The organism is Candidatus Latescibacter sp. IFSED24, assembly GCF_058273205.1.
Genome location: NZ_CM177850.1, coordinates 2935963 through 2993633, shown reverse-complemented (window position 1 = coordinate 2993633; position 57671 = coordinate 2935963). Strand labels below are relative to the sequence as shown.

37 protein-coding genes (2 of these 37 only partly in view) are annotated in these 57671 nt (G+C 67.1%); 23 read left to right on the top strand and 14 right to left on the bottom strand.

Features of this window, described 5'->3' with window-relative positions:
- Positions 1 to 578, top strand: partial view of a right-handed parallel beta-helix repeat-containing protein gene (locus IFSED24_RS12120; protein ID WP_491331726.1) — the 3' portion only. Its footprint begins 460 nt before the window's first position; only the last 578 of its 1038 coding nucleotides appear in the window; its start codon lies beyond the left edge, outside the window; it ends in the stop codon at positions 576 to 578.
- Between the two features lie 18 nt (positions 579 to 596).
- Here IFSED24_RS12120 and IFSED24_RS12115 read toward each other — a convergent pair whose 3' ends face one another.
- Complete coding sequence (locus tag IFSED24_RS12115; protein ID WP_491331725.1) at positions 597 to 1703, bottom strand: SMP-30/gluconolactonase/LRE family protein; 1107 nt, start codon at positions 1701 to 1703, stop codon at positions 597 to 599.
- Between the two features lie 242 nt (positions 1704 to 1945).
- Between IFSED24_RS12115 and IFSED24_RS12110 the strand changes: the two genes are divergently transcribed.
- From IFSED24_RS12110 to IFSED24_RS12070, 9 genes are all read left to right on the top strand, one after another.
- The gene (locus IFSED24_RS12110) at positions 1946 to 2869 is read left to right on the top strand and encodes a methyltransferase domain-containing protein (RefSeq protein ID WP_491331724.1); all 924 of its coding nucleotides are present in this window, start codon (positions 1946 to 1948) and stop codon (positions 2867 to 2869) included.
- 271 nt (positions 2870 to 3140) lie between these two features.
- Positions 3141 to 3551 (top strand): hypothetical protein, encoded by a 411-nt coding sequence (locus tag IFSED24_RS12105; protein ID WP_491331723.1) that lies wholly within the window; start codon positions 3141 to 3143, stop codon positions 3549 to 3551.
- A 1004-nt stretch (positions 3552 to 4555) separates the two neighbouring features.
- On the top strand, positions 4556 to 7645 hold the full coding sequence (locus IFSED24_RS12100; RefSeq protein ID WP_491331722.1) for a helicase-related protein: 3090 nt from the start codon (positions 4556 to 4558) through the stop codon (positions 7643 to 7645).
- Positions 7645 to 12678 (top strand): Eco57I restriction-modification methylase domain-containing protein, encoded by a 5034-nt coding sequence (locus tag IFSED24_RS12095; protein ID WP_491331721.1) that lies wholly within the window; start codon positions 7645 to 7647, stop codon positions 12676 to 12678. The genes IFSED24_RS12100 and IFSED24_RS12095 overlap by 1 nt, the downstream gene beginning before the upstream one ends.
- Positions 12671 to 14350 carry an ATP-binding protein gene (locus IFSED24_RS12090; RefSeq protein WP_491331720.1) on the top strand — a complete coding sequence of 560 codons (1680 nt, stop codon included), beginning with the start codon at positions 12671 to 12673 and terminating at the stop codon, positions 14348 to 14350. The genes IFSED24_RS12095 and IFSED24_RS12090 overlap by 8 nt, the downstream gene beginning before the upstream one ends.
- Before the next feature lie 400 nt (positions 14351 to 14750).
- On the top strand, positions 14751 to 20420 hold the full coding sequence (locus IFSED24_RS12085) for a DEAD/DEAH box helicase (RefSeq protein WP_491331719.1): 5670 nt from the start codon (positions 14751 to 14753) through the stop codon (positions 20418 to 20420).
- Positions 20417 to 21058 carry a hypothetical protein gene (locus IFSED24_RS12080; RefSeq protein WP_491331718.1) on the top strand — a complete coding sequence of 214 codons (642 nt, stop codon included), beginning with the start codon at positions 20417 to 20419 and terminating at the stop codon, positions 21056 to 21058. The genes IFSED24_RS12085 and IFSED24_RS12080 overlap by 4 nt, the downstream gene beginning before the upstream one ends.
- 124 nt (positions 21059 to 21182) lie before the next feature.
- Entirely contained in the window at positions 21183 to 22451 is a 1269-nt protein-coding gene (locus tag IFSED24_RS12075; RefSeq protein ID WP_491331717.1) for an AAA family ATPase, read from the top strand.
- A 440-nt stretch (positions 22452 to 22891) separates the two neighbouring features.
- Positions 22892 to 24481, top strand: coding sequence for a FlgD immunoglobulin-like domain containing protein (locus tag IFSED24_RS12070; RefSeq protein WP_491331716.1), 1590 nt, complete (start codon positions 22892 to 22894; stop codon positions 24479 to 24481).
- A 67-nt stretch (positions 24482 to 24548) separates the two neighbouring features.
- Here the strand turns inward: IFSED24_RS12070 and IFSED24_RS12065 are convergent, their stop codons facing one another.
- Entirely contained in the window at positions 24549 to 27173 is a 2625-nt protein-coding gene (locus IFSED24_RS12065) for a SpoIIE family protein phosphatase (protein WP_491331715.1), read from the bottom strand.
- A 176-nt stretch (positions 27174 to 27349) separates the two neighbouring features.
- Between IFSED24_RS12065 and IFSED24_RS12060 the strand changes: the two genes are divergently transcribed.
- Entirely contained in the window at positions 27350 to 30049 is a 2700-nt protein-coding gene (locus IFSED24_RS12060; RefSeq protein WP_491331714.1) for a protein kinase domain-containing protein, read from the top strand.
- Positions 30050 to 30101: 52 nt separating this feature from the next.
- Here the strand turns inward: IFSED24_RS12060 and IFSED24_RS12055 are convergent, their stop codons facing one another.
- Positions 30102 to 31514 (bottom strand): hypothetical protein, encoded by a 1413-nt coding sequence (locus IFSED24_RS12055; RefSeq protein WP_491331713.1) that lies wholly within the window; start codon positions 31512 to 31514, stop codon positions 30102 to 30104.
- Between the two features lie 271 nt (positions 31515 to 31785).
- On the opposite strand from IFSED24_RS12055, the gene IFSED24_RS12050 reads away from it, so the two are divergent.
- Together IFSED24_RS12050 and IFSED24_RS12045 are read left to right on the top strand one after the other, a co-directional pair.
- On the top strand, positions 31786 to 34221 hold the full coding sequence (locus IFSED24_RS12050; protein ID WP_491331712.1) for an FG-GAP-like repeat-containing protein: 2436 nt from the start codon (positions 31786 to 31788) through the stop codon (positions 34219 to 34221).
- Positions 34211 to 35581 carry a sigma-54-dependent transcriptional regulator gene (locus IFSED24_RS12045; RefSeq protein WP_491331711.1) on the top strand — a complete coding sequence of 457 codons (1371 nt, stop codon included), beginning with the start codon at positions 34211 to 34213 and terminating at the stop codon, positions 35579 to 35581. The genes IFSED24_RS12050 and IFSED24_RS12045 overlap by 11 nt, the downstream gene beginning before the upstream one ends.
- Here IFSED24_RS12045 and IFSED24_RS12040 read toward each other — a convergent pair whose 3' ends face one another.
- The 7 genes from IFSED24_RS12040 to kamA form a co-directional block, all read right to left on the bottom strand.
- Complete coding sequence (locus IFSED24_RS12040) at positions 35582 to 36151, bottom strand: HdeD family acid-resistance protein (protein ID WP_491331710.1); 570 nt, start codon at positions 36149 to 36151, stop codon at positions 35582 to 35584.
- Between the two features lie 34 nt (positions 36152 to 36185).
- The gene (locus tag IFSED24_RS12035; RefSeq protein WP_491335054.1) at positions 36186 to 37544 is read right to left on the bottom strand and encodes a DUF3943 domain-containing protein; all 1359 of its coding nucleotides are present in this window, start codon (positions 37542 to 37544) and stop codon (positions 36186 to 36188) included.
- Between the two features lie 58 nt (positions 37545 to 37602).
- Positions 37603 to 38790, bottom strand: coding sequence for a hypothetical protein (locus IFSED24_RS12030; protein ID WP_491331709.1), 1188 nt, complete (start codon positions 38788 to 38790; stop codon positions 37603 to 37605).
- Between the two features lie 5 nt (positions 38791 to 38795).
- Entirely contained in the window at positions 38796 to 39497 is a 702-nt protein-coding gene (locus IFSED24_RS12025; RefSeq protein ID WP_491331708.1) for a hypothetical protein, read from the bottom strand.
- A 182-nt stretch (positions 39498 to 39679) separates the two neighbouring features.
- Entirely contained in the window at positions 39680 to 40519 is an 840-nt protein-coding gene (gene ablB, locus IFSED24_RS12020) for a putative beta-lysine N-acetyltransferase (protein WP_491331707.1), read from the bottom strand.
- A gap of 2 nt (positions 40520 to 40521) precedes the next feature.
- Positions 40522 to 41973, bottom strand: coding sequence for a sodium:solute symporter family protein (locus IFSED24_RS12015; RefSeq protein WP_491331706.1), 1452 nt, complete (start codon positions 41971 to 41973; stop codon positions 40522 to 40524).
- Positions 41970 to 43286 carry a lysine 2,3-aminomutase gene (gene kamA, locus IFSED24_RS12010; RefSeq protein WP_491331705.1) on the bottom strand — a complete coding sequence of 439 codons (1317 nt, stop codon included), beginning with the start codon at positions 43284 to 43286 and terminating at the stop codon, positions 41970 to 41972. The genes IFSED24_RS12015 and kamA overlap by 4 nt, the downstream gene beginning before the upstream one ends.
- Positions 43287 to 43506: 220 nt before the next feature.
- On the opposite strand from kamA, the gene IFSED24_RS12005 reads away from it, so the two are divergent.
- The 4 genes from IFSED24_RS12005 to IFSED24_RS11990 all read left to right on the top strand — a co-directional run bounded on the left by IFSED24_RS12005 (position 43507) and on the right by IFSED24_RS11990 (position 46926).
- Positions 43507 to 44094, top strand: coding sequence for a MarR family winged helix-turn-helix transcriptional regulator (locus IFSED24_RS12005; RefSeq protein ID WP_491331704.1), 588 nt, complete (start codon positions 43507 to 43509; stop codon positions 44092 to 44094).
- Positions 44027 to 45490: a KamA family radical SAM protein gene (locus IFSED24_RS12000; protein ID WP_491331703.1), complete on the top strand. Its 1464-nt coding sequence runs from the start codon at positions 44027 to 44029 to the stop codon at positions 45488 to 45490. Before IFSED24_RS12005 ends, IFSED24_RS12000 begins: the two co-directional genes overlap by 68 nt.
- A 74-nt stretch (positions 45491 to 45564) precedes the next feature.
- Positions 45565 to 46446: a YitT family protein gene (locus tag IFSED24_RS11995; RefSeq protein WP_491331702.1), complete on the top strand. Its 882-nt coding sequence runs from the start codon at positions 45565 to 45567 to the stop codon at positions 46444 to 46446.
- 123 nt (positions 46447 to 46569) lie between these two features.
- Positions 46570 to 46926 carry a hypothetical protein gene (locus IFSED24_RS11990; protein WP_491331701.1) on the top strand — a complete coding sequence of 119 codons (357 nt, stop codon included), beginning with the start codon at positions 46570 to 46572 and terminating at the stop codon, positions 46924 to 46926.
- An 89-nt stretch (positions 46927 to 47015) separates the two neighbouring features.
- Here IFSED24_RS11990 and IFSED24_RS11985 read toward each other — a convergent pair whose 3' ends face one another.
- From IFSED24_RS11985 to IFSED24_RS11975, 3 genes are all read right to left on the bottom strand, one after another.
- Positions 47016 to 48926, bottom strand: coding sequence for a glycosyltransferase family 39 protein (locus IFSED24_RS11985; protein WP_491331700.1), 1911 nt, complete (start codon positions 48924 to 48926; stop codon positions 47016 to 47018).
- Between the two features lie 157 nt (positions 48927 to 49083).
- Complete coding sequence (locus IFSED24_RS11980; protein WP_491331699.1) at positions 49084 to 51918, bottom strand: proprotein convertase P-domain-containing protein; 2835 nt, start codon at positions 51916 to 51918, stop codon at positions 49084 to 49086.
- Positions 51919 to 52012: 94 nt separating this feature from the next.
- A complete protein-coding gene (locus IFSED24_RS11975) occupies positions 52013 to 53317 on the bottom strand; it encodes a BaiN/RdsA family NAD(P)/FAD-dependent oxidoreductase (protein WP_491331698.1) in 1305 nt (434 codons plus the stop codon).
- Positions 53318 to 53320: 3 nt separating this feature from the next.
- Here IFSED24_RS11975 and IFSED24_RS11970 point away from each other — a divergent pair, with 3 nt between their 5' ends.
- The 4 genes from IFSED24_RS11970 to IFSED24_RS11955 all read left to right on the top strand — a co-directional run bounded on the left by IFSED24_RS11970 (position 53321) and on the right by IFSED24_RS11955 (position 55666).
- Positions 53321 to 53932 (top strand): GNAT family N-acetyltransferase, encoded by a 612-nt coding sequence (locus IFSED24_RS11970; protein WP_491331697.1) that lies wholly within the window; start codon positions 53321 to 53323, stop codon positions 53930 to 53932.
- A 90-nt stretch (positions 53933 to 54022) separates the two neighbouring features.
- Positions 54023 to 54478 (top strand): ferritin-like domain-containing protein, encoded by a 456-nt coding sequence (locus IFSED24_RS11965; RefSeq protein ID WP_491331696.1) that lies wholly within the window; start codon positions 54023 to 54025, stop codon positions 54476 to 54478.
- 154 nt (positions 54479 to 54632) lie between these two features.
- On the top strand, positions 54633 to 55052 hold the full coding sequence (locus tag IFSED24_RS11960; RefSeq protein WP_491331695.1) for a hypothetical protein: 420 nt from the start codon (positions 54633 to 54635) through the stop codon (positions 55050 to 55052).
- Positions 55049 to 55666 carry a hypothetical protein gene (locus tag IFSED24_RS11955; RefSeq protein ID WP_491331694.1) on the top strand — a complete coding sequence of 206 codons (618 nt, stop codon included), beginning with the start codon at positions 55049 to 55051 and terminating at the stop codon, positions 55664 to 55666. Before IFSED24_RS11960 ends, IFSED24_RS11955 begins: the two co-directional genes overlap by 4 nt.
- 79 nt (positions 55667 to 55745) lie before the next feature.
- Here IFSED24_RS11955 and IFSED24_RS11950 read toward each other — a convergent pair whose 3' ends face one another.
- On the bottom strand, positions 55746 to 56492 hold the full coding sequence (locus IFSED24_RS11950; protein WP_491335053.1) for a hypothetical protein: 747 nt from the start codon (positions 56490 to 56492) through the stop codon (positions 55746 to 55748).
- A gap of 356 nt (positions 56493 to 56848) precedes the next feature.
- On the opposite strand from IFSED24_RS11950, the gene IFSED24_RS11945 reads away from it, so the two are divergent.
- Entirely contained in the window at positions 56849 to 57625 is a 777-nt protein-coding gene (locus IFSED24_RS11945) for a TIR domain-containing protein (RefSeq protein WP_491331693.1), read from the top strand.
- Between the two features lie 2 nt (positions 57626 to 57627).
- On the top strand, positions 57628 to 57671 hold the 5' end (the start) of the coding sequence (locus tag IFSED24_RS11940; RefSeq protein WP_491331692.1) for a zinc ribbon domain-containing protein. The gene runs 289 nt beyond the window's last position; 44 of the gene's 333 nt are visible here — the first part of the coding sequence; the start codon lies at positions 57628 to 57630; its stop codon lies off the right edge, out of view.

Here is a 57671-nt window from a genome sequence, read left to right as displayed (position 1 = left end):
TCGCCGATTGCTGGTTCGAGGGCAACACCGCCGAGACCGGCGGCGCGATCAGCGGCCACGCCGAGTGCCTGTTCACGGTCAGCGATTGCACCTTCGTGGCCAACACCGCCGCCACCGGCGGCGCGGTCTACTCGTTCTACGACCTGGGCTCCAGCTTCACCGGCTGCACCTTCGCCTTCAACACGGCCGACCAGGGCAGCGGCCTCGACCTGCACGCCCAGAATCCGCTCGCGCTGGAGCGCTGCCTCATCGCCGCGGGGAGCGGTGGCGCGGCGGTGACGGTGGCGGACGGGACCGAGCTCACGCTCACCTGCTGCGACCTCTTCGGCAACGAGGGCGGCGACTGGGTGGGCGTGATCGCGCCGCAGCTCGGCCAGGCGGGGAACATCGCGGCCGAGCCGCACTTCTGCGACGTCACGACGTACGACCTCCACCTGCACGACGGCTCGCCGTGCGCGCCGGGCACGCCGCCCAACCCGGAGTGCGCAGTGATCGGCGCCTGGCCCGTGGGGTGCGGGCCCATCGCCGTGGAGCGGCGGTCGTGGCAGGACCTGAAGGCGCTGATGCGGGGGAACTGAGTCCCCCGCAGCCAGGACTCACTTCACCATCACCAGATCCTCGGTGAGCACGAACCCGCCCGCCTCGAGGCGGCAGTGGTACACGCCCGAGGCCGTGTCCCGCGCGGCCCAGCGCACCTCGTGGCGGCCCGCGTCCTGCCAGCCCGAGACCAGCGTGTCCACCAGCCGGCCGCGGCTGTCGAACACCTCGAGCCGCACCTGGACCGACTCCTCGAGCGAGTAGGCGATGGTGGTGGCGGCGTTGAAGGGGTCGGGGAAGTTGGGCTCGAGGGCGATGGGCAGGGGCAGGGTGGCGGGGGCGGCGGTGACGGGGGGCCAGGGCACGAGGTCGACCGTGTCGTCGAGGTAGTTGGGGACGCCGATCCGGCCGGTGGCCGCGAGGTAGGCGATGTCGGCGGGGCCGGCGTGGCCGGAGGAGATGATCGCGGCGGGGGCGGCGAGGCCGGGGCCGAGGCGGTGGATGCCGTTGGTGTACCAGGAGGAGATGAGGAGGCGGCCCTCGTGGTCCCAGGCCAGGCCGTCCTGCGAGGGGACGTTGGTGTAGGCGGCGAGGGAGACGGTGCCGTCGTCGACGTCGATGGCGTGGAGTGGGTAGCCGGGCAGGGTGGAGGTGACGAGCATCCGCCGGTTGGCGGCGTCGAAGACGATGCCGTTGGGCTCGTGGAGGCCGGCGGTGGCGAAGAGCTCGTGGGTGCCGGCGGCGAGGTCGACGCGGTAGAGGCCGGTGGTCCAGTAGTCGGTGATGAACATGTGGCCGGTGTCGTCGAGGGCGAGGTCGTTGAGGAGGTTGGATTCGGGGATGGGGACGAAGAGGGTGATCTCGCGCGTGGCGAGGTCGTAGCCCACGAGGCCGACCCAGGGGGCGAGGTTGGACGCGCAGTAGAGGGTGCCGCCGTCGAGGTAGAGGCCGGCGACGCGGGTGAGCGTGGTGTCGAAGACCGACTGGGTGAGGTCGGCGTCGATCTGGATGATGTCGCCGTTGGCGAAGTTGGAGACGAGGTAGCGCTGGCCGACCGGGTCGTAGACCACGGACTCGGGGTTCTGGAGGAGCTGGGCCGCGGCAGGCTGGGCGAGGATCACCGCGGCGAGGATCAGGCAGGGCAGCGTCGGGGGGAAGGGGCGCATGGCGGTTCGGACTCCTGCTGGGGTGGGCGAGGTGGTGTGGTGCCGGCCGGGTGAATACGTGATGTCGGCGGGTGGGTTGCGGCGGGCCGGGCGGGTCGTGTCCGGGGATTCGTTGAAGATACGCTGCGGATGGGGTAGGATGGCTGTCCTGCGACCGCTTCCGAGACATGCCCGGCGCCGCCGGGCCATGAGGGGCGTTCCGTGGCCGGATCGGAGGGATCCGCGCATCGAAGGGGGAGACGATGAAGATCGTGCCCGTCCTGAGGGGGATCCGTTCCTACCTGCCGAAGAAGTCCGTCAGCACCACGCGGGGGACCGACAACTCCAAGTACTGCTACTCGGTCTGGATGCGCCATTTCGTGATGGCGAACTCCATCGTGGACATCGGCGTGCCGGAGGTGGTGGCGGAGCTGGGCCCCGGCGACTCGCTGGGGATCGGCCTGGCCGCGCTGCTGAGCGGCGCGGAGAAGTACTACGGCCTGGACATCGTCGACTTCACGTCGCCCGAGCGGAACCTGGACATCTTCGACGAGCTGGTCGACATCGTCGCCGCGCGCGCCGACGTGCCCGACGACCAGGAGTTCCCCAAGGTCCAGCCCAAGCTCACCGACTATTCCTTCCCCCGGCAGTACCTGGCCGCCGCCACCCGCCCCGCCCCGGAGAAGGCGGCCCGCCTGCGCCGCGAGCTGGAGAACCGGCTCGAGGGCGAGGAGAACGCCATCAACTTCATCTGCCCCTGGACCAGCCCGCAGGAACTCCGCGCCGAGAGCGTGGACTACGCGTTTTCGCAGGCGGTGCTGGAGCACGTGGCGGACCTGGAACTCACCTACCGGGCCCTGCATTCGTGGCTCAAGCCCGGCGCCTACATGTCGCACGTCATCGACTTCTCCACCCACGCGTTCACCACCCCGTGGAACGGCCACTGGGCTTACCCGAGCTGGCTGTTCAAGTGGGTGATCGGGGCGCGTCCGTACTCGCTGAACCGGCAGCCGCTGAGCGTGCACCTGGCGCTGCTGGAGAAGACGGGGTTCGAGGTGGTGGAGGTGCTGGCGAACCATGATTACACGGGGCTGGAGAAGAGGTCGCTGGCGAGGGAGTTCCAGTTCTTGACGGAGGATGATGTGGTGACGCGGACGGCGTTCTTGATCGCGCGGAAGAGGGGGTAGGGGGGCGTGGATGGGCTGTATTCAGGCGTTGAAATTGTTTTTCAAAACGCGTAGGATGCTGCTGTAGCGAACGCTGTCTTGGCATGCTGGCTGGCTCATGGCCGGACGGGGAGGACATGCCGATCAAGCCTGAAACTGACGTGTCGTATGGTCGGAGGTGGGCCACGTCTTTGTGCGGGGGCGGTCCGGCTTGCGTTGCCGGATCGTCGGATATAATGCGGATGTGGGCGGCGTTGTCGTTGCTCGTTGATTCCAGGGAAGGGACGATGGTTTGAGGCCGCTGCCGATCGCCGATGAGGATCTGAGGCTGGACGACATCCCGGGGGAAAAGGCCGGCCTCGACGAGATCATGAAATTTGCGGCGACGATGGATGGGTACCGGGTCGCGGGGTCGTTCGAGAAGTGCGCGAAGATCGCGCATGCGCCGGATCCCGGGTCGATCACGGAGCTGCGGATCGAACTGTTCTTCTTCTTCAGGGCGATGAGACATACGGGGGATTACGAGATGGACGAGGATGGGATGGGGGTGCTCCGGGGGAAGGTTGGGAGGATCCGAAGGTTGGTGGCGGAGAGGGAGCGCAAGGCGCTGCCGGTCTGTAAGGCATGGACCAAGGAGAGAAGAATGGCTGCGGAGAAAGTGACGAAGACGTTCTCGTTCGGGGGCGGGGATTCGGGAAGCTGAGCCCCAAGCGCGAGGATTTCGGGGCGTGGACCAAGATGTTGAATATCACTCTATCGTTCGAGGATGCGCTGAAGCTGAATCTGGCGATCGATGAGTGTGTGCGGAAGTTGAATTCGTACAAGAGGAGCACCAAGGAGGGGAAGAGATCGGCGTTGCAGTTGGTGGTGCATCTGGAGCAGGGGAGGGTGACGGTTGGGGAGGGGAAGTTGTAAAGGGGGTAATTGAAGAACCGCTATCGGTTAAGATCGAGTTCATTTGTTATCTGACAGGCATCGTGAGGGAGGGGAATTGTGAATAGTCCAGTTTGTGCCCGCTGCTCGATTGAACTACCTGAGTGGCAAGGAAATATAATGGTTGATCGCGAACATTATTTTGTCCGCAGAAGAGTGGACCGACTAGAAATCATTTGTAAGGATTGTACTCGTGGTGGTGAAGCTTCTTCACATAATCTCTGGGAACTCACTTGGGTAAGGGATAACTTCGTTGCGTTACTTGGATTCGTTCTCAGGGATCAGATGTCCGATTCTATCAGATCATGGGAAGATGCAGCACTTGAGGACTTTTGGAACCTAGCTAGAATCAGGTTTCCGGAGTTGACGATGGACGCACTTACAGCTGGCCTAAAGGCACTGGAAGGTAAACCAGGGTTCGAAGAGGATGTGTGATATCGTTGACAGTGACATGAAGTTTAGAATCATCGAGTTTATGCACCGCTCGGCCAGTGATTACTTACTTGACTGGTACAAGCTTAAGTTGCCGACCAGCTTTGCTATGCTGCCGACTTTTGCGAATACGAGCTTGACGAAGTCAATGGCTCCAGGGAATCAGGAGAAGACATGCCTTGGGTGATCCCGGGCTGTCAGGTTGAGGCGCGGGGCCTCCCTTGGGTGGTCGTCCAAAACGAGCAAGCGGGGGAACAACGAAGACTCAGACTTCGCTGTCTACAGGGCGATCTCCAAGGCGCCGAGATCGACCTACTTCATCCCTTTGAGCCGATCCGACCCGTGGCCACCGATTTCAACCCGAACCGCGCGGGTCGCCTGCGCCAGTGGCGCCTCTACCACGACGCGTTCCTGCTCGAGCAGGCCTTGGGCCCGTCGGCTCTTCTGGCCGTGCAGCCGGGACGCCTCGACATCGCGCCTTACCAGCTCGTGCCCGTCATGCGCGCGCTGCGCATGAGCCGTCCGCGGCTGCTGCTGGCCGATGGGGTGGGACTCGGCAAGACCATCGAGGCCGGTCTCGTCATGGCCGAGCTTATCGCGCGCCGCCGCGCCCACCGCATCCTCATCGTTTCGCCGGCCGGACCTCTGCTCGAGCAGTGGCACCGCGAGATGCGGGAACGCTTCGGCCTGCGCTTCGAGACGGTCCGCAGTGCGGGCGAACTGCAGGAAGTTCGCCGCTCCCTGGTCCTGGGGGCCAATCCCTTCGATCACGTGTCCTACTGTTTGACGTCCGTGGATTTCGCCAAGCAGGAGAAAGTGCTGCTGGAACTGGAGCGCACCGTCTGGGACCTGGTAGTCCTCGATGAGGCGCATCACTGCGTGCGACTGGGCACGGCCGGGGACTGGGAGGACTCGCGCCGTCGGCGGCTCGCCGAGGTGCTGGCGCGTCAGGCGGACGGGCTGCTCCTGCTCACGGCGACGCCCCACGATGGCTACGACGCGCACTTCGCCTCCGTGATCGAACTGCTGGACCCCAGCCTCACTGACGGCCGGGGCGTCCTGCGGAGCGACCGCTTCCGGGCTCACGTTGTGCGCCGGCTCAAACAGCACATCAAGGACCCGGAAACCGGTGCGCCATTCTTCAAAACCCGCCACGTCACGCCCCGGGCGGTCGCCTTCGACCAGGAGTCCCACGCGGCGTTCGCAGCATTCCAGCAGGCGTTGCTCGTGGCCGTCGCTCCGCGTCTGCGTCATGCAGTCCGGCAACGCCGGTTCGGGGAAGTGCTGGCCTTCGTCGCGCTACTAAAACGCTCGGTGTCCACGGTCGCGGCCTGCCGCAACACGCTGGCCGTGATCCGCGACCGTTACCGCGAAATGGTCGAAACCCGGGAAACCGAAGCAGAGACCCGGCGCCAGCGTCTGCGCACGCTACGCGAGTACCAACGGCGGCTGGAGCGGTACGGTTCCCTCTCCTTCGAGGAGGAGCAGGACCGGGCTGCGCTCGAGGCGGAGGATATGGCCGCGGAACTCGCCACGACAGGTCTTGAGGAGATCGTTGGTCGCCTCGACGAGCTGCGCCGGGAGCACCGAAGGGAGAGGGATCGTGGCGCCCGCCTGGCGACCACCGGTGAAGCCCTCGATGCCCTGGTGGAGATGGCCGAGGCAGCCATTCCCGAGGATCCCAAGCTCAGTGCCGTTCTGGAGGAACTGCGTGCCATCCGCGCGGAAGAGCCGCGTGCCAACGTCTTGGTTTATACCGAGTACACCGACAGTCAGGATGCGCTCGTGGCCAACCTGCGTACGGCGCTGAAAGCCGGGAAGCTGGAAGGCGACATTCTGGCGGTCAGCGGCCGCCCTGAGCACGCCCAGGACCGCGCCGGCGTCACTGAACGCTTCGCCGCGGAGGATGGGCTGGTGCTCGTCAGCACCGACGCCACCGCCGAGGGCCTGAACCTACACGAACGCTGTCATCATCTCGTTCACCTTGAACTGCCCTACAACCCCAATCGCCTCGAGCAGCGCAATGGCCGCATCGATCGGTATGGGCAGCAGGAGACTCCAGAGGTCCGGTACCTATACCTGGGAGGGACCTTCGAGGAGCGCCTGCTCCTGCGGCTGGTGGCCAAGTACGAGCGGCAGCGCGCCAGGCTGACCTTCGTGCCCGACACGCTGGGCGGTATCACGACCGACGACGCTCAGGCCGTGCGTCTACTCGAAGGCCTGGCCGAAGAGGACCGGACGCTCTTCGCCCGCCCGGCCCATGAAATTCGGCAGATCGAAGCCGTCGCGGACGAGGACGTCGACACGCCGGCCTACCAAGAGCTGCTCGCCGAGGTGGAGCGGGCCATGGCGGGCTACGAGAAGGCGGCCAAGACCAGCGCCTGGCTCGGCGAGACCGGGCTCAACGCCGAGGATCGGCTGGTGTCCGAAGCCGACAAGGCACGCGAGGAGGGCGAGCGCCTGGGCGCGGTGGACCTGATGGACTTCGTCTGCAACGCCCTGGAAGCCGACGGCGGCTCCTGGAAACACGCCTGGAATGCGGCAGGTAACGGGGGCGACGTGGAATTGCAGATCCCACCGATCTGGACACACGGGCTGCGGGACATTCCGGGGTACGATTCTGAAGACAGGATTCTGCGGCTGACGACGGATCGTCGCCGTACCACCGACGAGCAGCACCGCCGGCTGGGCTATCTCGGCCGGGCGCACCCCATCGTGCGCCGGGCCCTGGACCGCGTGCGCAACCTGCGCTTCGGAGATGCGGGCGCCTGGCTCGACCGCCGCGTCAGCGCCATCGAGATCGACTCAGGGCAGCCGGCCATCCTCTGCACGTTCCTCGGCATCGTGGAGAGTGATCGCGGCCATGAGTTCGAGCGAGTGTTGACCGTGAGGATCGATCGCGACGGCGGCGTGCGCGTATTCGACGAGCCCAAGGATTGGCTCGCCGTCGTGGACGCCGGCCGGCCGGTCGCCACCCAGAACCTCTGGGAACGGTCATTCGCCTCGTGGGCCCCAGAGGCCAGGGGGGTGGCCCTTCAAGCGGCAAAAGACGCTTTCGGGGGCCTGGCGGAATCCCAGCTCGACGAGCACCGGAGCCTGCTCGAGAGCGAGCGCCGCGAACTCGACGCCTGGCTCCAGAGCCGGGCTGAGGCCCTCTGTGGGCGTCCGGTGAAGATCCAGACCGAACTGTTCGGGGACGCGGCGGAGTTGCCACGCTGGCAGACCATCGAAGATCCCGCCGAACGGTTGGCGGCGTTCGCCACCGACTCCGCCAATACCCCAGCCGCCCGCCGTGAGGCCAATGGCGTTTTGAGCCTGCATAAAAACCGGGTCCGAGACCTGCTGGCCGGGACTAAGGCGCGGATCCTCGAGCCGATGCCCCTCGGCCTTCTCATGCTGGTGCCTGCCGGCGAAGGGGAGGTGGCGCACTGATGGCCTTCGACCTGCGTGACTGCACCTTCTTCGGCCCCGCGCTGCCCGAACCGTTCGTGAAGTTCCAGCTCGAAGCCGAACTGGCCAAACGGAAGCTGCTGCCGAAGGCGACCGGCGCGGACGGCCGGGTTCTGCAAGACCGGTGGGATGTTTACCGGCGAAAGCTGCGGGCCCTGGGCGAATCGGGCGGCGACCGCCGCGTGGCGAATCACGTTCTGGAACCTCTAGCCGAGCGGCTTGGATACGAGCGGTTCGAGACCCAAGTGGAGGTTATTACCAGAGAAGGACCCGAAAACGGCGGCTGGCTGTTTACCGCCACCGACGGGCGCAAGCTCCGCGCCTGGTCCGTGGGACTGGCGGAGGACCTCGATGCTCCCAGCCGTCGCGGCCGAGCCTACCGCTTCAGCCCGGCCCGAGTGGCTCAGCGCGTCCTGCTCGCTGCCGGTGAGCGCGTTGGCCTCCTGACCGACGGCGAAGAACTGCGCCTTCTGCTCTGCGACCCTGCCCGGCCGGACAGCCATGTCGCGATCCGCCTGGACCGGGCGGGCGGCTGGCGGGCGGCCCGGGCCATGCCGGACTCCTACCGCCTTCTGCTCGCCTTGGCCTCGCCCGATGGCGTGGATGCCCTGCCCGATCTGGCAGAGGCGGCCCGCCTGGCCCAGAGCACGGTCACCAAGAAACTGCGACTCCAGGCTCGGCGTGCAATCGAGGGCTTCGTCCAGGAGTTGTTGGATCACCCCGGGAACGCCGATATCCGGGCCGAGTGGGAAGATCCGGCCGAGTTGGCCCGGACCCTCTGGCGCGAGGGGTTGATTCTAGTCTACAGGCTGCTGTTCGTGTTCAAGCTCGAGTCGTCGGCCGACCCGGCTCGGGCTTTCAGCTTCGCGGCCACGAGTCTGTGGCGGAACACGTACTCGCCGAACACCGCACTGGCCGGCATGGTCCGACGCGTGCTCGACGAGGGTGCGGACAGCGGCGGTTTCCTCGAATCCGGCCTGCGGACCCTGTGGCGCATGTTCGCGGAGGGCCTCAGCTCAAGCGAACTGGAAGTCAAACCACTCGGCGGCATGCTGTTCGGCGCGGACGCCACCCCGCTGCTCGACAGCCTGCAGTGGGGTGAACGGGGCGTGGCTCGGCTGCTCGATGCTCTTCTGTGGACGCCTGGGGACGGCCGGACTGAGCGCGAACGCGTCCACTACGGCGCGCTGGATGTGGAGGACCTGGGCCGGGTCTACGAGGCCCTGCTGGAACTGGAGCCAGGGATCGCCACCGAGCCCATGTGCCGGTTGAGACGGGCCAAGCTTGAAGTGGTGGTTCCGGTGGCCCAGGGGGCTCCGTACCGCACGGACGTCCCAACGGCCGAGGCCGACGAGGACGACGAGGCGGAAGACGAAGAGACTGACGAGCAGGCCGACGATGATGATGAGTCGTCTAAGAAGAACCGCAAGAAGGCCGCCGGCACAAACACCAAGGTCCAGTTCATCGAGGAGATCCCCGCGGGACGCTTCTTCCTGCGAGTCGGATTAGGTCGGAAGGCCACCGGCAGCTACTACACGCCTCATCCCTTCGTGCGTTTCCTGGTGCAGGAGACGCTGGGACCGCAACTCGCCGAGCGCAGTCCCAAGGAGGATCCGCAGCCCGAGATGATTCTCGCACTCAAAGTCCTCGATCCGGCCATGGGCAGCGGCCATTTCCTGGTCGAGGCGTGTCGGTACTTGGGTGACGCGCTCTACGAGGCCTGCCGCCTGTGCGACGAGCTTGCCGTGCACGCTGAGGAGCAGGCCGAGAAGGCGGAGGATGCCGAGCGGGAGGCATTGCTCGCCCATGCTGTCGAGTTTCGCAAGCGGGTGGAGGATCTGCCCGACCCCGAGGACGAGTTGGTCGCATACCTGCCCAGCCGCGCCGCCGAGGGTGAGGAGAGCGGCCTGTCGCAGAAGAAGGCGGAGGCCTTGTGCCGACGCCTGGTGGCGGTGCACTGCCTCTATGGCGTGGACAAGAACCCGTTGGCCGTCGAGTTGGCTAAGCTGTCCCTATGGCTCGAAAGCTATGCCGAGGGCTTGCCGCTGACGTTCATGGATCACCGGCTCATCTGCGGGGACTCGTTGACCGGGCCGTTCCTCGATCATCTGCTCACGTACCCCAAGAGCGGCCAGAAAATGGATGACCTCTTCGCGCAGGGGCTGACCGAGCGCCTGCAGACCACCTTGGCAGGGGCGCTTGCCCTGGTCCGCGATCTGGAGGCCAGCGTCGGCAAGGATGTGGCAGATCTGGAGCACAAGCGTGCGGCCAAAGAGAAGCTCGATTCGGCACTCGCACCGCTCAAAGCGTTGGCGGCAGTGTGGAGTGGCGGGGTGATGCTAGGTAATGACTGCGACGACGCCGGATACCAAGCGCTGGCCCAGGCTGTAGCGCAGGGCGAAGACGCTGTAGGTGCCCTAGTCGCGAGTGAATCGTTAATGAAGATGAGGGAACTTGGCGAGAATGGTATTGCCCTAGATCTCGAATTTCCGGAGGTTTTTCGTCCATCCGGTCAGGACCGGAGTGGATTTGATGCAGTCGTTGGCAACCCGCCCTGGGACAAGTTGGTTGGCTATGCCCGAGAGTTCTTGTGTGGATACGATATTGCAGTTCTCGAAGCGCCGACAAAACGTGAACGCGACAAGCATATGGATCGCATTTTGGCAGACCCCGGCGCTAGGTCTGACTACGAACGCTATCTTGAACAGATTTCCATGTCGCAGCGGGCGGCTGGGAGGATATACCAGTGGCAACAAGTAGTAGTCGAAGGGAAAAGGACAACCGAGAAGCTTGATGTGTATCGGCTCTTCGCTGAACGCGCGTTGTCATGCGTGTCGAGTCAGGGAAGCATGGGCCTCGTACTTCCGGCGAGTGTTCACTCAGGGGAGGGTGCTACCGGCCTCCGCCGACTGCTGCTGGAGCAGGGATCCGTATCTGCGTGGATTGGCTTTACAAACGACTATTCCCTATTTGATATCGGCCGTCAGGAACGATTCGATCTGGTAGTCGCTACGCTGCGTCATGATGCCCATGAGAGTCTTAGAGTCCGGTTCCGGTGTGCAAACCCTGCCGTGCTATTCACACAGAATGCGCTTTTTACAATTCGGCGAAAGCTAGTGTTACGCACTGGTGGCCCATATCTTCTTCTTCTTGAACTCGATGGTCCATCTGATGTTCAGGTTCTTGAGTCGTGTACTTCGACGGGACTTGATTGGCGAGATTGCTTTGAACTTAGCGGGATAAGAACCGGCGACGAGCTTAACGCTACGCATGATGCTCACCGGATGTCTTCAGCCAGTGACATATCAGAATTTATGCTGCCAGTACATGAGGGGAAGACAGTCGGGCCATATACTACAACGTGGGCGCAAGCCCCCAGATTTTTTGTCCCAACTAGCCGCTTGGTCGACCGGCAGTACGTGCTAGAGCGAAGCGCGTACTACAGGTTGGCCTTTAGGCGGCTGGTTGGATTTACGGAAGAAAAATCCATTGCGTGCCTCCTTCCTGCAGCAACTTTGGCAACAAATACACTCAAGGTGGAATGGAACCCTTCGCAGCGAAGCAATTCGCTGGCATTAAGTGCTTTGGCGATTGCAAACAGTATTTCTTTCAATTGGTTAGTGCGTCTCCGGATAGACAAGGACTTTAACGGATACTTGCTGCGTAACGTGCCGGTTCCGGCTTTGAAAGCCCAGCAATTTATAGTTCATTCCGCCGCGCGACTCGTTTGTAACGAGGAAGGCTATTCTTCAATCTGGAAGGAGCAATTCGGCGACGCATGGCGGGAAATGAAACCCAAATACACATGGCCGGTCCTGGAAGGTGAAGGCGACCGCTGGGCGGTTCGCGCAGCTATCGATGCCGTTATCGCCGAGGCTTATAGCCTCGATCGATCGCAGTATGAACACTTGCTGTCGACGTTCGGCCACAAGAGCTGTCCACATGTACCCGCTTTGTGCTTGGCGGCTTTCGACGAACTCGCGGCCAGTGGTCCCGAGGTGTTTGCGAAGCAGCATGATCCGTATTGGGACATCCTACTCAACGAGACGCTTCCAAAGCCGGTCATCGACATGCCTGGGCTGGAGCGGGAGGTGGACCTGCCGGCCGAGGAAGAGGGCGAAGGTCCAGCATTGGGTGATCAGGACTCCGGGTCTCATTCTGGGTTGACCAAGCCACACGTGCATCCCACCGATGCTTCTGCCATCCTGCTATCGTATGCGCTAGCGGAACATAACCAGGCGGGGAAAGATGCTACCCTCGGCTCCGTCAAGTGCGAGAAGCTGCTGCACCTGGCTGAGTCGTATCTCGAAGTCGACATCGGACGCGCGCCGATGAGGTTGGCCGCGGGCCCGGCCGACTTTCCGCACCTCAAGAAGGTGTTCCACCGTGCCGAGCGCCGCTGGTCGGCATTCCGTGCGGTCCAACGCCAGGGGAGGGATGGCGCCAGCCTGGTGCCGCAACTCGGATTGACCAGTGCGGCCGGACGGCTCGACGAAGCGTTCGGCGAATACGCGGACAAGGCTAGAGAACTCGTCAGATTGTTCTTGTTGATGGACACCGAGCGGGCCGAGATCGTGGCCACACTATACGCCTGCTGGAATGACCTCCTGGCCTGCGGGGAGCAGCCAGACGATGCCGCCATCATCGCAGAGTTTCACGGCTGGGCCGAGGGCAAGAGACGATTCGATGCCGACAGGCTCGCCGTGGCCCTCGCGTGGATGCGTGAACACGGACTCGTCCCCACGGGCAGGGCGACTCCAACTCGCTCTCCGGTGGTCAAGGCAGGTAAGAAGGCGAAATCGCGCAGTGCAAAGCCGCGAACGGATTACTCAGCATACGAGGCTATCTTGGCTCTTCTGAAGGAGCGGAAGATCATCTCCTCGCAGGACGCCCAGCAGGCCACCGGCCTCGACGCCGCTGGCGTACGGCCGCATCTCAAACGCCTCGTGGACGAGGGACTTGCCGTCACCGAAGGCCAGAGGCGGGGGATGAAGTACAGGAGAGTCGATGGCTGATCAAATGCACCTGCCCATCAACGGTGAAGGCCAAAGCGTCGACCATAAGTCGCTTCGGACGGTGACGGGGAAAACCTCCGACTTCCCCGAACTGGCGAAGGATTGTGTCTGCTTCGCCAACGGGCCCGGCGGGGCTATCCTGATCGGTATCGAGGACGGGGCCGCGGGCCCTCCGGCTAAGCAGCGAATCCCCGCTGATCTTCTCGATCGCATTCGCAAGCGCATTGGCGAATTGACGGTCAATGTCGATGTGGCCGCGGAGATTCGAGCCGATGCGAACGGCGGCGAGTACGTCGTGCTGACCATCGCGCGATCGACGGGCGTCGCATCAACTACTGACGGTCGCTACTTCCTGCGTGTTGGTGATGAGTGCCGGCCGGTTGTCGGCGACGAAGTGCTTCGGCTGGTCACCGAGCGGCCCTCGGTACCGTGGGAGACGATGACCTCGTTGGAGGTTCCGCAGGCTCGAATCGACGGCGCGAAATGCCGAAACCTCTTCGATGCACTTCGCGATTCGGATCGCGTGAAAACCTCCGTCCGGGAGAAAACGGACGGTGAATTGCTGGAGCACTACTGCTTATCGAATGGGGGCTTGCTCACAAACCTCGGTGTGCTTCTGGTTGGAACGACGGCCGATCGAGCCCGGCTCGGCACCGCGCCTGTGGTGCAGGCAATCAAGTACGACGAGCGTAGCGTCAAGATCGCCAAACACGTCTGGGACGATTTCAGCCTTTCGCCGATCGAATTGGTCGATGCGGTGTGGCAAGACGTGCCCGATTTTCGGGAGTCCTACGAACTGCCCGACGGCTTGCTGCGGAGCAGCGTCCCTGCGTACGAGGAAGCGGTGGTGCGTGAGCTCCTCGTCAATGCGCTCGTCCACCGGCCCTATACGCAGCGTGGCGACATCTTCCTAAACCTGCATCCTGATCGGCTTGAGGTCGTCAATGCCGGGAGGCTGCCGCTGGGAGTCACGCCCCGGAACATCCTGCACGCGAGCCGCCGACGGAATGACGGACTAGCCCGCGTTTTCCACGACATGAAGCTGATGGAGCGAGAAGGCAGCGGCTTCGACCTGCTGTACGACCGCCTGCTGACGAGCGGCCGTGCGGTACCGGCGGTGTCCGAGGGTGATGATTCGGTGCAGGTGACCGTTCCCAGGCGGGTCGTGCATCCGGGGGTCATCCGTCTCATGGCCGATGCCGACCAGCAGCACCAACTTACCCAGCGTGATCGGATCGTGCTCAGCATCTTGGGTCAGGCCGAGGCGATGTCAGCGACAGAATTGGCGGAGATCCTCGAACTCTCTGGCCCGTCTGATCTTCGCCCATGGATCTCCCGCCTTGAGGATCTGGGGCTTGTCGGGCAGACCGGCCGGACGCGCGCGACGAAGTACTTCGTTTCGCCTTCACTGCTCCGCAGAGCCGGCTTGGACGACCAGACCACTCTTCAGCGCATTCACCCTCATAGGCTGCGAGCGCTCATTCTGGAGGATTTGGGACGGTTTCCGGATTCCGGGCGCGCTGATATTCACCGGCGCATCGGCCCTGAGATCAATCCGAAAACGATCACTCGAACATTGAACGAGATGATCGCAGAAGGAATAGTCGTCGCCGAAAAGGAGCGGCGCTGGAGGACCTACCGGCTTGCCGAAACTAAAGGACAGGGGTCATGACGGAGAGCCAGAGTGGGCTTGAGAATTTCCACAACTGTATAACTGACAATTATTTATATAAAGGACATCCGGCCGGCCTAGTCCTTGAATGTCCTTTATAGAGGGGCGTTAAGCCGCGGCGTCAGGCAACGGTCCCGCAATCGGAGCGGGGGAAATGTGGAGTTTTGACGGGTCGGCTCACTTAAGTTCCTGTAATTGCGCAAGATATGCCCTGCGCAATGGCCGCGTAGGTTTGCCGGTTGAATCCGCAGGCCAAGTTGGCGGCCGGCAATGCCGCGCGGCGATTTCGATGGGGAGTGAGAATTAACCTTATGCAATACAGCGACATAGCATTCATGTGCGTCCTGTCTGCAGTCCCTGGACCCACCCGGCGGACCGCCACAACTAGCCTGGAGCTGTCATGACCCTGAATCCCATCACCGTCGTCGACCAGGTCATCAGCGAGTACCGCAGCTACCTCTCAACCGAGTTCCAGGCGCGCGATCCGCAGCTCCGTGCCGCCCTTGAGGCGGCGTTGATCGAGGCGGGTTTCCTGGCCCAGGAGCCGTTCTTCCAGGCTCACCGCCCCTTCAAGAGCGGGGAGCGCTGGCGCGACCTCGGTCTGGACGCCGCCTTGGCTAAAGTCATGGAGCAGCGCAGCGGTTCCGAGGCTGCGTACCTGCACCAGAGTGACGCCATCGGGCACCTGCTCGGCCCGGAACCCGGTCCCCTCGTGGTGACCACGGGCACGGGTTCCGGCAAGACCGAGTGCTTCCTGCTGCCGGTGATCCAGAACGCGATCGAGGATTCGGTCCGCTTCCGGCACGCGGGCCTGACCGCCCTGCTCGTCTACCCGATGAATGCCCTCGCCAACGACCAGGAGGAGCGCATCCGGCAATACCTGGAGGGCTCCGGCCACACCCACGTCAAGGTCGCCCGCTACGATCGCTCGACCAGCGAGGAAGAGCGCCGCCGGCTCCGCGATAATCCGCCCCACATCCTGCTCACCAACTACATGATGCTCGAGTACCTGCTCGTGCGGCCGGCGGACCGGGACGCGCTCTTCGCGAACCACCGGTGCCGCTTCGTGGTCCTCGACGAAGTGCACACCTACCGCGGCGGCTTGGGCGTCAACATCGCCCTGCTGTTCCGGCGTCTGCTGACCCATTTGCGGCACGCCCAGCAGGACTGGCGCGCCGACGACTGTACCGACGCCAAGCGCTTTCCCGAAGTGCTGCCTGTAGCGACCTCCGCCACCATCAAGAGCGTTGACGAAGCGGGCCGTTCTCCTGAGGAAGTCCGTGAACTGCGCGACGGGGCGGTGCGCGAGTTCCTGACCAAGCTCACCGGTGTGGAGGGGGAACGCTTCCGGGTGCTCGGGGAGTCCCTGCGCGATCTCGAGGTGCCGGCCGAGGCCGGCTGGCCGAAGGCGCCTGCCACCTGCGAGTCGCCCGCTTTCGACGACCCGGATCAGGTGCGCACGGCCCTGGCCGTCCTGGCCGGTGCCGACCCGGGTCAATCTCTGGAGCAACTGATCAAGCGGGCCGGCATCCTCTGGACCCTGAACGGTCTCCTGGCCCGGCGGCCCATGTCCGTCTCCCAGATCGTCGAAAGCGTGCAGTGCGACGTTCCCGAGCGCGCCCGTAGCGATCCCGATGAGGTGCGCCGGGAGGTGGAACTGGCCCTGGTCGTGGGTGCGGCGCTGCCGGATGGGACGCCGGGGGCCCTGAGGTTGAGGGCCCACCGCTTCATCCGGGGCGGCTGGCGCTTCACCCGCTGCATCGACCCCGATTGTGGCCGCCTCTACCCAATGGGCGAGGAGCGGTGCGAATGCGGCGCCATCGCCGCCCCCCTCTACCTGTGCCGGTCCTGCGGTGCGGACATGCTCCGTTTCCGCGAGGGGAACAACGGTCCTGAGAACGAGGCGCTCATCCCCAACGCCTCGCGAGGCCAGGACGGCGAATGGCTGCTCTACGACCGCGGCCGCTTCGAGGCAGGGGACGAGGAGGGGCTGGTCGGCGTCGAACAGCAGATGCGCAAGCGGCCCGTTCTGGAGGGGAGTTTCGACCCGGCCACGTGCTCGTTCTCGACGGACGAGGGACTGTATCCCATGCGCGCCGTTCTCGCTCCGGCCCGCAACCGCTGCCTCGTCTGCGGCGGGACGGCTGGTGCTCACGACGTGATCACACCGGTGTCGTTGGGCACGTCGGCGGCGGTGCGCGTGGTCGCCGAAGGCCTCGTCGAGGGATTGGCCGTGCAGAACGCTGGTCGTGCCGATCACGATGGCAAGGAGCGGCTGCTCATCTTCTCGGACAGCAGACAGGACGCGGCGCACCAGGCGCGGTTCATCACCTACGCCGGCCGCTACGACCGCATGCGGCGGAGGCTGATCAGGGTCCTCGAAGGGGCACCCGGCAAGAGGGCGACCATCGACGAGACGTTGACGCGCCTCGTGGCCATGGGTGTGGAACGGAGCGACAACCCCAATTGCCGTAACTTCGACGACGCCGAGTTCCTGCCTCGCCAGGTGCAGGACCGCGCGCGGGCATGGGAAGAAGCACCGTTGCTCGATGATCTTGCGGTGAGCGCCGGCTACCGCGCTTCGCTCCTCAATCTCGGACTCGTCGGTGTCCGCTACGAGCACCTCGATGCCCATGTCGAGAAGAACGGCGGGGAACTGGCGGCTACCTTGGGTTTGACTACCGCCCAACTGGCCTTTGTGAGTCGCTGTCTGCTCGATGAAATGCGACGCCGAACGGCCCTATCGCGGCCCATGCTCTGTTACCACCCTGGCAATCCGAACTGCCCCGAAGAATTCCGTGGGGCGGACTGGGAGCGCCGGATCAAGGACCCCGCCGGCTACCCGTGCGACGGTCAGGGCAGCCCGCTGGGCTGGCTCGACGATTCCGAGGTTCCCAGCGGTATCGCCAAGCGCAACGCCTGGCGCCGGCCCAAGGCCGGAGGACGCGGACCGAACCTGGAACGGATCTTCCGCCATTTACTGGATCGGCTGGGTGGTGTGGAGCCGGAAGACGAGCACATGCTGGCGCTGCTCGACCTGCTGACCAGGGGACCACGCCTCATCGTTGCCCAGCCTCTCCACGGCTTCCGGACCGGCCGACGGCTCCTTCAGGTTTCCGCCGATGTGGTCAGCCTCGAGCTCGTCGAACCGGTGGATCGGCGGCGTTGCACGATTTGTAACGTGCGCATGCCCTGGGCCGAGGACGGCAGCCCTTGCCCCAGTTGCCACGGGGTGCTCCGCTCGTGGCCGGAAGAAGAGGTGGAGCGCAACCGTTACGTCCAGCGGATTAAGAAGCTGGATCTCATGCCGCTCTCGGCCGGCGAACATACCGCCCAGATCACGGGCGAGGACCGGATCGAACTCGAGGACGACTTTAAGGCCCCGCCGCCCGGGTTCCGGCCACCGGCAGGCTGGACGGGGACCAACAGAAGGTCAGCGGTCAACGTGCTCGCCTGCTCGCCCACCCTTGAGATGGGCATCGACGTCGGCGGGCTCGACGCAGTGGTCATGCGCAACATCCCGCCGCGCCCGGACAACTATGCGCAGCGTGGAGGACGGGCTGGGCGACGGTCGCGCGTCGGCATCGTCCTCGGCTATGCCCGCAGCACGCCGCACGACGGCTACTTCTTTGACAAGCCCGTCGAGATGATCGCCGGCGAAGTGCCGGCTCCCGGTATCGGCCTCGGCAATCGCGACGTCGTCCTGAGGCACCTACACGCCCTCGCGTTCGGGGCGGCGGAGCCAGGTCTCGCCGGGCGCATGGCCGAGTACATCAACATCCGCGGCGAGATCAACCAGGAGAAGGTCGACGAACTTGTCGCGGCTGTTGTCGCGCGATTCCCCCACGCGACCGACATGGCCCTGGACGCCTGGGGACCCGACGTGCTCGAACCGGCAGGCCTGGCCGACCGGGAGGCGCTGAACAGTGTCCTGGGGCAATTACCTGACCGCATCCGGGACCTCTTCGACCGGGTGCGCCTGCAGATCCTCAAGCTCCAGGAGACCATCGACCGCTGGAACGAGCTCGGTAAGGGGGACCGGTCGGCGATGCACGCCCAGGATCTCAAGCGCAAGATCCTCGGGATTCGCGACGACCGGTACGACGGCGACGCGGACGATCGTGGCAGCGGGCATCCCATGCGCCGATTTGCGGAATTCGGGATCCTGCCAGGGTACGAGTTCCCGGCTGCGCCCTGCACGCTCCGCCTCTGGGGTGACCAGCACGAAGAGGATCCCATCGTCGTGTCCCGCCGGTTCGGGATCGCACAGTACCAGCCCGAGGCCATGGTCCACGCCCGCGGGCATCGCTGGCGCGTGGTCGGCCTCGATCTGGCCTCTCCCTGGAACCCGAAGTCGCCCGATCCGGACTGGGTGTACGTGCGCTGCAAGGTCTGCGACCTGCGGTACGACGCCCAGACGCCCTCTTGCCCGCGCTGCGGTTCCGACGAAACCGTTGGCGGAGGTAACGGCTATCCCGGCCATGAATTCGGGGGCTTCCTTGCCCTGCGTGACGACAACCCGGTGCTGCAGGAGGAGGATCGCTTCTCGATCGCTTCCCTCGTGACCTGCCACCCACAACGGGACGGCCGTGTCACGGCTCGGCGGCGGCTGCCGACCGGGTGGGCGGCCGAAATCCGGGCCGAAGAGACGGTCCGGTGGATCAATGAATGGAAGGCTCCCTCCGAGGCGGACCTGCGCACCGGCAAACCCGTTCTCCACGAAGGGGCTCGAGGCTTCTATTTGTGCCCGAGCTGCGGCCGGTCCCTCGGCGTCCCTGAAGAGGACGACGGGAAGAAGGGGCGCAAGAAGACACGCAAGTCCAAGGGCCCGGACGCGTACGGTCATGCCTCCGGTTGCCAGCGCAGCGGACAGCCGCCGGTGCCCGCGGCCATCACCACCGCCACGCCCGCGACGACGCTGCGGATCACGGTGGTTCTGCCTCCCGACTATCAGGAGGAGGACTACAAGAGGTGGGGCTACTCCCTGGGCTACGCCCTTCGGACCGGACTGCGGCAACTCTACATGCTCGACGGCCCGGAGCTTGAATTCGAGCTCGAGCCGCTCTGGGAGGAGCGGAACCAGGACGGCACACGCAGATTCGGAGCGCTGACCTTCGTCGACGGCGCCGTGGGGGGAAGCGGGTTCCTGGAGAAGTGCATCGATGAACTGCACCTCGTTGCCCGACGCGCCATCGAACATCTCGACCACCCCAAGTGTGAGTCGGCCTGCTATCGGTGTCTGAAGTCGTACGCTAACCAGCGGCACCACGAGCACCTGTCCTGGCCGAGCATCCTGCCGGACCTGGAGGGCCTGGCCCTTGGCGCTCCCGAACCCGTTCCCGCGGAACTGGGGGATTTCGCCGATCCGCGGCCGTGGCTCGACGCCTACGACGCCGGTGTCGGCTCGCCCTTGGAGCTCAAGTTCCTGCGTCTGTTCGAGCAGCATGGCATCGAGGTGGAGAAGCAGGTTTCGGTGGGCGTGACCCTGGACGGGCCTGCAATCAGCCAGGCCGACTTCCGGGTGACCGGCACGGGCACCCTCATCTACATCGACGGTGCGGCGTTCCACACGGGAAGTCGTCTCCGTCGCGATCGCGCCATACGGAGAGCTCTGCGTGAAGGTAGCGCGGGCTGGAGAATCGTGGAATTGACCGCGCGGGATCTTTCGTCGCCGGACCAGACCATTCAATGCGTGTTGGAGGGCGATAGTATCCTTGACCTTGTAAGCAAACAGACTCGTAACGAGAAAGCGATCGCGATCGCGGCGCTGCTGCTTGAGGGGCTGAATAATGAGGATGGCAAACCGGTCACCCTCGATGCCGCTGTTTCAGCTGCGTCACAGGTGGGCGGTGACGAGGGTGATGCCTTGCTAGCGATCGAACGCTTGGCTCAGGTGGGTGTGATACGACGGGTCTTCCTTGATCTAACCGAAGAGCCGCCGAGTCCCATAACGTGGGACGAAGTCCTACCGCGTCTTGGCGGACGCGGCGGACTAGCTGGGGAAGACTGGCGAGAGGGTGCCAGGCTGGTTGGCGTACAATGGGTTCCGGTTGATCGGAGGCGGGCATGAGATTGCCACCGGGGAATTCGGCAGAGCAGTACATCGGGCTTATCAAGCTCCATTGCCCTGACTTCGACCGTATTGCTTGCGCTGCGACTGAGGATGAATTCTGTGAAGCTGTCGGGGTTGCCGTCCGGCACTGCCTGCAGAAACTAGAGGATCGCCGGAAGCTTCTTGTGGGGGCGGGTGAGGTCGAACTTTCCACCGACCTGGCGGATATGCTGACGTGCAGCGGCCTACCGACGACGGCGGAGCCTCACGTAAATGGCCATGTGGATCTGGTTGTCAATCATTTTGAAGCGCGACGCTACCGCATGCTTGGTGAGTGCAAGCTCGACAAGGGCCCAAAGTACCACTGTGACGGAACTACTCAGGTTCTTGGTTACTGCTGCGGTGCGGAGAAGCGAGCCCTATGCATCGGCTTCTGTAAGATGCCAGACGTCCAGGGGCGGATGAAGAAGACCCGCCGGCATTTCGACGAAGACGTTGATTGCCATTCTGTCCTTGAAACGCGCGACCACGATTTGCCCTGGTCGTTCCTTGGAACCCACGGACACTCGTCTGGCGCGAACGTTGAAGTACTTCACATCGCCTGCAATCTGCATGAACCAGGAAAAGAAGGATCCGAGGGAACAGGTGGAGGGTAACGAAGAAATCGCATTCTGGCCGTGGCCCCGCCATTACCAGTTACCCGAGGGTGGCAGAAGGGGGCGCGATCCGTAAGGGTTCTTGCTGATGAACGTTGACGTCAAGTCAGAGCTGGGAGAGTAGATGGATTCCAAAGAACTAGTTGAGCATGTGGCATCATATTATCTCGAGTCGAGCGATTTCAATGGCCTGCCGGCCTACGTGTTGCTGCCTGGAACGAAGCTCGACCGTGAGGCGCTACTAGACCTCCTGCGTCCGCTAGTTGAGCGGGGCATCTTGGCGGTCAACCTCGGCAACCGTCACCCCAATCCTCATATTAGGGCGTTTGCGGACCCTCCGGCATCCGAACAACTGGCAGGGCTCGACTCGCTTGAAGGGGATTACTTTGTCATGTACCCAACCCCGGAACTGCTCAAAGAGCGTGTCGTCCCAACGGACTATGAAGGCAGGCCATTCACGCTTCGTCTTGCGCTCGGGGAACCCCAACTCGATTTCGAGTCGTTCGATCTTGCTGTGATCGACCACTACCGACGTGACCCACGGTATCGGCTCTGGTCGAACGACGTCGCTGCTACGTTAAGCGTTGGAGACGATGCCTATGAGTCGGAAGCGTTTCCGGAAAAGCACAAGGTGCTGATACAGCATTTTGGTTTCAGCTACGATAAAGAACTGCGGAGAGCCGTCGCCGTTTTCCTGGGCGACTTGGACCGTCTAACGCCCGAGCACCAGCAAATCTGGGACGCCTATCGTGTGACGGGTGATTACAGCTTACACCCTGACTTTTTTAAAGCAGCGATTCTTGGAGATTGGGGGTTAAAGGCCTCACTGCGCGAAGCCATGGTAGAGGAGTTGAAAACGATCAATGCCATGTGTTCCGCGATCGGATGGCCCAACTTGTTCCGAAGTGAATTTGAAGAACCGCCGAAAGAACTGGCGTTCCTCATTCGTCCTACTGCGGAGGAATTCAATGCCTTCGTTCAGACCCTCGACAAAATTCTATCAGATAACATCAACTACGGGTTCTTCCCGCCGAATATTGCCCGCGAATCGGAGTCGATACGTGAGGACGGCAAGATCGAGGTGAAGGCCCGTGGCACCATCCAGATGTTGGAAGAGTGGTTCCAGAAAAACTTCAAGTCCCGCGACGCTGAGCCGCTCGAGAAGTGTTTTGCTACCCTGCGAGAGGTGCGAAAGCGGCGATCTCGCCCGGCCCATTCCATAGTGCCGGAGGAATACGACGAGGCGCTTTATGAAGAACAGAGGGAACTGTACGTGCGCTCATACGAGGCAGTGAGGACGATCCGCTTGGCGCTACAAAACCACCCTTTAGCGGCGCCAATCCGCAAGAAAATGAACCCACAAGTCCGGGACGGAGAGATCTGGTTCCGCTAGCATTCATAGCTTTCGATGTGGCGTACGGAGTAGAGGATCAAGTCTCCTCACATTGGTAGCAGAACCGGCGGCTGCTCGAGCCGATCGGCAACATCCCGCCACGGGAATTCGAGGAGGCATGGTATACTCGTCATGAGAAGAAGGCAGAAGAGGTCGAACCCACATGAAACTGTCTCCGAAATACCCGGGGCGGTTCACAACTGCAGCAATTGAACAGGCGGTACCATTCATCATTGAATCCCACCCCCCACCTCCTGTAAACTCCCCCCCGAACCACCCAGCCCCAGGCCGACTCCACACCTGCGCCCCCCACCGGCCCCGGCGCCCCGTCAAACCGCCGAGGCCCCCTGGCAGCTGGCCCCCCGACCCCCACCTGCCCCGGACCCCACCCGGTCCCCGGCAGCCGGTGCGTCGCTCGCCTCAACACCGTGGAGTCGACTATGAACAAGCTACTGACCTGCCTCCTCCTCATCCTCCTGGTCGCCACCACCGCCAGTGCCCAGCTCCAGCGCACCGTGATGGAGACCACGCCCACCGGCGTCACCGCCACCATCCAGAAGACCGACGACGTGACGCAGGCCGGACCCCTGCCCCTGCGCGACGACGACTACCTCGTCGGCCAGCGCAGCATCAATGTCCTGATCTACGATAGCTGCGGCATCGGTCCCGACGGCTACTACGCCGGTACCCAGAACGGCAGCGCCAACTACCCGGCCGTGGTCGAGAACCTCCACATGGACGGCTCGCTCGCCTGGGCCTTCGAGACCTCGCGCGCCAACTTCGCCCACGTCAGCCACGGCGGCGCCGTCCTCGCCAACGACGCCATCAACGGCGCCACCGTCTGCGGCAACGGCGACGGCGAGACCTGGGCCTGGACCCTCGACCTGCCCGACTGCAACCCCGCCTGCATCGCCCAGACCCCCGACGGCAGCGTCCTCGTGGTGGGCGTGAACAAGTCGGCCAGCGGCGAGCTCCTTTGCTTCAATGGCTTCACCGGCGAGATCCTCTCCACCTACGAGCTGCCCAGCGGCGGCTGGGCGCGCATCCTCGACATCACGCCCGACGGCAGTCTGGTCGCCTCGCGCGGCAACATGCTGCACGTCATCGAGACCGCCACCGGCAACGCGCTCCACAACGCCTCGGCCGGCGCCTCGTGCGACGTCGTGGCCATCTCGCCCGACGGGCACTGGCTCGTCGCCGGCTGGACCAGCATGGAGGTCTTCGAGCGCGTGGAGGACCACTACGAGTTCCGCTGGAGCAACCGCCGCGTGCCCAGCGCCTACGCCTCGTTCGCCAAGGTCAACTCCAACGGCGACATCGTCTGCGGCATCAACACCGGCTCCTGGAACCGCACCTACGTCTACATGGTCAACGCCATGGCCGACGACCACGACGGCGTCCTCTTCGAGGGCCCCGTGAGCGACGGCGAGGTCCAGGAAGGCGTCCGCTCCATCTTCTTCGGCGACGACTCCGACCTGGTCGTCCTCGGCAACTGGGGCGACGCCGCCGGCAACATGCCCGAGATCATGGTCCTCGAGTTCGGCAACATCCGTCCCGTGGCCTCGCTCGACACCCGCGGCTCCATCTACGCCGTGGACGGCTACGTCACCCCCGACGGCGGCCTCGAGCTCGTGGCCTGCGGCAAGCAGGTCCACGCCAACGTCATGGGCAACGGCGGCGACTACTACATCATGTACATCCCGGCCGTGGTCCCGGTGGAGGACGACGACCAGACTCCGGACAACGACGTCCTGGTGACCGGCCTCGCAGGCGCCCACCCCAACCCGTTCAACCCCATGACCAAGGTCGCCTTCACGCTGGACCGCACCCAGCACGTGAAGCTCTCGGTCTTCGACCTGGCCGGCAAGCGCGTCGCCGTGCTCTGCGACGGCGTGTTCGCGGGCGGGGAGCAGTCGGTGCTCTGGAACGGCAAGGACACCGGCGGCCGCGACGTGCCCTCGGGCAACTACGTGGTCGCCATGGAGACCGACGCGCGGGTGCGCACGGCGAAGATGACGCTGGTGCGGTAGTTCCGGCCCGCAGATCGAGACGCGACAGCGGCCCCGGGTTCGCCCCGGGGCCGCCTTGCTTTCGCGCTCAGCCGGCGGCGTTTTCCCGCACCCGCCCCAGCAACAACGTCAGATCGTCCTCCGCCCCGCCGCCGTGCTCCGCCACCGCCGTCAGGATCGCCTGCAGCACGTCCGGCAGCGGCGCGTCCCGGTGTTCCCGGATCACCGCGCCCAGCCGCTCCTCGCCGAACAGCTCGCCGCCCTCGGCGCCGGCCTCGGTCACGCCGTCGCTGTAGACCACCAGGAGGTCGCCTGCAGTCAGCGTCGTGACGGCGGCCTCGCAGGGCCAGACGGGGAAGGCGCCGAGCACCGTGGCGGTGGCCTCGAGTTCCTCGAGGCGGCCGTCGTGGCGCAGGACCAGCGGCGGGTTGTGGCCGCAGTTGACGTAGCGCAGGCGGCCGGTGGCGTCGTCGTGGTCGCCGAAGAAGACGGTGGCGAACTGGTCGGACCGGGTGGACTCGAGCAGGCGGAGGTTGATGTCCTGGAGCACCCGCACCGGGTCCAGGGCCAGCTCGCCGGCGTGGCTGCGCAGGGTGGCCAGCAGGCTCGACATGAGCAACGCCGCCGACATGCCCTTGCCCGAGATGTCGGCCAGCACCAGGCCCAGGCGGCCGTCGCCCAGGGGCAGGTAGTCGTAGAAGTCGCCGCCCACGGCGCGCGCCTGCACGCAGTGGGCGGCGAGTTCGAGGGTGGCGCTGGTCGGCGCCTGGCTGGGCAGCAGGTTCACCTGGACCTGCCGGGCGATCTCCATCTCGCGGGCGACGCGGCGGTCGGCCTCGATGCGGCGCGCGATGTCCTCGGCCATGACCACGCTCTCCAATGTCAGGCCGACCTGGCCGGCGATGCCCGCCAGCAGGCGCAGGTCCTCGCCCGAGTAGGGCTCCTCGCTGCGGCGCGGGCCCAGGGCCAGCAGGCCGAGGATCACGCCGTCGCGGTCGAGGATCGGCACCAGGCACTCCATGGCCTCGCGCGCCGCCGCGGCCGCGGCGGCCAGCGCGGTCACCGAGCCGTCGGCCGTGTCCCAGGGGCGGGCGTGGCGGGCGAGGGCGGTGACCAGGGGGTCGTCGGCGGCCAGGGTGGCCGGGGCGCCGGCCCGCGAGGCTCCGCCCTGGTCGACGCACAGGACGAGCTGCTCGCCGGTGCGCAGGTAGACCGCCAGCGAGGTGGGTTGCAGCGCCTCGCTCAGGTGCTCCCGCAAGAGCGCGCACAGCTCGTCGCGGTCGCGGGCCCGGCGGCTGCGGTCGATGAGGTCCTCGAGGATCAGCCGCGCGTCGTAGGCGCTGCGGAAGAAGGCGCGGTCGATGCGCGAGGCGACCCGGGCGTGGACCCGGCTCAGCAGCCAGACCACCAGGATGCCGCTGAGCGCGGCCGCCAGCGCCACCGTCACGTGCGGGGCTTCCGCCGGACCGGCCGTGGCGCCGAGGGCGCGCGAGAGCTGGGTGGCCGCCACCACCACGATCGCCACGCCGGCCACGGTGATCAGCGCCAGGAACCCCCGCTGCACCAGGAAGTAGCGCGCACTGCGCCGCAGCAGCACGGGGATCTCGAGGACCCGGTGCTTGAGCACGGCGTAGGCCACCGAGATGGGCATCAGCAGGACGAAGATCACCGACGGCGCCCAGATCCAGAAGGGGAACTGGGCGAAGCCGACACCCTGGAACATGCCGACCACCTGCACCACCAGGAATGGCAGCGGTCCGAGCCCGAGGCCCCACACGATCACGCGGGTGCGGCGCCGGACCTCGGCCGTGGGGGCCCGGACCGTGTTGAGCACCAGCGACACGATGCCCAGCACGAAGGAGGCGAGGGCGATGGTGGTGAACATGGGGCCGAGCCAGGGCAAGTTATGGTCGAGGTAATGGCCGATCAGGTAGAGCGGTCGGGAATCGCCGGTCAACAGGAGCGGCACGGCCACGATCAGGCCCAGGGCGCTCTGGAACGAGAGCAGGGCCCACTTCAGCCAGGGCAGGCGCCGGTCCAGCGGTGAACGGACCGGGAACACGGCCAGGAACATGTAGAAGAGCGACCCGCTGACGGATCCGAACAGGTGGCGGAAGGCGAGACCGAAGGCGCGCGCCCACGGGGGCACGCCGCCCAGCAATTCCACGAGAGGAGCGCTGGCGATGATGCTGGTGAACAGCAGGGCGAGGATCCAGGCGTGGCGGTCGTTCCGGCGCAGGAAGAGCACCGTGAACCCGACCAGCAGGAAGGGCAGGGGGAAGGCGTCGATCAGCTCGTTGGCGATCCGCTGGGCGGTCGGACGCTCCCCGGTCGGCCATGGTTCCAGCGTGACGGCGTGGTCCTCGGGCTGGGCCCGGTCCGGCCGCTGGATCGTGAGGTGCACCACCGTGCCCGGCGGCCGGCTGCTGATCCGGTCGTGGAGCACCTCCCAGGTGGTGAACGGGTGGCCGTCCACGGCGAGGATGCGGTCCCCGGGCTGGAGCCCGGCGCGGGCCGCGGGACCGTCCTCGGTGAGGGCGTTCAGCTCCAGCGCGTTCTCGTCCACCCGGAACGTGAAGTCGTCGAAGCCGATCAGGCTCTCCTGCTGCCAGCGGACGGCGGCCATCCAGAGGATGCTGTAGGCGAGGGTCACGGCCGCCAGCAGGATGGCCAGGGCGAGGAGGAGCCGCTGTTCGCGGTGGGGCGGGCACATGCGATCTCTCCGGCCGGATTCGGAGTGTCGGGCTCGGGCCGAGCTTACCGGGTCCGTACGCGCCTGAGAACCGAATCGTTGCGTCCGGTTCCGGCATGCGGAAAACACGATTCCAGTTATCCTATATCGATATTTGCCGCTGGCGGCCGTTCCTATCCCGAACCCGAGGACCATTCATGATCGGCAAGTCCCTCCTCCACTACGAGATCAAGTCGAGCCTGGGCAAGGGCGGCATGGGCGAGGTGTTCTGCGCCCGCGACACCAAGCTGGGCCGCGACGTGGCCATCAAGGTCCTGCCCGTCGAGCTGAGCGGCGACCCCGAGCGCGAGGCCCGTTTCCAGCGCGAGGCGCGCGCCCTGGCCAGCTTGCAGCACCCCAACGTGGCCTCGGTCTACGGGTTCGAGGAGGCCGACGGCGTCCGCTTCCTGGTCATGGAGCTGGTGTCGGGCGCCGAGCTCAGCGAGCGCATGAAGAAGGGGCCGATCCCCGTGGAGGAGGCGCTGGTGATCGCGCGCCAGATCGCGGCGGGGCTCGAGGCGGCGCACGAGAGCGGCATCGTCCACCGCGACCTCAAGCCCGCCAACATCATGGAGACCGCCGAGGGTGAGGTGAAGATCCTCGACTTCGGCCTGGCCCAGGCCTGGTTCGGCGACAGCGGCACCGGCAGCGATTCCTCGGCCGCCCCCACCATCACCGCCGCCATGACCCAGGCCGGCGCCATCCTGGGCACCGCGGCCTACATGAGCCCCGAGCAGGCCCGCGGCAGCAGCGTCGACCGCCGCGCCGACATCTGGGCGTTCGGCGTCATCCTCTTCGAGATGCTCACCGGCGAGCGGCTCTTCCACGGCGAGACCGTGAGCGACACCCTGGCGGCCGTGCTGCGCGCCGAGCCCGACTGGGACACGCTGCCCGTGGACGAATCCCCGGCGCTCTGCCACCTGATCCGGCGCTGCCTCGAGCGCAACCCGCGCCAGCGCCTGCGCGACATCGGTGAGGCGCGCATCTTCCTGCAGGACGGCGGCGCCAGCGTGTCGGGCCTCAGCTTCTCCGCGCTGGATCTGGGGGCGGCGGCCGCCGCGCCGGCGCCGTCGCGGCCCCCGGTGCTGCTCATGGCGCTGATCGGGCTGGTCTGCCTGGCGGCGGGCTCGCTGCTCGGCTGGCGGGTGCTCGCCGGCAGCGACCCCGCGCCCGTCCTGCACACCATGGTGCCCCCGCCGCGCGAGACCGATTACGACCTGCGCGGCACCGCGCCCGGTCCCTCGGTGCTCTCGCCCGACGGCACCATGCTGGCGTTCACCGCGGTCGACGAGGACGGCGGGACCCAGCTCTACTTGCGCCACCTGGACCAGGGCGAGTCGGTGAGCATGTCCGGGACCGAGAGCGCCGCCTACCCGTTCTGGTCGCCCGACAGCCGCTTCATCGGCTTCTTCGACATGCAGGGGGAGAAGCTGCGCAAGGTGGCCGTGGCCGGCGGCCCGCCGGTGACCCTCTGTCCCGCGCCCAACGGCAAGGGCGGCTCCTGGAACCAGGACGGCGACATCATCTTCGCCCCGGACTACGACACCATGATCCACGTGGTCCCCGCCATCGGCGGCGACCCCGTGCCCATCACCACCGTCGGCGGCGAGCACGACAGCCACCGCCATCCGCGCTTCCTGCCCGACGGCCGGCAGTTCCTCTTCATCGCCCGGCCCACCGCCACCGGCCAGAACAACGGCGTCTACCTGGCGTCGCTGGACACCACCCAGACGCCGCGCCTGATCTCCGAGTCCCAGGCCAATGTCGACTACTCCGAGGGCCACCTCCTCACGGTGCGCGAGGGCGTGCTCATGGCCACGCCCTTCGGACTGGAGCAGGAGCGCGTCACCGAGGGCGGCACGCCGCTGGTGGAGAACGTCCTCATCCTGCCCGGCGCCGCGGTGGCCGTGTTCAGCCCGTCGGCCTCGGGCATGCTGGTCTTCCAGACCGGCGCCTCGGCCGAGGCCGGCCAGATGCTGAACTGGACCGACCTCGAGAACGGCGGCATGGTGGCGCTGGGCGAGCCGGGCCAGGTCTACCACCCCATCATCAGCCCCGACGGGACCCGCGCCGTGGTGGAGGTGCGCAACGCCTCCAACGAGGGCACCGACCTCTGGCTCGTGGACCTGGAGACCGGGCTGCGCACGCGCTTCACCTTCGCGGCCGGCGACGAGATCCGCCCGTGCTGGTCGCGCGACAGCCAGTTCGTCTTCTACGAGTCGCGGCAGGACGGCGTCTACCGCATCGTCCAGCAGCCCGTGGAGGGCCAGGGCGGCGCGGCCATCATCATGGAGGCCGCCCGCGAGATCGGCCCGTCCTCCACCGGACCCGACGACCGCGTCCTGCTGGTGGACGTCGAGCGCGAGGACGGCAAGTTCGAGATGCGGAGGCTCGTCCTCGACGGCGGCGACGGCGAGCCCGTCACCGTCGCCAGCGCGGCCGACGGCCACCTCGGCGGCGGCCAGTACTCGCCCGACGGCCGCTGGATCGCCTACCACACCCAGACCTCGGCGGGCTGGGACATCTTCGTCATGCCCGCCGACGGCGGCGCGCGCAAGTGGCAGATCACCAACGACGGCGCCGTCTATCCCAAGTGGAACCGCGACGGCACCGAGATCTGGGTCAGCCGGTTCAGCGGCGACCTGCGGGTCTACGAGGTGGACGGCAGCGGCCAGACCTTCCGTTCCGGCGCCTTCCGCCGCCCGCTGACCGTCACCTCGCCCGACGCCTCCGGCTGCTACTACGACCTGCACCCCGACGGCCAGCGGATCCTGCAGACGAGCACCGATCCGGCGTTCCGGACGGAGGTTTCGTACCTGCACCTGGTGACCGATTGGCGGCGGGGGCTGGTGCAGTAGGGGGCGGGGCCCCGTCTCACCAGGGCCCCGCGATCATCAAATGATACGTTCGCTACCGCCAGCCATGCTCCAGGATCCAGTCCCGCGTCGGATCCCAGACCAGCGCCGGCGCATCATCGGCGAGGAAGATGTCGATGTGCGCGAAGTCGAGCGCCTGCTCCTCCGGAGGATAGAAACTGATCGCCAGCTCGGTGACATCCGTGCTGCCGATGACGTCCAGCGTGTAACGGCCGTAGATCGCGGCCCCCCCCGCAGGTTCGATCCAGAGCAACGGCACGGTGACGTCGCCCAGGTGATCGTCCAGGGTCGTCGCCTCCGGTGTGCAGCCGATCGTTGCATAGTCCAGGATGAACGCGTTGGCCTCGTAGGGTGGCGCGTACACCATGAAGTCGATCCAGTTATCGACGTTGGTGTACTGAAGGCCCGTGGGGACACCGTCGGCGTCGAAAGTCCCGGCCACGAAATGGTAGCTGAATCCTTCGATGTCGTATCCCGGATAGGCGCCAGCGGCCAGCGCCGCCTGCAGGTTGGTGAAGCCCGGAATCAGTTCCGACGGGCCGTCGGGATAGTCGAGTGCCGGCGGTCCGAAGAACGGGAACGGACTGTAGAGCGCGTAGTTGCCGTCCGCGATATCGGCGCTGACGTCTTGCACGTCCTGGCAGAGGGCTGTCTGCAGGAGCGGATCATCGGTGACCAGTCCGTAATCCGCCGCGATGAAGGCATTCACCTGACGACGACCTCGTGGTCGTTGTGCGTCGCGCTGCAGGTACACGAAGCCCGTGGCCGAACCGCTGCTGTAGCCCAGCAATTGCATCTTGCGCAGGCCGTTACCCGTGTACAGGCGAATGGCGCGGGCCACGGCGATGCCGAGATCGAGGTCGTCCACGGCATGGTTCATGTCCCAGTCGGCCATGAAACCGTGGTCGGTCACCTCCGGCGGCACGAGCGCCCAGGCTTGATCGATCCCCCAGACGTCCACGTCGGCCTGGGCCACATGAATGGCGAAGCCCACGTCGTCGGGCTGTCGCGGCGAATTGAGTCCGGGCAGGAACATGCCGACGAAGTCCTTGATGTCGCCGTGCTGCAGGAAGATGGACGTGCGAGCGCGGATCGGACAGCCGGGTCGGCTCTCACGCACCACGCGGTGCAGGCCGATGCGGTCGAATTCACCCGGACCGGTACTCACCTCGAAGGAATAGTGGGCAAGGCCGTTACCCAGATCATCGCGGTGGAAGTCGAGCAGGCAATGTGAGCGCTTGTCCGTGAGGGTGGGCAATTCCACCGTGGAGTCGAGTTCCCAGCCCGCTGCCTGGGCGAGTTCGAGGGCCATGGGATCAGCGTCCGGCGAATCGAGCGTGACGTCCGGAGCGGTGGCATCCATGGTGTCGGCAGGGTTGTCGCGGCTGCAGCCGCTTGCGGCCAGAATTAATCCGATCAGGATCGAGTACAGAATGACTTTCAACATGGGCATCTCCAATTCGAAGGTGTCCGGTGGTGCGGAGCGAGGGGGGTCGTCGCATGACGATCGGCCACTCCAGTGGACGTTAGTGAATGCGTTGAAAAGACACGAAATGAGAAGCAGCCAATGTTCGGAGCAGAGAAGATTCAATCGTCCACACTATGATCACACCAGGATCATATTTAAAAACGTGACGATCCCTGCGAAGGATTCGCCATGTGAATTAGGCACCCTCCGGGTTCACTCCCCACCCAACCCATGCTAGAATCCGACCACCATGGTCCCGTTCCGCATCAGCACCAGGCCCACCCCGCATCACGGCCCGCGCACCACCGTGGCCCTGGTCCTCCTCTGCCTCCTGACCGCTGCGGCCCCCGGCTGCCGCGAATCCGCGGAGATCCCCGAGCTGCCGCTGCCCTCGGAACACTCGCCCTACGTCTTCGCCGCCCCCACCCGGCAAATCCCCGGAGGCCGCATCCTCGGCCATACGGGACTGCCCAACCTGCGGGTGCTCGACATCGACGGCGATGGCGACCAGGACCTTCTCTACGCCACGGATGACCGCCTTCGCCTGAAAACCAACCGCGACGACCGGATGACCACCGCCGAGGCCATGCCCGCCGACCCGGGCTACGGCTACGACGGCTGCCTGGCCATCCACGCGCCGCTCGACCTCGACGGCGACGGCCTGCCCGAGATCCCGTTCTCCGGCCCGGCCGCCGACCGGAGCCACTGGCGCGTCTGGATCCTCGATCCCCGCGCCTGGCAGGTGGTCCGCTCGTTCGACCTGCCCGCCGGTCCCGACCGCTACGCCGACGGCCAATGGGACGGCAACTTCGCGGTCCAGGGCCTCCTCGACGTGCCCACCGACGACGGGGTGCGCCCCGCGTTCCTGATCTCGGTCACCGCCGGCTACGACGCCTGGCCCCGCGGCGTCTGGGCGGTGGATGCCGAGACGGGCGGGGTGCTCTGGCGCTTCGAGGCCGGGCCCAAGCCGTCGCACATCTCGGTGGTCCTGGCCGACCTCGACGGCGACGGCTGGGTCGAGGTGGTCTACGGCACCAGCGGCACCGGCAACATCGACGCCGCCGAGGCCAACGGCCTGGGCGACGACCACGCCGTGGTCTTCTGCCTCGCCGCCGACGGCACGCTGCGCTGGTCGCGAATCCTGGGACCGCATCCCAGCGGGGCCATGCCCCGCGTGGTGGACCTCGACCGTGACGGCCTCCTCGATCTGCTGGTGGTCCACGGCAGCGAGCGGAATCTGGACAGCCGGATCGAGATCTGGGACGCCGGCGACGGCTCCACCCTGGCGTCGTACCACCCCGGTCCGCGGATCAAACGCTTCGCGTTGCTGTCCACCGAAACCACCACCGACATCGTGCTGAACACCGCGGCCAACGACCTCGTCCGGCTCGCCTATGGCGACGGCGGACTCCACGAACGCCGCCACGTGCGCAGCGATCGCGAGCTCGACGTCATCGCCTGCCTCGACGCCATCGGCCTCGGCGAACCCCAGGTCCTCGTCCGCATACCCGACGGCGATTACTGGCTCCTGCCGGGCGACCTGTCCCGACCGCTCGCCGTCCTGCCCCGGGACGTGCAGGGAATGGCGATCAGCCAGGTCGTCACCCTGGACCTGGCCGGCCGCTGCCACCTCCTCCTGCTCGGCCGCGAGGAACTGCAGCGAAGCGCGGTCGTCCTTGCGCCCGGCGACCAGCCCCGCGACGGCCTCGTGGCCGCCGGCGGCGCCGCGGCCGTGATCCTGTTCGGCGGCCTGGCCCTGGGCTACCGGCGACGTCGCACGCGCCGCGGCGGTCCTCCCGCCGGCCTCCAGCCCCAGCGCGACCTCGAGCTCCGCCTGCTCGACGACCTCGCCGCCGAGAGCCACGGCACCATCGGCGCGCTGAAGATCGCCGCCAGCCTGATCCGCCTGGTGCGCCTGCGCGCCCGCGATCACCTGGCCGACCCCGACCGCCTCGCCCGCCGCGTCCGCGACTTCGAGCGCACCTGCTGGCCGCGCCTGGCGGAGATCCTCGACCGCTGCGCCGCCGCCGGCGCCCCGCCTGCGCTCCTGGCCACCGCCCGCGCCGAGTTCGCCGCCTTCCGGGACGCGTCCGCGCGCCTGGCCGCCGCCGGCTTCGCGCCCGATGCCGTGGCCGTCGAGCAGCCCGTCCTCGAGTCCGCCTGGCGGCGCGGCGAGGCGGCGTTCCAGACCCTGCGCCACGATCTGGAGGCCGACTTCCACACCGACCTCGCCGACGCCCTGGCGCACGTCCTGGAACTGCGCGCCGACGACCTCGCGGGCGTCACCGTCGCCCTGGACACCGCCGCCGCCCCCCGCCTGCGCCTCCACGGCGACGACCTCGAGTTCGTCCTCGACAACCTGGTGGGCAACGCGGTCGCGGCCATGGCCGGCCGCCCCGAGCGCACCCTCACCGTGACCGCGGGCCGCGACGGCGAGGTCGGCTGGTGCGAGATCGCCGACACCGGCGGCGGCATGCCCGCCGAGCTGGTCGCGCGCCTGGGCCGCGAACGCGTCACCAGCAAGCGCGGCGGCGGCCTGGGCTGGCTCCACTCGCACACGCTGCTCGAGCGCTACGGCGGCAGCCTCCAGGTGGTGGCCAGCACGCCCGACGACGGCACCCGCGTCCGCCTCGCCGCGCCCCTGGCCCGCACCGACCATCCCTCGGGAGAACCCCATGACCGCTGACGCCGATCGCCCGCTGATCCTCGTGGCCGACGACGACGACCTCTTCACCGACGACGTGATCGCCATCCTCGAGCCCCACTACCGCACCCTCGCGGTCCACGACCCCGCCGCGGTGCGGGCCACGGTGGCGTCCGAACGGCCCGACGCGGTGCTGCTGGATCTCGACTTCGGTCGGGGCCGGCCCAACGGCTTCGCGGTCCTCGAGTCGCTCGGCGACCTGCGCGACACCTCGCCGGTGATCATGCTCTCGGGCCGCGACGACATGGAGGCGGTGGTGCGGTCGGTGAAGTCGGGCGCGTTCCACTATCTCCAGAAGGACCCCGACCCCGACGAGCTGCTCAACCTGCTCGCGCGCTGCCTCCAGGAGAGCGACCTGCGCCGCCGCCTGCGCGCGCTGCAGCACGAGGCCGACCGCCACCGCAGCGATTACGTGGCCGCCGACCCGGCGAGCCGCGCGGTCCTCGCGGAGATCGGCCGCGTGGCGCCAACATCGGCCACCGTCCTGATCACCGGCCCCACCGGCGCGGGCAAGGAGCTGGCCGCCAAGGAGATCCACCGCCTGAGCGCGCGGGCCGCCCGCCCGTTCGTGGTCATGAACTGCGCCGCCGGCGCTCCCGACCTCATCGAGTCCGAGCTCTTCGGCCACCTCCGCGGCTCGTTCACCGGCGCCACCAACCTGCGCGATGGCCTCATCGCCACCGCCCGCGGCGGCACCCTCTTCCTCGACGAGATCGGCGACGCCTCGCCCGACCTCCAGCAGAAGCTCCTGCGCGTCATCGAGGAGCGCACCTACCGCCCGGTGGGCGCCGACCACGAGCAGCCGGCCGACGTCCGCCTGATCGCCGCCACCCGCCGCGACCTGGAGGCCGACGTGGCCCGCGGCCGCTTCCGCGAGGACCTCTACTTCCGCCTCGCCGTCCTGCGCCTGCACCTGCCGCCGCTAGCCGACCGCCGCGGCGACATCCTGCCGCTGGCCGAGGCCATGCTCGCGCGGCTGGCGGGCGAGTGCGGTCGGCAGGTCCTCGGCTTCACCGACGAGGCCGCCGCCTGGCTCCGGCAGCAGGACTGGCCGGGCAACGCGCGCGAGCTGCGCAACGTGGTGGAACGCGCGGTGATCCGGTGCGGCGGCGAGCGGTGCGGACTGGGCGACGTGATCGGCGGCTGGCCCGGACAGACGCCGGTGCCCGAGCCGTACAAGGAGGCCAAGGAGCGCGCGGTGCGGGCGTTCCAGCTACCATACGTGGTGAGCCAGCTCGAACGAAACGAGGGGAACATCTCGCGGGCGGCCGAGGCGAGCGGACTATCGCGGCAGGCGTTCAGCCGGTTGTGCCGGGAGCTGGGGGTGGGGGAGGAGGAGTGATTACCGTGTCGCGCTCCGCACCCGCCACGCATACCCCAGATGCACCAGCCCCACGATCAGCGCGATCACCCCGAGCCCCTTCACCAGCAGCAGGATCGAGTAGAGCGGCGAGGAGATCAGCAGCAGACCGAAGACCACCGACACCGACCCGCCGATGATCAGGGTCCACGCGTTGGCCGACTCCTGCCGCGTGCGGATCCCCGTGGTCAAGCTGGTGACACCCGAGATCAGCGCGGCGAAGGCCAGGAAGTAGACCAGGAACGTGGTGGTCAACAGCGCGCTGGCCACCGGGCGCGAGAACACCACCAGGCCGGCGATGATCCCGATGGCGCCGATGAACACGCCGAAGCCCCAGTAGCGGACGATCTGGCGGGCGCGGATGTAGCGGGAGACGGTGAGGATGCCGTCGATGAACCAGTACGCGCCCATGACCAGGATCGCCAGGGTCAGCGGCACCACCGGTTTGGCGAGGAACACGATCCCCAGCGCCAGGAGCACGAGACCGCGGAGCAGGACCAGCCACCAAAGGTTGGTGAGGGCCTGTCGTTCGGGGGACTGTTCCGTGGACATGAGCGGGCCTCCGGGCGAGGACATGGCCGGTCTGTCAGTAGGCCAGCCAGTTCATGAAGACCTTGACCTCCGGGCTGCGCTGGATCACGTCGGGGAAGTCGTGATAGCGCCGCTCGGCGTGGTAGAGGTTGTACTCCACGCCCACGCCGAAGACGTTCTGTATGGGCAGGTCGAGGCGCGCGTAGGTGTAGGTGAGGTAGTGGTCGGCGTCGTCGCCGTTGACCACGAAGAGCCAGTGGCTGTCGTGCCCCAGCGTGAAGAACGGCCGGCCGCTGCGCAGGAGGGTGGTGGCGAAGCGGAAGCCCAGGCCGGGGCCGTAGCTGTAGGAGCGGCCGGTGAAGTCGCCGTAGTCGGACTTGGTGGCGCCCATGATCACGCCGTCGGCGTGGAACTGGGTGAGCAGGGTCGCGGTGTTGATCTCGATCCGGGAGAGGTAGCTGCCGCTGAGGCTCTGGCCGCCCAGCTCGTAGGCGTTGTTGTTGACGTACTCGTAGTGCTGATAGGCCCCGAGCAGGTGCTGCGAGCGCTCCGATTCGGCCAGCGGCGCGGCGAAGAGCAGACCGTTGGCCCGGGCGTGGCCGATGCCGGTGGCGTCGCCGAAGTTGAGCTGGATGTCGAAGTCGAAGGTGTCGAACGGTTTCTCGATATCGCCGGCGAAGGGGTCGCCGTAGTCGAAGGAGGCGCGCAGGTAGACCCGCGTGGTGTCCGATTCCCAGACGCGGTTCTCGCCGATGGTGCGCAGGCCGACCTCGAAGTTCGAGCGGAAATCGCTCGGGAAGCGGTCGCTCGGGTTGGCCTGCACCTTGGAGGCGTCGCCGTGGATGATGCGGTTCAGGCCGCCCATGGGGTTCACGAGGAAGCCGCCGATCTCGCGCCACACGCGGCCGCTGCCGGTGGCGGTGTTGTCGACGACCATGGCCGAGAGCCGGTGGAGCGACTCGCCGAGGGCGGCGCCGCCGATGCTCGTGGCGATCCAGTCGTTGTACGACGGGTGATGGTTCTCCATCACGTATTCCCACATGAAGCTGCCGCCGAAGGCGAAGGGCAGCGAGCCCCAGTAGTCGAAGCCGTTGGAGCGCGCCGCGTTGAAGTAGAGGCTGCCATGGTAGGGGTGGGCGAACTGGTTGGTGGCGAAGTTGTTGTCGTCCCACTCGTAGCCGTTCTTGAAGTTCTCTTCCCAGGAGTTGAAGCCGATGCGGAAGCCCGGGTTGGTGCCGCCCTCGCGGATGTAGCGGTCATAGGACCAGATCAGCAGGTTCAGGCCCACGGTCTCGCCGGCGGCGAGCCAGCCGTTCTTCTTCACCTCGAACGTCGGGAGCGTGTCGGCATCGGCCGGGGCGAACATGAACGACGCCCTGGCCGTGGAGGCGAGTGCCGATCCCAGCAGGAGCATCACCAGCGCGACCTTCGCGCCGGCCGATATCGCGTCGCCGAGCCGCAGCCGCGGCGGCCTAGAAGAGTGAGACGCCCAAGACAACGTGGGGCTCCGTTTCCTGTTTGGCACTGGACGAGTACTCGGAGTAGACGCTGCTGACGCCGCCGCCGGCGAACAGCGCCACCTGGCGGCCGAGGCGGACCTCGGCCAGGGCGCGCAGCTGCACCGCGAAGTGCAGCGCGTCGTTCAGCTCCGGATCGTCCTGGTTCTCGGGGATGATGTGCACGAATCCGAGGTCGACGCCCAGATCCCAGGCGCGGCCGATCGGGAAGGCGTAGCCGTAGTTCCAGGCGATCAGCGCGCTCTTCTCCACGTCGCCCTGCAGGTCGCCGTAGCCGGCCGAGAGCACCGAGTACCAGCGGTTGACCGTGGTGCGCACGCCGGTGGAGACGGCCGCCAGGTTGCTGCCGGCCGTGATCCAGTCGACCCCGCCGGCGGTCTCGTCGATGTTGATCAGGCCGACCGGCGTGCCCTCGTTGCGGTGGGCGATGTTCAGCGCGCCGAGCTGGATGCCGTGGGCCTCGCCGGCCAGGTTGAGCAGTCCCGCCTGGACGCCGCTGGTGGTGCGGGCGGTGTTGGCCAGACCCAGCTGGCAACCCGAGATCCTGGCGGTGGCGAAGTTCACGCCGCCGAGCTGCAGACCGCGGAAGTCACCCTCGTTGATGTTGGCCACGCCCGCCAGCTGGAGGAAGCTGCCGTCGCCCTGGTTGCTGTTGAAGACCGTGGAGATCTGGGCGCCCGCGAGGCCGCCGGCCGTGAAGTTGAACAGCGGCGCGTACTGCACGCCGGTCATCCGGCCACGGTCGACGTTGACCAGTCCGGCGATCTGCAGGCCCGTCATGTCGCCCTGGAAGTTGTTCACCAGGCCGGTCAGGGCCACGCCGCCGAAGGTGCCGCCGACCTGCGAGTAGAGCAGCGTGCCCTGGAGGCCGCGGACATCGCGCTGGACCACGGACACGCCGGTGTTGAGGTCCAGGCCCCGCACCGCGCCAACCCGCCCGTAGATCAGGGAGAGCCGGAAGCTGGTGGAGATGTCCGGATCCTGGTTGGTGCCCACCGGGTAGTAGAGGGTGAAGTTCGCCGTCTGGTGGGCGGGCTCGGCCGCGGCCGCCGGCCCGCCGGCGAGCAGCAGGCACAGCCAGGCGCAGGCGGCGAGGCCCGGGGCGATCCGGGTCCGCAGGATTCTCGGGATGGGCGTGCTCACGGTCATCACCAGTACCAGTTCAGTGTGAGGTTCATGGGCACGGACGAGGCGTCGTCGAAGATTTCGCTGCCGATGGTCTGGTAGACGTAGGCAACCGACAGTCCCGCCGCGATGCTGTCGATGAGGCGGAACTCGTAGCTGAGGCCGAGGTGGTACGACGTGCCGCTCTCGTCTCGCTTGAAGATCTCCTCGAACTTGTTGCCGTGGGGGTCGTTCTCCACGGGCTCGAGGAGCGTGAGCCGGCCGTTGGCCACGCCCATGCCGGCCTGCAGCGAGAGCCCGCCGGCCATGCTGTAGGGGTTGCCGGGATAGTAGTCCAGGGCCAGCGACAGGTTCTGGACATTGATGCGCAGCTTGTCCTCGGCGAGGATCCCCTGCTCGTAGAGCCACTGCTGGTTCATCACGGAGACCACCAGGCGGTTCTTGACCAGCGCGTAACCCAGGCGGAGCTGCGGGGTCACGCCCGCCTTCCAGGCCGTCGAGACCGCCAGGTCCTCATCGTTGGGGAACAGCGACACCTTGCCCGGGCTGACGCCCACGGCCACGCCGAACAGGACGCCGTCGCGGACGTGCGGCTTCAGGGCCTGGGCATCCCGGCTGCCGGCCAGGCCGAGGACCAATACCAGGCCCAGGATCACCGCCAGGCGCGGCCGGCCGGAAAGCCAGTCAGGAATCTGTCGGGGGCGGTGCTGGGCGGTGGCCATCATCGTGCTCTCATCTCGGGAAACCTGCGGTCTGTGTGCTGGGCAGCGGACCGGTCTGGTGCGACGGTGCCCCGGCACCCGGACTCATGACGAGGAACAGGACGCAGTATAGCGGCATCCCTCGGATGGTGACACCAAAAAGGTGGATATTCGCTCTGCGCCTGGCCGGGGCCGCCGCGGGCGCCTCAGTCCAGCTGCCGCGACCAGATGTTCATGCTCTCGACCCGCCCCGCGATGTTGGTGTTGCGGGTGAGCGTGCCCCCGAACGTGTAGCCGCACTTGGCGAAGGTCACGTTCATGCCGGTGCTGTAGGCGCGGGCGATGGTGAACGCGGTCCGCACGCCGCGCTCGCGCATGGCCTCCTCCATGGTCAGGAGCAGGCTCTGCGCCGCGCCCTGGCCGCGCAGTTCGGGCAGGGTGGCGAAATCGGTCATCTCCACGGCCCCGTTGTCCGGGTCCATCTCGGCCGAGGCCAGCGCGCCGATCCGCTCCTTGCGGGTGAGCTTGAAGTAGACCACGTCGTTCTGCATGGCCTGCACCAGATAGGCGGGGTCGTAGATGGGGAAGGGGTAGGTGGGGAAGACCTGCTGGTAGACGTGGCACGCCGCGGGGGCCTCCTCGGGGGCGACTTCCTGCACCTCCGGGTCCCAGCCCTGGCCGTGGGCGGAGGGATCCTCGTCGGCCTTCTCCTGCGCGATGTTCAGGTTCCGGGCCACGTCGTCGGGGCGCGGCTCATCGGCGCGGGCGGGATCGAAATAGCGGGCCATGAAGCAGGCGGCCAGGCCCGGCTCGTAGTAGTCGGGGATCTGGCCCTCGCGGCGGGCGCCCCAGGCTTCGAAATCAGGGGCGCAGTCGGCCGGGCACTTGGCGATGACCTTGCCGTAGCGGCGCTTGCTGGCCAGGTTCTCGAGATAGGGCAGGACCTCGGAAAGGTCGTCACGCCGGGTGGACATGACGTAGACGCGGTCGTTGTAGGGGCCGTGCTGGAAGAGCGTGTGGTTCAGGCGGTCGATACGGTCGTACATGGTCAGGAATCCTCCAGGGAACGGGGCGTCGCGTCGGGGCGCCAGAGCGAGACGGCGACGAAGACGGCGGCGCTGAGCGCCAGGCCGTAGGCCGTGGGTGCCAGGCCGATGGACGCCAGGGCTGAGGGCAGCGTCAGGAGCTCGCTCTCCAGCAGCAGCGTGAGGCCGCCGCCGGCGACGATGGCGGCGCCCGCGCCGGCGGCGCTGGCCCGGCGCCAGAAGAGCGCGCCCAGGGTGGGCGCCAGCAGTCCCGACACCATGAACGAGTAGGTGAGCAGGATGACGTCGAGCACGCGGGTGGCGCGCGAGGCCAGCAGCAGCGCCGCGGCGCCCACGGCCAGCGTCACGACCTGGCTCACGCGCAGCGAGCGCTGGGAGCTCCAGTGGCGGCCGAAGCGGCGTTGCAGCACGTCGCCCACCAGGTTGCCCGACGAGGCCATCAGGCAGCTGTCGGCGGTGGACATGATGGCCGAGAAGTAGGCGGCGGCCAGCAGGCCGGCCACGCCCACGGGCAACGCCTGGCTGATCAACAGCGGCAGGCCCATCTCGGGCTCGACATCGGGGAAGAGCACGCGGGCGCACATGCCCAGGAACACGCCCAGGAACGCCATCACCGGGTACTCGAGCAGGCCGGCCAGGTACCAGGCGCGGCGGGCGGTGGCCGCGTCGCGGCAGGCGAAGAGGCGCTGGTAGAGGGTCATGCCGATGACCCAGATGGGGATGATGGTCACCGCCCAGTTCACCAGCTGGATGGGGGCCACGTTGGTGAGCGAGAAGAACTCGGGCGGCAGGACCCGGTGCAGCTCGGCGAGGCCGCCCAGTTCGCTCCAGACCACCACCGGGACCGCCACCGCGAAGAGCCCCACCAGCAGCACCGCCCACTGCACGGTGTCGGTGTAGATCACGGCCTTGAGGCCGCCGAGCACGGTGTAGACCACGGTGACCACGGCGATGATCAGCAGCGAGAACTGCAGCGGATCCAGGCCCCAGGGCGCCCGGGTGAGGATGGTGGCCGAGGCCAGCTTGGCGCCGGCGAGCACCTGTCCCGCGGTGAAGCCCAGGTAGCCGAGGCCCGACACCAGCGCGGCGGCCAGGGCCACGCCCTCGCCGTAGCGGTGACGCAGGACGTCGGGGTAGGTGAGCAAACCGAGCCGCGTGTCCAGCGCCTTGATGCGCGGGATGATGAACACCGCCGCGAGCCACGCGCCCACCAGGCCGGTGAACAGCAGCCAGCTGCCCGACAGGCCCATGACGAAACCCAGGCCGCCCAGGCCGATGGAGAAGCCGCCGCCCACGTCGGTGGCCACGATGGACAGGCCGATGTGGCCGGCGCCCATGGTGCGGCCGCCGACGTAGTAGTCCTCGTGGTCGCGGTTACGGAGATAGTGGTAGACGCCCATGGCCATGACGCCGGCCATGTAGAAGCCGAAGATGAGATAGTCGACGAGGCTCATGCGCCATCGTCGCGCCGTTCGGCACGGTCGTTGCCCATCGGGGTGAGCGCGATGGCCTTCTCGTCGTCGTGCAGGAGCTGGGCGATGCCCACGGCCTTGTCCTCGGGTGCGTCGTCCAGGTTGAGCTGGAGGTCGCAGCGGTCGCACTTGCGGTCGCAGAAGTTCGACTCGTAGGAGTCGGGTTCGGCGTAGGTGGTGATGACGCCCTCGTAGTTGCGCAGCACCACCTTGTTGGTGGACCAGCTCAGGATGTAGTTGGGCGCCACGCGGATCTTGCCCCCGCCGCCCGGCGCGTCGATGACGTACTGGGGCACCGCGAAGCCGCTGGTGTGGCCGATGAGGCTCTCCATGATCTCGATGCCCTTGCCGATGGGCGTGCGGAAGTGGGACAGGCCCTCGGAGAGGTCGCACTGGTAGATGTAGTAGGGGCGCACCCGGTTCTGCACCAGCTTGTGCACCAGGGCCTTCATGATGCGGGGGCAGTCGTTGACACCCGCCAGCAGGACCGACTGGTTGCCCAGCGGGATGCCGGCGTCGGCGAGGCGGGCCAGGGCCTCGCGCGCCGAGGCGGTGATCTCGCGGGGATGGTTGAAGTGGGTGTTGAGCCAGACCGGCTGGTGCTGCTTGAGCACGCGGCAGAGATCGTCGGTGATGCGGTAGGGCAGGACCACGGGGGTACGGGTGCCGATGCGCACCACCTCGACGTGGTCGATGGCGTTCAGCTCGCCGAGCAGCCAGTCGAGCTTCTCGTCGTCGAGCAGGAAGGGGTCGCCGCCGGAGATGAGCACGTCGCGCACCTGGGGCGTGCGGCGGATGTAGTCGATACCCTCGAGCAGCGTCTTCTTGTCGGGGATCGTGTCGCGGTCGCCCACCTTGCGCTTGCGCGTGCAGTGGCGGCAGTACATGGCGCAGACGCCGCTGACGTAGAAGAGGACCCGGTCGGGGTAGCGGTGGGTGATGTTGGGGGCGGGGCTGTCGGCGTCCTCGGCCAAGGGGTCGATCATGTCGTTCTGCTGGATGATGAGCTCGGCCGACGTGGGGAAGCTCTGGCGGTAGACCGGGTCGTTGCGCCAGTCGTCGCGGTCGATGAGCGACAGGTAGTAGGGGGTGACCGCCAGCGGGAACTTGGCCACGGTCATCTCCAGGTCCTGGCGCTCCTTGCCCGTGAAATCGACGCCGAGGAGGCGTTCGAAGTTCTTGATATCGCGCACGCAGTGGCGCATCTGCCAGCGCCAGTCGCGCCACTGCTTGGCGGCGGCGTCCTCGCTGATCATGCTGGCCAGCTCGAGCTGACGGGTGCTCAGGGTCGACAATGGTATCCTCCCGAATTAATTCGTACAGGAAAGAATATGACAGAAATCATTCGTGAAGCAACATTTTCCTGGAAATGATGGGATCCTCCATATTCGATATCGCCTGCCAAAAAGTTCCGTGCTATGCTCCTGGAGGTGATTCGGCGAAATACTTGCGCCTGAAATTATTACTGTTAGAATGATTGTGATCGCAATTAATTCCGCCCGGAGGTCCAGCACGTTGCGTCATCCTCGATGTGACCTGTGGATCCTGCGTTCTCTGCGCCGGATCATGCGCGCCACCGATGTCCAGTCGCGGCGGCTGTCGGCCGAGTACAGCATCACCGGACCCCAGGTCCTCTGCCTGCGGGCCGTCCACGAGGACGGTCCCCTGACGGCGACCGCGCTGGCCAAGCTGGTGCACCTGAGCAGCAGCACCGTGGTGGGAATCATCGATCGCCTGGAGCAGCGAGCCTGGGTGGTCCGCGAGCGTAGCACCAAGGATCGTCGCCAGATCCTGATCCATGTCACCGACGAGGGGCGCGACCTGCTGATGCGGGTGCCGTCGCCGCTCCAGGAACGACTGGCTTCGGGACTGTCGCGACTGCCCGAGAAGGAACAGGTGCAGCTGGCCACATCCATCGAGCGCATCGTCGAGTTGCTGGAGGTCCCCGATTTCGGGGCCGCTCCCTTGCTCGACGCGCAGCCCATCGAGGATTCCATCGGTGGTGCTTCGGCGACGTACAGGGAAGGACCAGCCGATGACGCCCCGTCCCGGCCTGGAAACGCAGCCGACCGTAGCCGAGATCCTGCCGGTCTCGACGACTGACCCCCGACTCGAACCCCTCTCCGCATTGCCGGTCCCCGAGGCCCTCCGGCCTGCCGCGTCGGCATCCGACCTGGCACACCGCGAATTCGACGAAACACCGTTCTGGCAGGCCATCCCCGCGTTCGCGGACGTCCCTGAGGACACGTTCCTGGACCCCAGGTACCAGAACAAGCACAGCGTCATGAACGCCGCCGGCTTGCGCGAACTGCTCGGCGAACTCGTGGACGAGGAGTTCCTCGATGACGTGGAGGCTGGCCTCGCCCAGGCGCCCATGAACATGCGTCTGTCGCCGTACATCCTGTCGCGCGTGGACTGGTCGCAGCCCTATGACGACCCGATCCGCCGCCAGTTCCTGCCGGTGGCGTCCACGCGGCAGCCCGATCACCCGCGGCTGGCCTTCGACTCCCTGGCCGAGCGTGCCGACTCCCCGGTGGACGGGCTCGTCCACCGCTACCCCGACAAGGTGCTCTTCCTGGCTCTCGACGTCTGTCCGGTCTACTGCCGCTTCTGCACGCGCAGCTACGCCATCGGCGGCAGCACCAGCACCGTGGACAAGGCTGGCTACAAGCCGCAGGCCAGCCGCTGGCAGGACGGCCTGGCCTACATCGCCTCGCGCCCCGAGGTGGAGGACGTGGTGCTCTCGGGCGGCGACGCGTTCATGCTGCCGGCGCGCAAGCTGCGCGACCTGCTGCTCACGCTGCTGGCCATCCCGCACGTCCGCCGCGTGCGCGTGGCGAGCAAGGGCCCGGCGGTGATGCCCATGAAGATCCTCGGCGACACCGCCTGGACCGATGCGCTCTGCGAGGCGGTGGACACCGGCCGCCGGCAGGGGCAGGAGGTCTGCCTGCACACGCACTTCAACTCGCCGGAGGAGATCAGCTACATCACGCGCGACGCCCTGTCGCTGCTGTTTTGCCGCGGCGTGAAGGTCCGCAACCAGAGCGTCCTGATCCGCGGCGTGAACGACGATCCCGAGCGCATGGTGCGCCTGATCCGGCGCCTCTCGGCCATCAACGTCCAGCCGTACTACGTCTACCAGCACGACATGGTCAAGGGCGTGGAGGAGCTGCGCACCAGCCTGGCCGACTCCATCGAGCTCGAGCGCTGGGTCCGCGGCGCGACCGCCGGCTTCAACACGCCGACGTTCGTCACCGACGCCCCCGGCGGCGGCGGCAAGCGCGACCTCCACAGCTTCGACTACTACGACGACACCACCGGGATCAGCATCTACCGCAGTCCGCATGTCGACCCGGACCGTTATTACCTATACTTCGATCCACTGGATCGTCTGCCCGCCGCCGGCCGCCGGCGCTGGGCCGATCCGGCCGAACATCCGCGGATGGTGAAGGAGGCGGTGCTGGCAGCCGGGCTGAGCGGCTTCCAGCCGGCAGGTTGAACGGGCGTCGGTGAGACCGTGCCTGGCCCGGGGTGATCCGTCACCCCGGGCAGTGATGGGCTGGAGGAGGAGACATGGCGGGCGAGGTCGGGGATCGAGGCAACCGGGTCAGCAGGTCCCGCGCGCTCTTCGAATACGTGCTGATCATCGTGGGCGCCACGCTCAACGCGCTGGCCATCAACACGCTGCTGATCCCCAACGAGGTGGTGGCCGGCGGCGTGACGGGCCTGGCCGTGATCTCCGACCTCACCCTGGGCATCCCCTTCGGCGTGGCGCTGGTGGCGCTGAACCTCCCGCTGGTGATCCTCCAGTGGCGCCTGCTCGGCGGCATGGGCATGGTGCTGCGCACCGTGGTCGGCGTGTTGTCGCTGGCGGTGCTGACCGATCTGCTGGGGCCCCATCTGCCCGTGGTCACCCACGATCGCCTGCTCACCATCGCCTACGGCGGGGTGCTCGGCGGTCTGGGGCTCGCGCTCGTGTTCCACGGCCGCGGCACCACCGGCGGCGCCGACATCCTGGGTCGTCTCTGCCACCGCTATTTCGGCTGGGGGATCGGCCGCACCATCCTCGGCATGAACGTCCTGGTGTACGGGCTGGCGGGGCTGCTCTACGGGCCCGAGCCGGCCATGGTGGCGCTGCTGCTGTCGTACGTCATGAGCCACACCCTCGACACGCTGCTGCATGGTATCGCGAGCAGCCGCGCGGTGTGGATCGTGACCGAGCATCCCGTGCGCGTCCGCAAGGCGGTCACCCGCGACATGGGACGCGGCCTGACGCTCATCCAGGCCGAGGGCGGACACTCGGGTCGGCGCAAGACCATGCTATACGCGGTGGTGCCTCGGTCCGACATCCAGCGCCTGAAGCTGCGTGTGCTCCAGCGCGATCCCGAGGCCTTCATCACGGTGATCACGCCCCGGGAGTCGGTGGGTGGCTTTCATTTGGCTCAACCACAATGATCACCGAACCCATTGACCGAACCCGGCCGAGAATGTAGACTCGCCCGGTCCTGGACTTCTGCATCCCCTGAAGCCCGCTGAGGCGTCGGAGTCTTGAAGCTGTTCCCAATGGAGGAGGCCATCATGCTCGCCAAGAGAATGTCCATTTTCCTGATACTTCTGGTCGCTGCCACCGTCCTGCTCTTCGCCGTGCAGGCCGGGGCCTACGAGTTCTTCCTCGGGGACAACAACTGCAACCAGTGCCATACCGACTGGCCGGGCGATACCCACACCATCCATCGGAACGCGTTCGCCTGCAGCGTCTGCCACGCCGATGATCCGATCCCGTCCAGCACCTGCGCGGGCTGCCACGACGCCAGCGACCTGCTCACGTTGCACGGCCCGCTGGTCGACGGCGAGGGTTACCAGTGCGGCTACTGCCACGAGGGTGTCGGTGTCGAGCTGAAGACCTGGAGCGAGATGAAGCACGACTTCCGCTGATCCGCGACGATCCACGACCATGATTTCGAGCGCAGGGTCCGGGGTTTCCCGGACCCTGCTTCGTTCATCCACGCGACGCCGTGTCCCCGTCAGTCCTCACCGAGCGCCTGCAAACGCTGCCTGGTCACCGCCAGGTTCTGCGCCGCGGGCTGGTAGCGGGGATGGATCCGCAGCGCTTCCTCGCCGGCCTCGGCGGCCAGACGGTAGTGCGTGGCGGCATCCTCGCCGCTGCTCGCCTCGCCCAGCAGGAACTGGGCGAGGCCCACGCTGGCCCACGAGCGGAACGAGCGTGGGAACAGGCGCGCGGCCTCGCGATGCAGCGTGGCGGCCCGCTCGATCAGGGGGCGGACCGGCGCGAACGCGGTGGCCGCCCGGGCCTGGTCGCCCTGCTGCCAGGCGGCCTGGGCGCGGGTCGCCCCCGGCATGGCGCGTTGCATGAGGAGCTGGCCGTAACCCTCGGGATAGTCGGCCTCGGTGGGGTCGAGGGCGATGGCGCGCTCGAAGTGCTGCCGCGCCATTTCGGGGTCCTGGGCGCGCCAGGCGTCGCCACCGGCGCCCTTGCCCTGGCCGCTGAGGCGCGCGGAGTAGGCCATGGCGAGGTTGTAGTGATCGCGGGCATGGTCGCGGGCAGTGTCGACCGTGAACCAGGGGACATTGACGAGTACCGCGAAGACGGCCAGCAGGGCCGTCAGGCGCAGCAGCCGGGTCCGCTCGCCGGCGTGCCAGCTCGTGTAGAGCAAATCGGCTCCCGCGGCGGCGAAGAGCGCGAGCACCGGCAGCATGGGCACGCGGAAGCGCGCGTTGACGAAGAACGGCAGGATCGAGAGCGCCAGGGCGGCCAGGTAGAACGCCAGCAGGCGCTCCGGAGCGCCCCAGCGGCGCAGGCCGACCAGGCCCAGCAGAGCGAACGGGCCGACCAGCCAGAAGCCGGGCCACCAGCGCGCCAGCGGCACCACGCCGTATTCCGTGGCGAGGAACGACGGACCGATGTTGTTGCGCACCTCGTGGGCGCCCACCAGGAGCACTACCTTCTTCGCCACGAGGCCCAGGGTGCGCAGCGGGTCGGCGGCCATCTCGCGCAGGGCCAGCCCGGTGTAGTAGCGCGACGCGCTGGCCGGTGTGCCGGCCCCGTCCTGCTGGCAGCGCAGCATCAGATCGTCCCAGTGGAGGCCCACGTGCACAGGGGACGTGCCGTCGGCGCCGGGCATGATGCCGCTCCAGAGGTTGATGCCGAAGTTGGCGCTCACCGGCACCAGCGACTGGCCGGCGTTGAAGTTGCGGACGGTGGTGGGGACCAGCGCGATCAGGGCCGCGGCCAGGAGGATGGCGGTGGGGCGCCAGCGCACGCCGCGGCCGCCGGGGGTGCTGCGCCAGACCCACCACGCGGCCACGGGCAGGAACAAGAGGACGTTGGGACGGCCGGTCACCGCCACGCCCAGGAGCAGCCCGCCCGCCGCGAGCATGCTCTCGCGCCAGTGGTCGCCGCGTCGGGCCGCCAGGAGCAGCAGGAGCGCGGCCACCGAGAGCAGGGTGGTGAGCGATTCGGCCAGCAGCTGCAGCTCGAAGAAGGGCAGGATCGGCAGCAGGCCGGCGACCAGCGCACCGCCCAGGGCGATGCGCGGCGTGAAGACCAGCCGACCGATGCCGAGCACGCAGGCGGTGGTGGCCAGGCCCATGACGGTCTGCAGCGCATACGCCAGCACCGGTGCGTGACCGAACATCCGGTAGACCTGTCCGAGCCAGTACGCGTAGAGCGGGGGCTTGAACCAGACGTCGGGCGTGGCGCCCTGGCCGGCGGCGAGGGCCTGGGCCCAGAGGTCGAAGAACGAGCCGTCGATGACGGGATGGCGGAAGAACGGGGTCTGGCTGAAGAGCACCCAGAAGAAGATGCGGAAGGCCAGGGCGACGCCGACGGTGAGCAGGAGGTCGCGTCGGGGGAACAGCGTGATGGGTGGCTGGGTCTCGGGCCGCTGGCGGCCTCGCTTGGATTTGGTGCTCATGGGTCCCCTGGCGTTCGGGCCGTACGGTGGGCGGTGGCGGCCGCTAGAGTAGCACGGCCGATCCGCGGCCCACAACGACGGCCTGCGGCCGACAGCGCAGCGGGTCCGGAGTGGCCCGGACCCGCTGACACCATACCTGCGCCGTTCGTCCCGGCGGCTACTGGACGATCACCATCTTCCGCGTCTGGCTGAAGTCGTTGCCGGACAGGCGGTAGAAGTAGAGACCGCTGGCCACCTGGCCGCCGCTGTCGTCGCGGCCGTTCCAGATCCGCGTGTGCTCGCCCGCGGCGAGGTGCGCCCGCTCGAGGGTGCGCACCTTCTGGCCCCGGACGTCGTAGATCTCCAGCGAGACCAGGCCCGCGCCGGCCGGCACGGAGAAGGCGATCTCGGTGGCCGGGTTGAACGGGTTGGGGGTGTTCTGCGCCAGCGCGAACCGGGTCGGCGCAAGATCGGGGGTGGCGGTGGTGGTGCCGTCGCAGTCGAAGCCCGCGATGTCGTAGAGCGCCCAGTGGCTCAGCGAGCCGGTGCCGTTGTCGCCGGCGTCGCGCACCATCAGCTCCCAGTCGCCGGCGAGGGGCTCGCCCAGGAAGCGGTCGAACGACTGGGCCGGCGTCAGGGTGCCCGGGTAGTTGCCGACGATGTCGTCGGCCGCGCCGCCGCCGTAAAGGTGCAGGAAGGTACGGGTGCCCGCCGGCGAGGTGAGCCAGACCACGAGGTCGCCGATGTGGTCGTGCCGGATGTCGATGTCGATGTTGAAGTCCGCCGACACCGTGGCGTCGGTGCCGTCGATGGTGATCACGCTGAAGACCTGGCCGCCGTCGTTGTCGGGCAGCGGCCGGTAAGGCGCCTGGGCGCCGTATGCACCGTCGGGAACGCCGACGAAGATCTGCAGGTGGCGGCTGACCGTGGTCGGGCTGCCGTCGAGCTCGTAGGTCACCGCGAGGTCGAAGACGGCCAGGGTGCCGCACGCCACGGCCGGATCCACGGCGAAGGTGTAGTCCACGCTCGCGCTCACCTCGCCGCCCACCGGCAGGTCGCCGAAGTCGGCGCTGTCCTGGGTGACGGTGATGCCCGGCGTCTCGGTGGAGAGGACGGCGGAGACCGTGCCCGCCTCGGCCAGGCCGGCGTTGCTCAGGGTCACGCGCACGTCCACGGTCTCGCCCGGGTCTGGAGCGTCGTTGCCCGAGGGCTCGGCGCTGACCGCGAACGAGGCCACGCCCACCGCGGGCACCGGCGCGATGATGATGTTGTGCACCAGGAACTTCTCCACCAGCACCTGGGCGTGCGGGCCCTCGGGCTCGAGCTCCTGGGCGGTGGCGATGATGACGTTGGCGAGGTCGCGCATCTTCAGACCGCTGCCCAGGCCGAACTGCGACTCGAGCATGATGCGGTCCACCGACTCGCGGCTCTCGCCGTACTGCTCCATCAGGGTCAGGAGCGACTGGAACAGCGGCGTGCTCCAGAGCTCGTCCGACTGGAAGCCGCCGGGAATGTACTGGTGCGCGCCGTAGTTGGTGGAGTGGACGTACTGCGCGCCGTGGGCGTTCAGGATCCGGCCGGGCCAGCACTGGTTGCCGTAGCCGTGGCCGTCCCAGCTGTAGATGTAGTTGGGATAGAACAGCGACCCGTTCTCGGTGATGTAGCTGTACGAGCCGCCCCAGTAGTCGCCGAAGCCCTCGCCCATGGCGCCGGTGTCGCCGCCGTACCAGCTGTTGTTGATGTCGTGGTTGATGGCGTGGCCGTACTCGTGGAGGATCACGTCGGCGTCCTCGTTGTCGTCGACGCAGCCGTGGCCGAAGGTCAGCCGGTTCGAGCCCGGGTAGTAGGCCGAGTTGTCGGCGCCACCGAAGCCGTCGGTGTCGGCGCCGATGCTGCCCTCCTGGATGCCCATGCTCCCGGTGAAGCCCAGCGACTGCATGTAGCGCTGGTTCTGGTCGAGGTGGAAGTAGGTCATGGCGTCGTTGAAGCTGTTGTTGCCGCGGGTGGCGGTCCAGTTGCCGTCGGCGGTGTTGCTGGGCGGCGTGCTGGGGCTGTCCCAGTCCAGGATGTAGACCCAGGGCCCGTTCAGGTAGTAGCGGCCGCCGCTGTACTCGAGATCCTCGAGCGTCCGCGTGAAGTAGGCGTCGGTGAACGACCCCGCCGGCGAGTTGTTCTGCAGATTGTTGTTGCGCAGGGTGGTCCGCGGGTCGGGATCGAAGACCACGCCGGTGCCCGCCACGCGCGACGTGACGGGGGCGCCGGCGCGAGCCAGGCGCTGGGCCTCGAGCTCGCGCACCCGGGTGAAGGCGGTCCGGCGGTCGGCCACCGGTCCGGCATGCTCGGCGATCCGTTCGGCGGCCGGCCGCTGCGCCTGCCGCGTCAGCCGCGTGTCGCTCAGTTCGACCACCTCGCCCGACTGGGCGTCCACGCGCAGGCGCCAGGCGCCGTCGGGGCCGTCGAGGTCGAGGTCGATGAGCCAGTTCAGCCGGAAGCCGGATCCCTCGGGCGTGTAGACCAGCCGCGCCCCGGGCAGCGACCGCAGGTCGCCGTGTGCGCGCAGGTGGTCCCAGGCCAGGTCGTAGGCGGTCTCCTCGTCCAGGCCGGCGGTGGGCAGGAACGCCGCGTTCTCTCCCACGGGATAGGTGTTGTTGAAGGTCCGCAGCACACGGCCGTCGCGCTTGGCCACCGACACGATGATCTCGCCGCCTTCCACGGGCAGTCCGTTGAGCAGCTGCCGGAAGGTGACGTGGTACGCGAGGAGGCTCTCGCGCTCGCCCGCCGGTTCGAGGTCGGCGAGGTCGCCGGAGAATCCGTAATGATCGGCCCGGTTCTCGAGGAACGCGCGGGCGGTGCCGGCCGGGGTGGCGGCCTGGAACGATTCCCAGTGGGGCTCGATGCAGATCTTGGCGGTTGTGCGGTGGTCGCCATGGTGGGTGTCCAGCTGGCCGCTGCAAGCGAGGGCGCCGCCGGCGCTCATGATCAACAAGCTCAGGACGAGCAAGACGGTTTTCATCGAAGGCTCCTTGAAGGTAAACAGACTAAAAAACTAGGATATCATTATAGCATGGATTCACGGGAATGGGGATGGGTGGCGGTCGTTCTGCCGATCAGGCCCGGGCGGCCCCTTCGCCCGCCAGCGCGCCGGACGCGAACGCCCACTGCAGGTTGAAGCCGCCGCAGGGACCGTCGAGGTCGAGCATCTCGCCCGCCAGGAACAGGTTGGCCACCAGGCGACTGCGCAGCGTCTCCGGATCCACCCCGGGCAACGCCACCCCGCCGCGCATGACCATGGCCTGGTCCCAGCCGGCGTGGCCGACCACGGTCAGGCGGGTCGCCGCCAGCGTCTGGGCCAGCCCGGCGAGCTGCTGCCGGCCGAGCCTCTCCAGCGGCCAGTCCGGGCCCACGCCGGCCTGTTCGCACAGGACCCTGGCCAGCGAGGCCGACACCCGGCCCTCGCTCGCCAGCCAGTCGACCACGCCATCCTGGGCGGCCTCGCGCCGCGCCCGGGCGAGGATGTCCCGCCACTGGTCCTGCCCCCGACCGGTCAGCTGGAGCTCCAGGTCCAGCTCCCCGTCCGCCGCCAGCAGCGGGGTCAGGTCCCGGGAGAGGTCCAGGATCACCGGCCCGGCCAGTCCGGTCCGCGTGAAGATCAGGTCGCCGCGACCCTCGAGGCGCTGCTTGCCGCGACGCCGCACACGCAGGACGGCGTTTGGAACGGTGTCGGCGATGCAGCGGGCGGGCCAGGTCTCCCGGGTCAGCAGGGGGACCATGCCTGGATGCGCGGGTACCAGCCCATGCCCCACCGTCGCCGCCAGTTGACATCCCTGGCTGCTGCCGCCGAGCGCCGGGTAGCCGTGTCCCCCGCAGGCCAGCACGACGGCGTTCGCGGGCTCGATCCCGTGCCCGGTGCGGACGGCTCGGATCCGACCGTCGCCGACCACCAGTTCCCGGACCCGGCGATCGGTGCGGATCGCCACGCCCAGGCGAGCCGCCTCCGCGGTCAGGGCCTCGAGGACGTCCCGGGCGCGGTGGCTCACGGGAAAGACATGGAAACCGTCGGGGGCATGGGTGGCCACGCCCAGCTCGCGCAGGAATGCGCGCAGGCCGGCGCTGTCGAGGCGGTCGAGCGCGGGCAGCATGAAGCGCCCCTGACGGCCGAAGCGTGCCGCGAACTCCTCGCTCGCAAGGGTGTTGGTCACGTTGCAGCGGCCGCCGCCCGAGGCGAGCAGCTTGCGGCCGGGGTGGGGGCCGGCTTCGAGGAGCTGGACGGGGGTGTTGGCGCGGGCGGCGAGGATCGCGGCGGTCAATCCAGCCGGCCCCCCACCCACCACGATGGTTGTGCCATGGAGATTGTGTCCGGGTGTTGAGATGGGTCTCCGACTCCCTTGATTTTGAGGTTGCGTCACGCTCATGGCATGGATTGTAATGACTTTCAACCCGGATCTGCCTCGGACACAATCTCCATGGCACAAGCCTTGTACAAGGAAAATCGGTCGATGATTGAATTGGCTCCAGTCGCCTGCTCCCACCGCCTGGTTTTCAGGAGATTCTCCCCCTCCGAGGCCGAATCATTCCATGCCCTCAACGCAGACCCCGCAGTCGTCCGTTTCACCGGAGACCGCCCCTTCGATTCGGTGGCCGAGGCCAGGGCGTTTCTGGAGCAATACGACCATTACGCACGCTGGGGCTTCGGCCGGTGGTCGGTCTACCTCGGCGCCACGGGCGATCATCTCGGTTTCTGCGGCTTGAAGTACTGCCCGGACCGCGACGAGGTCGACCTCGGTTTCCGCTTCCATCGGCGCTTCTGGGGTCAGGGATATGCCACCGAAGCAGGCCGTCTTTCCTTGCGGCTGGGCTTCCAGGACCACGGTCTCGAGCGCATCGTGGGCCGCGCCATGGTGGCCAATCCGGCCTCGCTGGCCGTCCTGCAGAAGCTCGGCATGACCTTCGATCGGGAGTTCATGGCGGACGGGGAGCGGTGGCGCCAACTCGCCATCGCTCGCCCACGGTTCGCCGCTCGCGCTTGATTCGGGGAACCGGCCTGCGCTATGTTCCCGACGAACGTCCGTTAAGTCCATCATCCCGATCCCACCCGCTGCCGAGACTGGAGTCCGACCATGAGCGACCTGAATAGCGTCGAGGAAATTCTCGACTATGCCATCATGATGGAACAGAGGGCCGTGGACCTCTACACCCAGATCGCGGAGCAGACCCGGAACGAGACCATGAAGCAGGTGTTCCTCGGGTTCGCCAACGAGGAGCGGGGGCACAAGTCGAAGCTGGAAAAGGTCAAGGCGGGCGACCGGATCATCGGTGCGGCGGCCACCGTGCAGGATCTCAAGATCTCCGACTACATCAACGACGTCGCGCTGTCCGACGAACCCACCTACGCCGACATCCTCGTCTTCGCCATGAAGCAGGAGAAGCAGGCCTTCCGTCTCTATTCCGACCTGGCCCAGCGCACCGACGACGCCGAGATCCGCGAGCTCTTCCTGGCGCTCGCCCAGGAGGAGGCCAAGCACAAGCTGCGCTTCGAGATCGAGTACGACGAGCACGTTCTGACCGAGAACTGACGCGTTCCGGCGATGCAGGATGCGGCGGCCGCCAGGTCCAGATGGGCCGCCGCCGGTCCGTGATTCTCGAGCGGTGGTGGGAGTGCCCTCGCTGATCCTGTGTTATCATCGTACGCGGGCGTGGAGGATGCCGAACCTCGGGAGGGCGTCACGCATGCTAACCGGAACCGCGCGCAGGATCGTCATCGTCGGCGTGGTCGTTGTGGTGGGCCTGTCCCTGGGCGCCGCGCTCGGCCTGCGCCGGAACATCCAGTCCGACCTCGACCGCTGGGCGGCGGTGGCCCAGGCCGCGCACCCGCATCCCGGCGATGACGTCGCGGCCTTGTTCGACTTCATCCAGTCCGACACGCATCCGCTCGACCAGCGCAATCACGCGGTGTGGGCCCTCGGCCAGGCGCGCGACGGTCGGGCGGTGCCGGTGCTGGACGGGCTCTACGACGGCGGGGACTGCGATCACGAGCACCGGCTCTGCCAGCGCGAGCTCCGTAAGGCGCTGGCTCTCTGCCAGGGAGAGGGCCTGAACCTGCTCTGCATCCGGGCAAACACGCCGGACGACGTCGGGGCCACGCCATGACCATGGATCGCCGGCCGCGACGGTTCACGTCGCCGGCCCTGGGCAGGCTCCTGGCAGAGGTCCTGCTGATCGTGCTGGGCGTCCTGCTCGGCCTGGCGGCCAACGAATGGCGTCTCGAGCGTGCGGCACAGGCCCAGACCAGACAGGCCATGGACCACATCTATCAGGAACTGCGTTCCAACGAGGCGCAGATCACCCGGGTGCAGGATTACCACCGGGCGATCCAGGATTCGCTGGCCGGCCTGCACCGGCGCTGCCTGACCGGGGACGAGCCACTGTCCTATGCCGACCTCATGGCTGCCCTGCCCGACGGCTTCTCCATGCCCATGATCCAGGACCATGCCTGGGGATTCGCCAACCGGCTGGGGGCCACCGAGCGGATGGACATCCGGACCGCGCTCCTGCTCTCGCGGCTGTACGAGTTCCAAGGGTTCTACACGGCCCAGCTCGCCCGCGTCACCGACAACCTCTATCTCGCGGATAATCTGGATCCGCAGTCCTGCTGTCCGCTGGCCATGGCCCTGAACAACCTGATCCACGACATCGTCGACCACGAACGCATGCTGCGGGAAGCCTACGGCCTGGCGATCGCGGGGGTGGACTCGCTGCGCTGACCGCTGCGCAACGCCAAGAAGACGGCCCGGAACGACCGGGGGACCGATCGTTCCGGGCCGTGCTGAAGCCGGCGCGCGCCTACTCCTTCTTGACCTCGGCATCCTCCACGATCACGCCGTAGCGGTAGCCCGACCCGAAGTCGCGGTCGGCGGCCACGGTGCCCTTGACGGTGATCAGATCGCCCACGTTGGCGAAGCCCTGGGTGGTGACGGTGAGGTCGTTGGTGTCCTGGTCGCCGGTACCGTCGCGCAGGTGGATCCAGTTCTTGCCCATGATGCCCGAGAGGTACTTGATGACCTTCCCGCGCACCACCACCTGGTTGCCGGCCAGCGCCTGACGCTCGGCCCAGACCTCGGCCACGGTCTTGCCGCCGGGGGCGCGCTCGATACCGGTGAGGTCCACCTCGGCCACCGGTTTGGGCTTGGTATGGCTGCTGGCCATGCCGCTGGCCATGCCGCCGCCGGTTCCCGAGGCGGTCTGGGCCTCGCCGGTGAAGCCGCCGGTGAAGTAGACCAGGTCGAAGGTGCGGTCGAGCGTCTCGCTGTGGAACTCGGTCATGGGCATGCGGGTGTCGATGGTCACCTCGTCGCCGACGGCGATCTCGCACTTGGGAGCCGCGGCCCAGATCTGCTCGCTGCCGGCCTGGACGTGCACGTAGGTGTAGGTGCCGGCGTCCATGGTCTCGAGGACCGTGCCGACCTTCTGGCCGCTGGCCGTGGCGGGGCTGCCGTTGGACTGGGTGGTGGAGCTGGCGGTGTCGTCGCCGCCGCACCCGAGGGCGGTCACGAGCAGGACGAGGATCGCGAGGGTGGATAGCCGGTGCATCAAGGTCAGGCCTCCGTGGGTGGCTGGGTTGGCGTTCACATGCTTGTCAGAACGCCTCACAAGATAGTATCCAGGCCCGGGAATGTCTTCATTGGAAGTGCGAAATCATTGCAGCGGTGCGGATCCCGGCACGCGTGTCCTTGAATCGTCGGATCACACCCGGGTTCCCTTTCCGGGGCGAGGGGTGACGAACCAGGCGGGAATCCGGGCCTCCGCATCCCCCTGACCGTCGACCCCGCGAGGGGCGGGATGCGGGCGGCGGCCTCCCCATGTCGTTTCATTTTCCCACTTGGCGACCAGACGAATCCTGCTATTCTGAATCAAAAGGGGGCAAAAACGATCCAAGGAGTAGCGTCTTGGCTCACGACGTCTTCATCTCCTATGCCACCCCTGACAAGCAGGCCGCCGACGCGGTCTGCGCCACCCTCGAGCAGCGCGGCATCCGCTGCTGCATCTTTCCGCGCGACGGGATCCCCGGCCGCAGCTTCGCCGCCACCATCGCCGAGTTCCTCGGCCAGTGCCGGGCCATGGTCCTCGTCTTCTCCTCGCACGCCAACGTCTCCAAGCACATCAGCCGCGAGGTGGAGATGGCGGTCCGCCGCGGCCTGACCGTGATCCCCTTCCGCATCGAGAACGTCCAGCCCACGGGCAGCCTCGAGTACTGGATCGCCCAGGCGCACTGGCTCGACGCGCTCACGCCGGAGATGGAACGCGGCCTGCAGAAGCTCGCCGAGCACGTGCGGGCCCAGGTCGCCGCCATCGATCGCCACGAGGCGGATGAGGACGCCTCCACCGCCAGCGCCGGTGCCGTCCAGTACCGCACCGCGGTCATCGTGGCCTGGGCCGACGGACGGCTCGATGCCGCCGAGGTGGCGCAACTGCACGAGCTATCCCGCGAACTCGATCTCGACCTCGCCCAGCGCGAGGCCCTGGAGCGCGAGGTCATGGGCGATACCCTCGCCGGGATCCTCTCCGCGACCGAGGCCGCCGCCGCCTCTGCCAACGACACCGCCGCCGGGACCGCCGCTCCGCGGCGATCCCGCGCCTTCTGCCGCAAGTGCGGCCAGGGTCTCGTCACCAGCGCCAAGTTCTGCCGACATTGCGGCACTCCCGTGCCACCTCAGGAAGGATAGATATGTACTGCAAGGATTGCGGCGAACAGATTCCTGACGATTCGGT

Coding starts and splice junctions, on each gene's coding strand:
- IFSED24_RS11955 (WP_491331694.1), top strand. CDS start 55,049: ATGACCATGGATCGCCGGCCGCGACGGTTCACGTCGCCGGCCCTGGGC.
- IFSED24_RS12055 (WP_491331713.1), bottom strand. CDS start 31,514: ATGTTGAAAGTCATTCTGTACTCGATCCTGATCGGATTAATTCTGGCC.
- IFSED24_RS11995 (WP_491331702.1), top strand. CDS start 45,565: ATGGCGGGCGAGGTCGGGGATCGAGGCAACCGGGTCAGCAGGTCCCGC.
- IFSED24_RS12090 (WP_491331720.1), top strand. CDS start 12,671: ATGGCTGATCAAATGCACCTGCCCATCAACGGTGAAGGCCAAAGCGTC.
- IFSED24_RS12040 (WP_491331710.1), bottom strand. CDS start 36,151: ATGTCCACGGAACAGTCCCCCGAACGACAGGCCCTCACCAACCTTTGG.
- IFSED24_RS11950 (WP_491335053.1), bottom strand. CDS start 56,492: ATGCACCGGCTATCCACCCTCGCGATCCTCGTCCTGCTCGTGACCGCC.
- IFSED24_RS12045 (WP_491331711.1), top strand. CDS start 34,211: ATGACCGCTGACGCCGATCGCCCGCTGATCCTCGTGGCCGACGACGAC.
- IFSED24_RS12050 (WP_491331712.1), top strand. CDS start 31,786: ATGGTCCCGTTCCGCATCAGCACCAGGCCCACCCCGCATCACGGCCCG.
- IFSED24_RS12080 (WP_491331718.1), top strand. CDS start 20,417: ATGAGATTGCCACCGGGGAATTCGGCAGAGCAGTACATCGGGCTTATC.
- IFSED24_RS12075 (WP_491331717.1), top strand. CDS start 21,183: ATGGATTCCAAAGAACTAGTTGAGCATGTGGCATCATATTATCTCGAG.
- IFSED24_RS11975 (WP_491331698.1), bottom strand. CDS start 53,317: ATGAGCGTGACGCAACCTCAAAATCAAGGGAGTCGGAGACCCATCTCA.
- IFSED24_RS12000 (WP_491331703.1), top strand. CDS start 44,027: ATGACGCCCCGTCCCGGCCTGGAAACGCAGCCGACCGTAGCCGAGATC.
- ablB (WP_491331707.1), bottom strand. CDS start 40,519: ATGTACGACCGTATCGACCGCCTGAACCACACGCTCTTCCAGCACGGC.
- IFSED24_RS11985 (WP_491331700.1), bottom strand. CDS start 48,926: ATGAGCACCAAATCCAAGCGAGGCCGCCAGCGGCCCGAGACCCAGCCA.
- IFSED24_RS12025 (WP_491331708.1), bottom strand. CDS start 39,497: ATGATGGCCACCGCCCAGCACCGCCCCCGACAGATTCCTGACTGGCTT.
- IFSED24_RS11970 (WP_491331697.1), top strand. CDS start 53,321: ATGGATTGTAATGACTTTCAACCCGGATCTGCCTCGGACACAATCTCC.
- IFSED24_RS12095 (WP_491331721.1), top strand. CDS start 7,645: ATGGCCTTCGACCTGCGTGACTGCACCTTCTTCGGCCCCGCGCTGCCC.
- IFSED24_RS12110 (WP_491331724.1), top strand. CDS start 1,946: ATGAAGATCGTGCCCGTCCTGAGGGGGATCCGTTCCTACCTGCCGAAG.
- IFSED24_RS12015 (WP_491331706.1), bottom strand. CDS start 41,973: ATGAGCCTCGTCGACTATCTCATCTTCGGCTTCTACATGGCCGGCGTC.
- IFSED24_RS11960 (WP_491331695.1), top strand. CDS start 54,633: ATGCTAACCGGAACCGCGCGCAGGATCGTCATCGTCGGCGTGGTCGTT.
- IFSED24_RS12035 (WP_491335054.1), bottom strand. CDS start 37,544: ATGCTCCTGCTGGGATCGGCACTCGCCTCCACGGCCAGGGCGTCGTTC.
- IFSED24_RS12070 (WP_491331716.1), top strand. CDS start 22,892: ATGAACAAGCTACTGACCTGCCTCCTCCTCATCCTCCTGGTCGCCACC.
- IFSED24_RS12115 (WP_491331725.1), bottom strand. CDS start 1,703: ATGCGCCCCTTCCCCCCGACGCTGCCCTGCCTGATCCTCGCCGCGGTG.
- IFSED24_RS11965 (WP_491331696.1), top strand. CDS start 54,023: ATGAGCGACCTGAATAGCGTCGAGGAAATTCTCGACTATGCCATCATG.
- IFSED24_RS12085 (WP_491331719.1), top strand. CDS start 14,751: ATGACCCTGAATCCCATCACCGTCGTCGACCAGGTCATCAGCGAGTAC.
- IFSED24_RS11990 (WP_491331701.1), top strand. CDS start 46,570: ATGCTCGCCAAGAGAATGTCCATTTTCCTGATACTTCTGGTCGCTGCC.
- IFSED24_RS12060 (WP_491331714.1), top strand. CDS start 27,350: ATGATCGGCAAGTCCCTCCTCCACTACGAGATCAAGTCGAGCCTGGGC.
- IFSED24_RS11980 (WP_491331699.1), bottom strand. CDS start 51,918: ATGAAAACCGTCTTGCTCGTCCTGAGCTTGTTGATCATGAGCGCCGGC.
- IFSED24_RS12065 (WP_491331715.1), bottom strand. CDS start 27,173: ATGTGCCCGCCCCACCGCGAACAGCGGCTCCTCCTCGCCCTGGCCATC.